This is a genomic window from Streptomyces sp. DSM 116795 (genome assembly GCF_055792905.1).
Genome location: NZ_CM147707.1, coordinates 5839883 through 5897553, shown reverse-complemented (window position 1 = coordinate 5897553; position 57671 = coordinate 5839883). Strand labels below are relative to the sequence as shown.

Below are 57671 nucleotides of genomic sequence, written 5' to 3'. Positions count from 1 at the left end.
GGGTTACCGGTGTCTGTCTTCCCTGGAGTCTTGGGAACGGACACTAAGTCGACAAGTGGTGGGTGTTCAACGAACACGCCGAACCTCCCGTTTTTCTTTTCACCCTATGTGATCAGGCCCAGGGGTGGTCATCCAGGGTGCTGGCCTGCGCTGACGCCCGTCAACTCCCTGACGACGCAGGGGCGCTGGGAACACTCACGTCGAAGTGCCGTGCGCCCTTGGCGGCTTTCATCAGCGCGGTCAGTGACTCGGCCTTCGCGCTCCCCTGTTCACCACTGCCCCACAGCACGGTACGGCCTCCGGTCAACTCCAGTGTGATGGAGTCGTAGGAACGCACCCGGACCGTACGGGTGTCACGCGCCACGGAATCGGGAAGCAAGGTGGTGGCGCGGACGGCTTCGCGGCGCAGGCGTTCCTTGCCGAAGTGTCTCAGACCCGCGGAGCGCTCAACTTCCATCACAAGAAGCGGAACGCCCTTCGGTTGCTCCGGAACTACGTCGAAACGCACGCCTTCAACGTCCACTTCGACGAATTTCCCGTCATGCTTCATGACCGCTTCCGGCTTCCGTTCGGTCACCTGGATACCGATTCCGTGGGGCCAGGCCCGCAGGACGCGCACCTCGTCGAGACGGGGAAGCGCGGACTTGAGACGGCGCTCGGCCGCGGCCCTGTCGACGGACAGCAGCGGCGTGCCAACCGGAATACGCGCCGCATCACGCACCTGTTTCTCCGTCAGCACCTTTTCACCGCTGACGGAGACACGTTCGACAAGCACCCAGTTCGACCCGTAAAGGGCCCATGCACCGAAACCGGTGAGGCCGAGCGCCAGCGCGCAGACGACGAGCAGGGCACGCAGCCGGACCATCCGCGCCCCCGCCCGTGGCCGCGCGCCACGCGAACCGGACGGTGACGGGCCGGAGTCGGCGTCCGCCGGCGGACGGGCCGCCGAACTCCTGCCGCGCCGCTCGGCGCTCTTCGTCGGCCCCGTGGAACCGGCCACGCTTCCCTGCCTTCTCTCACGCCCCTCGGCGTGCCGCGATCGCCTCGTACACCATGCCGACCAGAAGCTCGTCGGCGTCCGGCCGGCCGAACTCCGCCGCGGCGCGCGCCATGTCGTGCAGCCGGTGCGGATCGCTGAGCACCGGAAGTACGTTGCCCAGAATCCACTCCGGCGTCAGTTCGGCGTCGTCGACGAGCAGTCCGCCGCCGGCCTTGACGACCGGCTGTGCGTTCAGCCGCTGTTCGCCGTTGCCGATCGGCAGCGGAACGTAGGCGGCCGGCAGCCCGACCGCCGACAGCTCCGCGACGGTCATCGCGCCCGCACGGCAGAGCATCATGTCGGCCGCGGCGTACGCGAGATCCATCCGGTCGACATACGGTACCGGGACATAGGGCGGCATTCCGGGCATGTTGTCCGGGTGCGGCAGTTCGTTCTTCGGTCCGACCGCGTGCAGGGTCTGGATCCCCGCGCGCTGAAGGTGCGGTACGGCGTGCTGCACAACCTCGTTGAGACGGCGCGCGCCCTGCGAGCCGCCCGTGACGAGCAGGGTCGGCAGGCCGGCGTCCAGGCCGAACGATGCGCGCGCCTGTGGCCTGGCGGCGGCACGGTCGAGCGTCGCGATCGCGCGGCGCAGCGGGATGCCGATGTAGCGGGCGTTGCGCAGCTTGCTGTCGGGCGAGGAGACCGCCACATGGCGCGTGTAGCGCGAGCCGATCTTGTTCGCCAGGCCGGGACGTGCGTTGGCCTCGTGTACGACGATGGGGACGCCGAGACGCTTGGCCGCGAGATAGGCGGGGAGCGCCACGTAACCGCCGAATCCCGCGACGCAGTCGGCCTTGGTGCTCTCCAGTACCTGCTCGGCCGCCTTGATGGTGCCGCGCAGACGCCCGGGAACGGTGATCAGTTCGGGTGTGGGTTTGCGCGGCAGCGGTACGGCGGGGATGAGTTCGAGCTGATAGCCGCGGTCGGGCACCAGGCGTGTCTCAAGGCCGCGTTCGGTTCCGAGCGCGGTGATCCCCACGGTCGGGTCCCGCCTGCGCAGAGCATCCGCGAGGGCGAGCGCGGGCTCGATATGGCCGGCGGTGCCCCCACCGGCGAGTACGACGTGCACTCTGATTCACCGCTCTCCGGACGGCCGCCGATCTGCGCGCCGTCTCATCGTGTTCGTTCTCACCCCTGCCAGCCTTCTCTGCAGGCGCTGCCGCAGAGCAGGCTGCCGCATGGCCAGAGCCGCTCTGGCCGCGGGGTCGCTTCGCGCGAAGGCGATCAGCAACCCGATGGCGAACATCGTCGGCAGCAGGGCGGAGCCTCCGTAGGAGAACAGCGGGAGGGGGACGCCCGCGATCGGCAGCAGCCCGAGCACCGCACCGATGTTGACCACGGCCTGCGCCGTGATCCAGGTGGTCACACCTCCCGCGGCATACCTCACGAAGGGCTCCTCCGTGCGTCCGGCCACGCGGATACCCGCATAGCCTAGAGCCGCGAAGAGAGCGAGCACCGACAGCGTCCCCGCGAGACCGAGCTCCTCCCCGGTCACGGCGAAGATGAAGTCGGTGTGCGGTTCCGGGAGTTGACCCCATTTTTCCACACTGGCACCGAGCCCGGAACCGAACCATCCGCCCGATGCGAGCGCGTAGATCCCGTGAACCGCCTGCCAGCACTGGTCGTTGGCGCCGGGGTCGGTGGCTCCGATGCAGCCCAGCCGGGCCATCCTGTTCGGGCTGGTCATGATGAGGAACGCGCCGATGACGGCGGCCACCGCCATGACTCCGGCGAACAGCCGGGTGGGTGCCCCGGCGAGCCAGAGCAGCCCGAAGAGGACCGCTGTGAGAATGATCGCGGTCCCCATGTCGCCGCCGAGCATGATGAGCCCGAGCAGCAGCAGTCCGACGGGCACGAGCGGCACGAGCATGTGTTTCCACTGGTTCAGCAGCCGCCTGGACCGCTTGCGGGCTAGCAGGTCCGCTCCCCACAGCACGAGCGCCAGCTTGGCGAATTCGCTGGGCTGCAGCTGGAACGGTCCGCCGAGATAGATCCAGTTGCGGTTCCCGTTCACCTCGTGCCCCATCCCCGGTACCTGTACGAGGCACATCAGAACGACCGAGACGGCCAGCAGCGGGTATGCGAGCGACCGGTGCAGTCTGATCGGCATACGGGAGGCGACCAGCAGCAGCACGGCGCCCACGATCGCGGCGACCAGCTGCTTGCGGAAGAAGTACGTGGAGGACAGGCCCGATTGGAGCGCCTCGATCTGCGACGCGGAGAAGACCATCACGAGCCCGAGCACCGTGAGCAGAAGGCTGCCGCCGAGAATCAGGTAGTACGCGGTGAGCGGCCGGTCCCATGCCCGCCTGGCCTTCGCGAACAGCGCCGGCGTACCGCGGCTGCCGCCGGGCCCGGAGGGGCGCCGCGCGGGACGCCTCGGCCGCAGCGAGCGGCCGGGTACGGCGGCGGGGGAATTGCCCTTGCCCGGACGGGGCTTGGCGGTGCGGGAGCGCTGCGCCTCGCGGGCCAGCAGAAGCGTTCCGGCGGCGTGCGGGTACGGCTGTGGCGCGGCCGCGAACGCCGGCAGCAGCGGTACGGCACCCCGGAATCGTGCCGGCGCCGTCAGCGCCGTCCTCAGCGGCGTCAACGCCGGCCGCAGCGGCGTCAGGACCCGCCGGAGCACCCACCGCCGCGCCCGCCCGGTACGGGAACCGGTCGGGGAACCGGTCGCGTCGGCAGTGCCGGTGGCGGCGACGGCAGGGGCGTCTGTGGGGGCGCCTGTGCCGTTCGCCGCGCGCTGCCGCGTCCGGGACGCCCCTGGAAGAGAGACGGCGGAAGTGCCGCGGTCGGACGTCATCTGTCGCTTCCCCTCCGTCTGTTCCCGCGACGCGGTCCGCGGGACCGGCGGGCTACTCCACGTCGTGTGCGCCGGCCGCTGCCAGTGCACGCACCGCGTCGGTGAAAGCGTCACCGCGCGCGTTGTAGTTGACGAACATGTCCATCGAGGCGCAGGCCGGTGCCATCAGCACCGTATCCCCGTGACCGGCGAGCCGCGCCGCTTCATGGACTGCCGCAGCCATCGCCCCAGTGTCGGTGCGTGCCAGGTCCACCACCGGCACATCCGGGGCGTGTCGCGTGAGGGCTTCGTGGATGAGGTGACGGTCGGCGCCGATGAGGACCGCGCCGCGCAGACGCGGCGCCGACTCCCGTACGAGTTCGTCGAATGTGGCGCCTTTCGCGAGCCCGCCGGCGATCCACACGATCGAGTCGTACGCGGCCAGCGAGGCCTGTGCGGCATGGGTGTTGGTCGCCTTGGAGTCGTCGACGTACGCGACGCCGTCGATGTCCGCGACGTGCGCGATGCGGTGCGCGTCGGGACGGAAGGCGCGCAGCCCGTCGCGTACGGCCGCGGGCGGCACGCCGTATGCGCGTGCGAGAGCCGCGGCGGCAAGGGCGTTGGCGATGTTGTGGGGCGCGGCCGGAGTGACGTCGGAGACCTCTGCGAGCTCCTGCGCCTGTTCGCGGCGGTTCTCGACGAAGGCGCGGTCCACCAGGATGCCGTCCACGACGCCGAGTTCGGAGGGGCCGGGGGTGCCGAGAGTGAAGCCGACGGCGCGGCAGCCCTCTTCCACATCCGCACGTCGTACGAGCTCTTCGGTCGCGGGGTCGGCGCAGTTGTATACGCAGGCGACCTGATTGCCTTCGTAGACACGGCCCTTGTCGGCGGCGTACGCCTTCATCGAGCCGTGCCAGTCGAGGTGGTCGGGGGCGAGGTTGAGAACGGCGGCCGAGTGCGCGCGCAGGCTCGGCGCCCAGTGGAGCTGGTAGCTGGAGAGCTCCACCGCCAGCACGTCCGGGGGTTCGTCGGCGAGGACGACGTCGATCAGCGGGGTGCCGATGTTGCCGACGGCGGGTGCATGCAGCCCCGCTGCGCCGAGAATCGAGGCGAGCATCTGCACCGTGGTCGTCTTGCCGTTGGTGCCGGTGACGGCGAGCCAGGGCGCGGGCGGGCCGGGCCGGGTGCCGCGCAGCCGCCACGCCAACTCCACGTCGCCCCATACGGGTACGCCCGCGGCACCGGCCGCCGTGAAGAGGGGACTCTGGGGTTTCCAGCCGGGCGATGTGACGATCAGATCGGTATCCGCGGGAAGGCTTTCCGCGTCGGCGAGGCGCACGGTCACGTCCTGGGCGCCGAGTTCGACTGCGCGCGCCCGGTGCGCGTCGCTGTCACCGCCGTCGACGACCGTGACCTGAGCGCCCATCCGCTTCAGGGCGCGCGCCGCACTGATGCCGCTGACGCCGAGCCCTGCGACCGTCACATGCCTGTCGCGCAGGCTCACGGCGCCCGACCCGCCGCCGGTGTCCTCGGAGCCCAAGGGGTCGTGCAGGTCGTTCACTTGCTGGCCGCCCACCCTGCGTAGAAGATCCCGACGCCGAGGATCGCGCACATGCCCTGGATGATCCAGAAACGGACCACGACAAGGACCTCGGACCAGCCCTTCAGTTCGAAGTGGTGCTGCAGCGGCGCCATCTTGAACACCCGCTTGCCCGTGAGCCGGAAGGAGCCGACCTGGATGACGACGGACATGGTGATGAGGACGAAGAGCCCGCCGAGGATCGCCAGCAGCAGCTCCGTGCGGGAACAGATGGCGAGCCCGGCGAGTGCGCCGCCCAGCGCGAGCGAACCGGTGTCGCCCATGAAGATCTTGGCGGGCGAGGTGTTCCACCACAGGAAGCCGAAGCAGGCCCCCATCAACGCGGCCGCGACGACCGCCAGATCGAGCGGGTCCCGCACCTCGTAGCAACCAGGGCCCGCCGTGAACGGGTTGGCGCAGGACTCCTGGTACTCCCAGACGCAGATGAAGACGTACGCCCCGAAGACCATCACGGACGCGCCGGTGGCCAGACCGTCCAGACCGTCCGTCAGATTCACGCCGTTGGACATGGCGAGGATCATGAACAGGGCCCAGATGACGAAGATGACCGGACCGAGCGACCAGCCGAAGTCCTGGGTGAAGGAGAGCTTCGTGGAAGCCGGGGTCAGCAGGCGGAGGTTGGGGAAGTTCAGCGAGAGCACAGCGAACGTGGTGCCGACGATGAGCTGCCCGGCCATCTTCGCCTTGGCCCGCAGGCCGAGGCTGCGCTGCTTGACGATCTTGATGTAGTCGTCGAGGAAGCCGACGAGGCCCATGCCGGCGAAGAGGAACAGCACCAGCACGCCGGAGAAGCTCGGCTGACTGCCGGTCAGCACTTTGGTGAGTACGTACGCGGCGACCGTGGCCAGGATGAAGGCGATGCCGCCCATCGTCGGGGTGCCGCGTTTGCTGTGGTGGTTCTGGGGTCCGTCGTCGCGGATGAACTGCCCGTAGCCCCTGCTCGCGAGCAGCTTGATCAGCAGAGGAGTCCCGACCAGGGACAGGAAGAGTCCGATGACTCCCGAGAAGAGGATCTGGCTCATACCCATCGGGCGGCGACCTCACCCTCGTTGGTCCCGGGCTCCGCCAGCGCGTCGGCGACGCGCTCCAGACCCACCGAACGGGAAGCCTTCACCAGTACGACATCCCCCGGGCGCAGTTCGCTCCGCAAGAGCTCGACCGCCGCCTCAGCGTCGGACACGTGCACCGACTCCTCACCCCACGAACCCTCGTTCTTCGCGCCCATGTCCAGCCAGACGGCCTCCTGGCCACCCACCGCCACGAGCTTGCTGACGTTGAGCCGGACGGCGAGCCGTCCGACCGCGTCGTGCTCGGCAAGCGACTCGTCGCCGAGCTCGGCCATCTCACCGAGCACCGCCCAGGTCCGCCGGCCCCGACCCATCGCGGCCAGCGCGCGGAGCGCGGCCCGTGTCGACTCGGGGTTGGCGTTGTAGGCGTCATTGACGACCGTGACTCCATCGGCGCGCTCGGTGACCTCCATCCGCCAACGCGAGAGCGTGCCCGCGGCGGAGAGCGCGGTGGCGATGTCCCCGGCGGGCATGCCCAGTTCGTGGGCGACGGCCGCCGCGGCGAGCGCGTTCGACACGTGGTGCTCACCGTACAGGCGCATGGTCACGTCACCGCACCCGGTGGGTGTTCGAAGCGTGAAAGTGGGCCGCCCCTGGTCGGTGAGCCGGACATTCTCGGCACGTACGTGAGCATCCGCGGCCTCGCCGAAGAGCACGACGCGGGCGCGGGTGCGCTCGCTCATGGCCCGTACGAGAGGGTCGTCGGCGTTGAGCACGGCGACACCGCCGCCGCTTCCGCCTTCCGCGCCCGCGGGCGGCAGGGCCTCCACCAGCTCGCCCTTCGCGACGGCGATCTGCTCCCGGCCGCCGAACTCGCCGATGTGCGCCGTCCCGACGTTGAGCACGACTCCGATGCGCGGCGGGGTGAGCTGCGCGAGGTATCGGATGTGGCCTACGCCGCGGGCGCCCATCTCCAGTACGAGATGGCGGGTGCCGGACTCGGCGCGCAGCGCGGTGAGGGGCAGCCCGATCTCGTTGTTGAGCGAGCCCGGCGTCCACACCGTCGGACCGAGGTGCTCCAGCAGCTGCGCGATGAGGTCCTTGGTGCTGGTCTTCCCGGCTGATCCGGTGAGCGCGACGACCTGCGTGCCCAGCCGTTCGACGGCGTGCCTGGCCAGGGCGCCCAGTGCCCGTGTGACGTCGTCGACGACGACGGCCGGTACGCCGACCGGCCGGGTGGCCAGCACGGCCACGGCACCCGAATCGACCGCGCTGCGGGCGAAGTCGTGTCCGTCGGCGCGTTCACCTGCGAAGGCTGCGAAGAGACTGCCGTCGGCCACTTCCCGTGAATCGATGACGACGGGGCCTGTGACCTGGGCGTCGGGGTCCGGTATGTCGCTCTGCTGTCCGTCGACGACAGCGGCGATCTCGGCGAGGGATAGGGGGATCATCGGTCTTCGGCGTCTGTCCCTTGGGTTGTGGTGCTGCTGCTCGCGGCCGGGCCGGCCGGCACGGCCGCCGTCGGCGCCGCGACGGACGCTTCCTGCTTGTTCCGGATGGCTTCGCGCAGCACGAGGGTGTCGTCGAACGGTCTGACGACTCCGGCGATGTCCTGCCCCTGCTCGTGTCCCTTTCCGAGCACGATCACGGTGTCGCCGGGTTCGGCACGGTCGACCGCGAGACGGATCGCTTCGGCTCTGTCCTCTTCCAGCAGAACGGTGCCGCGGTCGTACGCGGGCACCTCGGCTGCGCCCGCGAGCATGGTGGCGAGGATCGCGAGAGGGTCCTCGGTGCGGGGGTTGTCGGAGGTCAGCACGGCGGTGTCGGACAGCCGCGCGAGCGCGGAGCCCATGGCGTTGCGCTTGTGCGGGTCGCGGTCGCCGCCGCAGCCGAGCACGGCGTGCACCCGGCCCTCGGTGACCTTCTGGATCGCGAAGAGCACGGACTCGACGGCGTCGGGCTTGTGCGCGTAGTCGACGATCGCGAGGTAGTCCTGCCCGGCGTCCACCCGCTCCAGCCGCCCCGGTACACCCGGCACGGACCCGATGCCGTCGGCCGCCGTCTGCGGGTCGATGCCCGCGGCGACGAGGGCGGTGAGCGCGGCGAGCGCGTTGGCGACGTTGAATGGTCCGGCGATCGGGGCTGCGGCCCGTACGGACTCGTCCTTGGGGCCCACGGCGGTGAACGTGGAGCCGAGCGGGCCCACTTCGACGTCCTGGGCCCGCCAGTCGGCGTCGGGGTGTCCCTCGGCGGAGAACGTGGTGACGGGCACCTCGGACTCGGTCACCAGCCGCTGTCCGTACTCGTCGTCGATGTTGACCACGCCCGCGCGTGAGCGCGCGCGCGTGAACAGCTGCCGCTTCGCCCGGAAGTAGTCCTCCATGTCCGGGTGGAAGTCCAGGTGTTCGGGACTGAGGTTGTTGAAGACGGCGATGTCGAAGACGCAGCCGTCCACACGGCCCAGCACCAGCGCGTGGCTGGAGACCTCCATGGCCACCGCTGTGACGCCGCGTTCCCGCATGACCGCGAACAGGGCCTGGAGGTCCGTGGCCTCCGGGGTGGTGCGCTCGGACTTCAGCCGGTCGTCCCCGATACGGGACTCGACGGTGCCGATCAGCCCCGTCAGCGCGCCTGCCTTCTCGGCCGCCTTGCGGAGCCCGCCGTCCACCAGATAGGCGGTGGTGGTCTTCCCGGAGGTGCCGGTGATGCCGATCTGCAGCAGGTCCCTGCCCGGCTCGCCGTAGATCGCCGCGGCCAGTGCACCCATACGGCCCCGGGGGTCGGGCACCGTGAGAACCGGCAGCCCGAGGTCCGCCGAACGTTCGGTGCCCGCCGGGTCGGTGAGCACCGCGACGGCGCCGAGGCTGGCGGCCTGCGAGGCGAAGTCGGCGCCGTGGAAGCGCGCGCCGGGCAGCGCCGCGTAGACGTCGCCGGGCCGTACGGCACGTGAGTCGTGGGTGATGCCGGTCGCCGTGGCTTCCTCCGCGCCCTGTGGGGCGGCGGTGTTCAGCAGGCGGGCCAGCTCCGCGAGTGGAACGGGCCGTACGTGCGCGGGCCGGGGCGCTCCAGAGGTGACCGCTCCCGAGGTGACGTCCTTGGTCGTCGTCCCGGGGGCCGTCTCCGGGGAGGCAGAGGCTTGAGGGCCTCCCGCCGAGGGCGAGAGGGAGTTCTGATCAGCTTGTGGCACGGCGGTGAGCGTACCGGGCGGGAGGGCCGTGCCGCGAAGCGAAGGGCTTCACGGAGGGGCGGCGTCCGGCGGGTCGTACCGGTACGGGGCGCGGACGGCGACGCGGCGGGCGGGACGCCGGCGGGCGGTCTTTCCGGCTCATCGGTCCTTCTTCTTGCGGTCCTTCTCGGCGCTTACGGGGAGGGGGTCGGCCTTTGCGCCGGTCGGGGGGATCTGCAGGGACTTCAGGGCGAACTTCATGACCTTCTTGTAGACGGGGCCGCAGACGTCGCTGCCGAAGTAGCTTCCCTTCTTCGGGTTCTGCACGGCGCAGTAGACCGTCACGCGGGGCTTGTCGGCGGGGGCGAAGCCGGCGAAGGAGGAGGTGTAGCCGTCGTAGCGGCCGGTGTCGGGATCTACCCGGTTGGCCGTACCTGTCTTGCCGGCGACGCGGTAGCCCGGGATCTTCGCCGTGGTGCCAGTGCCCTCCATGTCGCTGACCACCGACTCGAGCATCCTGGAGAGGGTCTTCGCGGTCTTCTCGCTCACCACGCGGCGCTCGCCCGGCTCGGGTGCGGCGGTGAAGTCGCCGTCGGCGCCGGTCGTTCCCCGTACGAGCGAAGGCACGTTGCGCACACCGCCGTTGGCGATCGTGGAGTAGATCGACGCGGCCTGGACGGCGTTGAGCGACAGCCCCTGGCCGAACGGGATCGTGTATTGCTGCGAGGCGCTCCACTTGCCCGGCTTCTCCAGGATCCCGGACGTCGCGCCCGGCAGCCCGAGGCCGGTGGGCCTGCCGATTCCGAACTTGCTCATGTAGCGGTACAGGACCCTGTTGGCTTCCTTCTGGTCCTCCCCCAGCTGCTCGGTCGCGAGGATCGTGCCGATGTTGCTGGACTTGGCGAGGACGCCGTTGAGCGTCAGGTGCCAGGTCTCGTGGTCCACGTCGTCGGCGAAGGCGCGGTCGGCCCGCTTGAGCCGGTTCGGCACGGTCACTTCCGTGAGGGGCGTTGCCTTGCCCTCTTCGAGGACGGCCGCCATCGACATCACCTTGCTGGTGGAGCCCGGCTCGTAGACGTCCTGGGCGGCGGCGTTGCCGAGGGCCTGCGGATCGGCGCGGGAGATGTCGTTCGGGTCGAAGTCGGGAGCGCTGGCCATGGAGAGGAGCTCACCGGTGCGGGTGTCCTGGACGACCACGTAGCCGCTGTCGGCGTCGGAGTCCTCGACCTGCTCACGGATGGCCTGCTGGGCGGCCCACTGGATGTCGCGGTCGAGCGTGAGCTGCACGTCCGCGCCGGCACGGGCCGGGTGTTCGCGTACGCCCGCGGTGGGGACCTGACGGCCGCCCGACTGGGCGTAGGTGATCTTGCCGTCCTTGCCCGCGAGCTTCTTGTCCAGCAGGGCCTCGATGCCGGCGCCGCCCTTCCCCTCGGAGTTGACGAAGCCGAGGACGGAGGAGGCCAGCTCCCTGTTCGGGTAGACCCGCTTGGGGTGCTTCTCGCGGTAGACGCCCGCGAGGACGTCGGCCGCCTCGCCCGCGCGGCCGCCCGCGGACTCCTCCGTACCGGCCGAGCCCGCCGGCCTGCCCGCCTCGGCCGCCTTCTCGGCGACCTCCTTCTTGAGCTTCTTGATCCGCGTCCAGGTGCGCGGCGACTGCTGGCGGGCGAGGAGCACGTAGCGGGTGTCCTTCTTGGACAGCTTCTCGGTGAGCTCCTGCTCGTCCTCGTGGAGTACGGGTGCCAGGAGGGCGGCGGCGCGCTCGGGGGCGTCCGGGACGCCGGTCTGCTTGGACGTGAAGAGATACGGGTCGGCCGTGACGTCGTAGGCGTCGACGGTGGTGGCCAGCGACGCACCGTCGCGCGAGGAGATGGTGCCGCGCTCGGCGGCGAGCGGCACGGTGATGTAGCGGTTGACCGCCGCCTTGTCGGCGAACGCGCTGGCGTCGACGGCCTGCACCTGGAGCAGCCGGGCGGTGAACGCCAGCATGATCACGGTGAGGCCGAAGGCGATCAGCCGCAGCCGGGGCCTGGCGCGCGCGAGGCGCAGTTTCGCGCCCTGGGCGGGCACGGGCGGCCTGGCGCCGCCGCCGGATGAACGAGCGGTCGTACGAGCGGACTTGGCCGGCTTACCGGGCCTGGCCGCGGACTTGGCGGTCCTGGCCGCCGACCTGGCGGCGTCGGCGGGCTTCGGGGACCTGGCGGGCTTCGGGGACCTGGCGGGCTTCGGGGAGCTGGCGGGCTTCGGACGGCCGCCCACGGGGGCCTTGCCGTTCCCGTTGCCGTTCCCGTAGTCCTTGGCCTTGCCCTGGTGCCTCCTGTCGCCCTCACGGCGCGGGTCACGGGGACGTTCGCTCACCGCTCCTCCTGCTGCGGGTCGCGGGTCGCCGGCTGCGGGTTCCCCTTGACGGTGCCGTCGGGGGCCAGGAAGGCAGGTGTGCCGCCCGGTACGAGCCCCAGATCATGGGCGCGCTTCTCCAGCGCGCCGGGAGCGGAATAGGAGTCGACCTCCTGCTGCAGCGACTGCTGCTCGTCCGTCAGTTCGTCGGTCTGCCTCTCCAGCTTGCTCAGCCGGAAGGAGCCCTGGTTGACGGCGGCGTTGAGCAGCAGCAGACCCAGCAGTCCCGCACCCAGTATCAGCACGACGAGCAGCACGAACGGAGTACGGGCAGCCGTCGAGGTGCCGGCCGGCACAAGACGGGCGAGCCGCGAAAGCCGCTGCTGTGCACTCATGAGGTGTGCGCCTCCCTGATGCGCTCCGCGCCCCGCAGCCGGGCCGGTGCGGCACGGCGGTTCTCGGCGATCTCGTCCTCGGTGGGGAGTTCCGCACCGCGCGTGAGCAGCTTGAGCCGTGGCTGGTACTGCTCGGGGACGACCGGCAGCCCGGGCGGCGCGGTGCTGTCGGCGCCCGCGGTCAGCACCCGCTTGACGAGCCGGTCCTCCAGCGAGTGGTACGACAGCACGGCGATGCGCCCGCCGACGGCGAGCGCGTCGACGGCAGCCGGCACCGCGCGCTCCAGCACGTCGAGTTCGCCGTTCACCTCGATCCGCAGGGCCTGGAAGGTGCGCTTGGCCGGGTTGCCGCCGGTGCGCTTGACCGCCTGTGGCAGGGCGCCCCGGATCAGCTCCACCAGCCGCGCGCTGTGGCTGAACGGCTCCCTCTCCCGCTCCCGTACGACCGCCTCGACGATGCGCTTGGCCTGCTTCTCCTCGCCGTACGAGCGCAGCACACGGACCAGTTCGCCCGGCGGGTAGGTGTTGAGCACGTCGGCGGCGCTCGGGCCGCGCGTCTGGTCCATGCGCATGTCGAGGGGGGCGTCCTGCGCGTACGCGAAGCCGCGCTCCGCCTCGTCCAGCTGCATGGAGGAGACGCCGAGGTCGAACAGGACGCCCTGCACGCGCGGGACGCCCAGGCGGTCCAGGACGCCGGGCAGTTCGTCGTACACGGCGTGTACGAGGGTGGCCCGGTCGGCGTACGGGGCGAGGCGCTCCCCCGCCAGCCGCAGCGCCTCCCGGTCCCGGTCGAGCGCGATCAGCCTGGCCGCGGGGAAGGTGGAGAGCAGGGCCTCGCTGTGACCGCCGAGGCCGAGGGTGCAGTCGACGACTGTGGCGCCGGGCTCCGCGAGCGAGGGGGCCAGCAGATCGAGGCAGCGCCGCAGCATCACCGGACGGTGCCGCTCACCGGGAGATTCCTGGAGGGAGTCGCGGAACGGGCCGCCACCAACGGGGTCCTGACCCACGGCCACGTCCGGGGCACCGGCGGGCTCTTCGCGGGCGGGCTGCTCTTCGGTCGTCATGCGCCTTTCCTGCCCACGTGCTGCTTGGTCCCCGCCCGCTCGAAGGGGAAGCGGCCGGCCGGAGCCGGGGAAGAGGGCACCGTACGGCCATGAGCGGGAGGAGGCCGAGCCGCACGTACGCGCCTGCGCACTCCAGGAGAACCGGACCCCCGGAAAGCGTCTCGCCTCCCACTTCGCGCCACTTTAGTCCACTCGTCCCTTCGGTCAACAAGCGCCGAGCCGCGTTGACCGGGGCGTACGGTCCCGTGTGGAGCGCCTCACAGAAGCACCGGAACGCCCGATTGGTCCGGCCCCGAGGGGCGCCGACCTCGGCCTCGCGGTCTAACGTCGTCACATGTCGACGCCACAGCGGAACCCTCAGCCGCTCTCCCAGAACCCCGCCGACGACCCGCGACGTCCCGGCACAGTCACCGACAGGCTCGTCGAAGCCAATGAGAACTACGCGGCCGGATTCACCGACCCCGGCATGGATGCCCGCCCCGTCCTCAACGTCGCCGTCATCGCCTGCATGGACGCCCGTCTCGACCTGCACGAGGCTCTCGGCCTCGAACTCGGCGACTGCCACACGATACGGAACGCCGGCGGCGTCGTTACCGACGACATCATTCGTTCCCTGACGATCAGCCAGCGGGCCCTGGGCACCCGTTCCGTGGTCCTCATCCACCACACCGGCTGCGGAATGCTCAACCTGACCGAGAACTTCCGGCACGAGCTGGAACTGGAGGTGGGGCAGCGCCCGTCCTGGGCAGTCGAGGCGTTCCCGGACCTGGACCAGGACGTCCGTCAGTCCATGGAACGTGTGCGTACTTCGCCCTTCCTCCTGCACACGGACGACGTGCGTGGTTTCGTCTTCGATGTGAGGACGGGGCTGCTCCGCGAGATCGACCCGGAGATCGCCCCGGAACCGTGACGCGAAGGCACGTGGACGTGAAGAATGCGTGTACAGGCAGCAGATGAGAACAGCAGCCGGAAACGGGGACGGGCCGAGGAGGGCCGGGTGACGACCTTTGACGAGCGAGCAGACCTCAGCGATCTGAGCAGTACGGCGGATCGGGTGCGCCGCTCGATGGAGTCGGTGATCGAGGGGAAGCCCGACGTCGTGCGGCTGTCGCTGACCGTGCTGCTCGCCGAAGGGCACCTCCTGATCGAGGATGTGCCCGGCGTGGGCAAGACCATGCTGGCCAAGGCCCTCGCCAGATCCGTGGACTGTTCGGTGCGGCGCATTCAGTTCACTCCGGACCTGCTGCCGTCCGACATCACCGGAGTGAGCATCTACGACCAGCAGCGGCAGGACTTCGAGTTCAAGCCGGGTGCGGTCTTCGCGCAGATCGTCATCGGCGACGAGATCAACCGTGCCTCCCCCAAGACCCAGTCGGCCCTGCTGGAGTCGATGGAGGAGCGCCAGGTCACCATCGACGGCCAGACCTACGACCTGCCGTCGCCGTTCATGGTCGTGGCGACGCAGAACCCGGTCGAGATGGAGGGCACCTACCCGCTGCCCGAGGCGCAGCGGGACCGGTTCATGGTGCGGGTGTCCATCGGCTACCCCAGCCCGGCTGCCGAGCTGGAGATGATCGACGTGCACGGCGGCGCGTCACCCCTGGAGGATCTCCAGCCGGTGGCGCACGCACACGAGATCGGCAAGCTGATCGACGCCGTGCGGGGTGTCCATGTCGCCGACCGGGTACGGCGTTACGCGGTGGAGCTGGTCGCCGCCACGCGCACGCATCCGGAGCTGCGGCTGGGCGCCTCGCCGCGGGCGACGCTGCATCTGCTGCGTGCCTCGAGGGCGGGGGCCGCGCTGGCCGGGCGTGACTTCGTACTTCCCGACGATGTGCAGTCGCTGGCCGTGCCCGTACTGGCGCACCGCCTCCTGCCCACGTCGCAGGCCCAGTTGAGCAGACGGACCGCCGAGCAGGTGGTCGGGGAGATCCTTCAGCGCGTGCCCGTACCGACGGCGGCTTCGGGTGCCGCGAGCGTTCCGCCTCACCCGGACGGTTACGGACAGCAGCCGCCGCGGGGTTACTGATGTCCGGGAGTCCCGTGCCGGGCACGGGGCCCGCGGAGCGGCACGCCGGCGACGGCGGGCACGGCCCGGGCGCCGGACACGGCAGGGGCGCCGGACACAGTAGGGGCACCGGGCCCGGCAAGGACACCGGGCCCGGGCCCGAAGAGGGCGCCAGGGACGGGAAGAAGGAGCCCGGCAAGCTGCGCACCGCGCTCGGCGGCCTGACGACCCGCGGCCGCTCGTTCCTGGCCGCGGGCATGGCCGCCGCGGTCTGCGCGTACGTACTCGGGCAGGCCGACCTGCTGCGGGTCGGGATGCTGCTCTCGGCGCTGCCGCTGGTGTGCGTGCTGGTGCTGTACCGGACGCGCTATCGGGTGTCGGGCTCCCGCAGGCTCGCACCGGCGCGGGTCGCTGTCCGTACGGAGGCGCGGGTGCATCTGGGGGTGGACAACGTCTCGCGGCTCCCGACGGGGCTGCTGATGCTGGAGGACCGGGTGCCGTACGTGCTCGGGCCGCGCCCGCGTTTCGTGCTGGACCGCGTCGAGCCGGGCGGCAAGCGCGAGGTGTCCTACCGGGTGCGTTCGGACATGCGCGGCTGCTATCAGCTGGGCCCGTTGCAGCTCCGGCTGACCGACCCGTTCGGGATGTGCGAACTGACCCGCTCCTTCAGCACGTACGACACGCTCACGGTGGTGCCGCAGACCGTGCAGCTGCCGCCGGCGCGGCTCACCGGCGACGCCACCGGCTACGGCGACGGGCGGCACCGTTCGCTCGCACTCGCCGGCGAGGACGACGTGATCCCGCGCGGCTACCGGCACGGCGACGATCTGCGCCGCGTCCACTGGCGCTCCACGGCCCGCTACGGCGAACTGATGGTGCGCCGCGAGGAGCAGCCGCAGAAGGCACGCTGCACGGTGCTGCTCGACACCCGCCGCGGTGCGTACGCCGGTTCGGGGCCGGACTCCCCCTTCGAGTGGGCTGTCTCCGGCGCCGCCTCGGTCTGCATGCATCTGCTGGAGCGCGGCTACGCCGTCCGGCTGCTGACGGACACGGGCACGATGGTGCCGGGCCCCGAAGGAGTCGGCTTCGCCGGGGACCCGTCGGACAGTGCCGGGTTGCTGCTGGACGCCCTCGCCCTGCTCGAGCAGTCCGACCAGGAGGACATGACGTACGCGTACGACATGCTGCGCGGAGCGGTCGGCGGGCAGGAGGGGCTGCTCGTCGCGTTCCTGGGTGACCTCGACGAGGAGCAGGCGGCCACCGTGGGGCGCATGCGGCAGCGTACGAACAAGGCGGTGGCCTTCTGCTCCACGGCCGGCCCCGCGGCAGACGACGCGGCGGAGCAGGACCCCGCGTACGACGGCGAAGCGGCCGGGACCGGGGCTGCCGCATACGGGGCCGGCGGTCCCGGCGACCCCGGCGTGCCGGGCGGCGCGCCCGCGACCGTCACCGTGCCGCCGCCTCCGGTCGCCGCCCCGGACGACGAGGCTCTGCGGGTGCTGCGCGAATCGGGCTGGACGGCGCTGCGGGGCGGCCCAGGTCTGGCCATGCCGGCGCTGTGGCAGGAGGCGGACCAGGCGACAACGAGGGGGACGGGCCCATGAGCGGACGTGGACGGCTCGCTCTGTGCGCCGCGCTTGCCACGCTTGCCGCGGCGTTCGCGCTGCTGCCTCTGGTGGAACCGGCCACCTGGATTCTGCAGACTGCTCTGCTGCTCGGGGTGCAGACCCTGGTCGGCGCGTGGACCCGCCGGGTGCCGCTGGCGCGTCCGCTGACGCCTGCGGTGCAGGCGCTGGTCACGCTCGTGCTGCTGACCTTCTTCTTCGTACGCGACGAAGCGCTCTTCGGGCTGCTGCCGGGCCCGGCTGCCTTCGCGGAGTTCGGTCACCTGCTCGCCGAGGGGGGCCACGACGTCGGCCGGTACGCGATACCGGCTCCGGTGACCGACGGCATAGGGCTCATGCTGGTGGGCGGCGTGGTCGTGATCGGCCTGCTGGTCGACGCCATGGCGGTGACGTTCCGCAGCGCGGCGCCCGCCGGACTCCCGCTGCTGGCCCTCTACTCGGTGGCCGCCGGGCTGGCACCGGACGGAGCCGGCTGGCCCTGGTTTCTGTGCGCCGCGGGCGGCTATCTGCTGCTTCTGCTCGCCGAGGGCCGCGAACGGCTCTCCCAGTGGGGCCGTGTTTTCACCGACCGCGGACGGCCGGGCTTCGGCGCTTACGAGCCAGGGGGCGTCGAGGGACCCGCGACCGCTCCCGTACGTACGGGGCGGAGGATCGGCGCGCTGACGCTCGGTCTGGCCCTGATCGTGCCCGCGCTGATGCCGTCGCTGGGGAGCGGCCTGCTGGACGCGGCACGCAACGGCGGCGGCGGAGCCGGGCAGAACGGCGGCACGGTCTCCGCCGTCAACCCGCTGGTCGCGCTGCAGGACAGCCTCAACCAGGCGGAGGACCGCACCGCCCTGACCTACACGACCAACACCCGCAGCACCGAGGAGATGTATCTGCGGATCGTCGCCCTGGACCAGTTCGACGGTGCTTCCTGGAAGCCGTCGGAGCGCCGCATAGACGCCGTCCCCGATCCGCTGCCCGCGCCGCCGGGGCTCTCACCGGAGGTGCGCACGGAGAAGGTCCGCAGCAACGTCGTCGCCGCCGACTGGTACGCGCAGAACTGGCTGCCGATGCCCTATCCGGCCAACCGCGTGCGCATGGGCGGACAGTGGCGCTTCGAGCCGGAGGGCCGCACGCTCGTCGGCGACCGCGGACAGACCACGCGCGGTGCGCGCTACGAGGTGGAGAGCCTTCTCGTGCAGCCGACGGCCCGTCAGCTGCGCCAGGCCCCGGACCCGGCACGTGCGGTCTCCGAGGAGTACACGAAGGTGCCGGAGTCGCTGCCGTCGGTGGTCCAGCGGACTGCCGAGCGGGTCACGCGCAACGCCTCGGACGACTATGAGCGGGCCGTCCGTCTGCAGGACTGGTTCGCGGCGGACGGCGGCTTCATCTACGACACGCGCGTACGGGCCGGCAGCGGGTCCGCCGCCATCGCCAACTTCCTTGAGCAGAAGGAGGGTTTCTGCGTCCACTTCGCCTTCTCGATGGCGGCCATGGCCCGCACGTTGGACATCCCGGCCCGGGTTGCGGTCGGCTTCACTCCCGGCACCGCGGCGGCGGACGGACGGATGAACGTGGGCCTCAAGGACGCGCACGCCTGGCCGGAGCTGTACTTCGAGGGCGTCGGCTGGACGAGGTTCGAGCCGACGCCGACGCGCGGCTCACCGCCCCCGTACGCACAGCCGGACACCCCCGACCCCAGTGACAACCCGGCGGAGCAGCTTCCCGAGCGCGGGCAGAGCGACGAACCGACGCCCGTCCCCTCGGAGTCCGAGAGCTGCGACGCCGAAGCGAAGCGGCTCGACCCGGAGTGCGGGCAGGCGGCACCGGCCCCGAACGGCGGGGGCGGCGACAGCGGCTTCCCGGTGGGCACAGTCGCCGGGGTGACGGCCGCGTCGCTGCTGGGGCTGGGACTGTTGATGCTGCCGATGCTGTGGCGCGTACGTACGAGAGCGAGACGCCTCGGAACGCGGGTCGTCGGCCTGCCGGCATCCGGGAGGAACCCGGGCGGCGCGGTGCTGGACGCCTGGCGCGAGCTGGTCGACAGCGGCTGGGACTACGGCGTGGTCCCGGAGGAGTCGGCGACGCCGCGCAAGGCCGCGGAGCGCATCGTCCGCATCGGTGATCTGGGGCCGGAGGCGGCGGAGGCTGCGTTCCGGGTCGCCCTGGAGGTGGAGCAGGTGCTGTACGCGCCGCGGCCGCGGCCGGGGAACGGCGTACGGGAAGACGTACGGCGGGTGCGGGAAGCGCTGAGGGATGCCGCGCCGCGCAGTCTGCGGATCCGCGCACTGCTGCTGCCGCCCTCGGCCATCCGGGTGATGTGGACGGTGACGCGGCGCGTGACGGCGGTCCGTGACCGGTGGATCGGCGCGCTCCGGGTCCGCTTCGCGAAGTAGCGGCGTCCGGCGGGGCCGACGCAGACGGTGCCATACGCGCGTCCGGCCCTCGCCGGACGCCGGGGCGCCGGACGCAGACGGCCCCCGGCCTTCGGCCCGGCTCGGGCATGACTGTGGGGCTGACCCCGGAATCCGGAGGTCAGCCCCACAGTGGTGTTCGTCGGCCGTGATCGTCGATCGTGTCGTCGGTAGGAGGACGCCGCGCATCGGCGCTGGTGCTGTGCTCAGTCGTGCCGTGCTCAGTGGTTTCGGCTCTGTGCTACTGGCCCTCGTCGCGGCGGCGCTGCCACCGCTCCTCGATCCGGTTCATCATCGACCGGCGGGAGCGTGGCTGGCGGCGCGTGGGCGCCGAGCTGCCTCCGCTGCTGCCCTGCTGCGCGCCTCCCTGCCCCTGCTGCTGCTGTTCGCCGTTCTTGGGGGCCTTCCGCCAGCCGGTGACCGCGAGGACGGCGCAGCCGAGCATGACGAGGAAACCCACGACGCTGATCCAGATCTGCTGCGCGACCATTCCGGCCATGAGCAGGGCGATGCCCACCAGAAAGCCTGCGACCGCCTGGTAGACCCGCCTGCGGGTGTACCTGCGCAGCTCACTTCCCTCGAGCGCTGTCGCGAACTTGGGATCTTCTGCGTACAGCGCTCGCTCCATCTGCTCGAGCATGCGCTGCTCGTGCTCAGAGAGCGGCACGGAGTCCTCCTACTCGTCGGTCGCGGGGGCGACCGGGTGCGACCATCCAAGGATAAGCAGGGAATCGCCCCCGTGAAACCCGCCCCTCTGCGCCATTGCCTCCCACCAGGACCGAGATGACGGACGCCGGCGAGGGAGCGTTCAATCCGTGCATTCCCGCACCGCCTTTCCACCATGCCGAACGGTGTGCCTCGATCATACGGCGGTCAACAGCTGATCGGGTGACGTACGAACCACTGTGATACCGATCGGTCACTTCTGCACGTCAGCTCGGCCGGGCGGACTTGCCCCGGCCGGGCTCACCGGTCGTGGTACCGCGGCTCGGCCAGGACATGCAGCTGACTCGCGACGGCCTGGAAAGCGGGCAGTTCGGAAGCGGCGCTCTCCAGCCGTGCGAGAGCCTCCGCCGCGTCCGGTTCCGTGTCCACCAGCGCGCCGGGGACCAGGTCGGCGAAGACGCGGACGCCGTGCACAGCCGTGACGGCCAGGCCGGTGGCGTCCACCAGAGCGGTCAGCTGCTCGGCGGTGAAGCGGCGGGGCATCGGGTCGCCGGTGCCCCAGCGGCCCTCCGGCGCCGTCAGCGCCTGCCGCGCCTCCGTGAAATGGCCCGCGAGGGCCCGTCCGAGCACCGCGCCGCCCAGGCCCGCGGCGAGAAGGCTGAGGGTGCCGCCCCCGGGGCGCAGCGCCGCGACGACATTGCCGAGGCCATCGGCCGGATCGTCCACATACTCCAGGACGCCGTGGCAGAGGACCACGTCGAATCCGCCGCGCTCCACGACATCGAAGAGGCCGTGTGCGTCGCCCTGGACACCGCGGACCCTGTCCTCCACTCCGGCCTCGGCGGCGCGGCGTTCGAGCCCGAACAGGGCGTTGGGGCTGGGGTCGACGACGGTGACCCGGTGTCCCAGTTCGGCGACGGGCACGGCGAAGTTACCCGTGCCGCCTCCGGTGTCGAGGACGTCGAGTGTCTCCTTGCCGCCGGCCTTGACTCGCTGGTCGAGGGCGCCTCGCAGTACCTCCCAGACGACGGCTGTACGGCTGGATGCGCTGGGGCGGGACATGACGTGCTCCTCGGCGGCTCAGGGGCGTGCAGCCACCACCCTATTGCCTCCGCCTGCACGCCGTTTCCGCGACGAACGGCCGTCCTCTCCCTGGCCGGCCGGGCACGCCGCGCGGCAGCCTTCTCACCCGGCGCGTGGCCGCCGGTGATCCGGCTGAGCGCGCGGCGGACGTATTCGGGCCTTGGACACCGCCGCCGGCGGCCCCGCTGTGGCAACGGCCGTTGTCCCGGCGGCGAGTCCGTCGTCGGCGGGGGCGACGCGCGGCTGCGGCAGGGCGGGCTGGGAGACGAGCATCCGCTCGACCATCCGCAGAAAGACCCCGGTGTCGCGGACGAGGTCGTCGGCCTCACGCCAGGTGGCAGCGCCCTGTATGCCGGCCTCGGCACGCGCGCGCTTCCGTGCGCCGGAGGCGAACAGCACGCTCCACTCGGACAGTTCGGGTGCGGCCTCCGGCAGCACCTCCCAGGCGCTCCGTATGGCACGCCTGCGCCGCTCGCTGCTCTCCGGGCGCCCGCGCACCGCGAGGACGGCGGCAGCCGTGCGCAGCGCTGCCAGATGTGCGGCGGCGAACCGCTCGTTGGCCGTTTCCATGGCCGCGGCCTCGTCCAGCCCGTGCTGGGCCTGGGCGAGCAGGTCGAGGGCGGCGGGCGGGGCAGCCGCACGGCGCAGCACGGGATGGACATCGCTTGCCGGCGGGGAGTTCGGGGGCGCTCCCCGAGAGGGTCGCTGCACGGGAACCAACCTCCTGTCGTCGTCCGACTTCCGAATGAACCGGCGCATGTACACATCGTGAGGCACACCACTGACAATCCGGCCTGACCTGCACATACACCCTGTACAGACGGTTGCCTTCCGGTTTCGGCGGACCGAGGCGGCGGTGTGCACCCGGGGCCGCCGCAGGAGACCACGGCACCGTGCGCTAGATTTTGAACTGACCAGTCAGTGCAAAACAGAGGGGTGAGCTCGTGGGCGACACCGCACACGACTCCGGTGGAGCCGGACGTACGGAATCCGGCGTATCCGCAGAGGACTTCGGGCTCGACGGCCCGCGCGGACGGGTCTTCGCCGGCATCCGTTTCGAGGCGCCGCCCGGCTCCGTAGTCGCCCTGGAGGGTCCTTCGGGCTCAGGGCGCACCTGTCTCCTGCTGTCGCTCACCGGACGCATGAAGGCGACCGCGGGGCACGCCCTCGTGGACGGGCGGCGGCTGCCCGGGCAGCTCGCCGCCGTGCGCCGGATCAGCGCCCTGGCCGCCGTGCCGGGAATCACAGATCTCGAACCGTCCCTGTCCGTCGCGGAGCAGTTGCGTGAACGCATGCTGCTGCAGCGGCGGTTCGGCGGTTCCCTGCGGGCCCTGCTGCGCCCCCGCAGGGAGCGTGCCGCGGCATCGCGCGACCGCGTCGACCGCGCTCTGACGGCCGCCGGTCTCGCCCTGGACGACCTGCCGAAGGGCGCCCGTACCCGCGTACGCGACCTGGAGCGTCTGGAGTCGTTGCGGCTGTCCGTCGCACTCGCGCTGATCGGCGAACCCCGCCTACTCGGCGTCGACGACGTGGACTTGAAGCTCTCCGGGGACGAGCGGGACCAGGCGTGGTCGCTGCTGCGTTCGGTCGCCTCGTCGGGCGTCACGGTGCTGGCCGTGTGCAGCGAAGCGCCGCCGGGGGCGGTGGCCGTCCGTACGGGGACGGGGAGCACACGGCAACAGCCCGCGCCGGCGGGTAAGGCGGGCACTTCCGCAGGAACCAGCAAGGAGAAGGAGGAGGCAGCGGATGCGCTCGCCGAGACTGGCCGCGCTTGAACTCAAGCGGTTCGGGAGGGGACGGCTGCCGCGTGCGGCGATGGCGGCCATGCTGCTGCTGCCGTTGCTCTACGGCGCCCTGTACCTCTGGTCGTTCTGGGATCCGTACGAGCGGCTCGACAAGGTCCCTGTCGCTCTCGTCAACGAGGACAAGGGAGCCCGGGCGGACGGGAAGCGGATCGCAGCCGGTGACTCGGTCGCCGAAGGGCTGCACAAGAGCGGCACCTTCGACTGGCACGAGACCGACGCCGCGGACGCCCGCGAGGGAGTCGAGGACGGCCGCTACTACCTGTCGCTGACCGTGCCTTCCGGCTTCAGCGAGCGGATCGCCTCCAGTTCGGGTGACGACCCGCGGACCGGTGCCCTGAAGGTGCGTACGAACGACGCGGGCAACTACGTCGTGGGGCAGATGTCCCGGACCGTCTTCTCCGAGGTGCGGGCCGCCGCCTCCAGCAAGGCCTCGCGCGGCTTCTACGACCGGATCTTCGTCTCCTTCTCCACCCTCCACGACCGGACCGCGAAGGCGGCGGACGGCGCGGACACCCTCGGCGACGGCATCGGCCGTGCCAAGAAGGGAACCGGAGAGCTCAAGAGCGGCCTGGGCGAGGCCGAGCACGGCAGCGGGAAGCTCAGGGACGGCACTTCCCGACTGCACGCCGGCGCAGGTGAGTTGGAGAAGGGCTCGAAGCGGGTCGCCGACGGTACGCAGAAGCTCTCCGACAAGGCCGACAAGGCGGCCGGCAAGCTGGGCCCGTTCCTCGACGAACACGGGGACGAGATCGGCACCGCTGCCCGCGACGTGGCACGTACGAGCAAGACGCTCAAGGAGAACCTCCGCGAACTGCCGGACGCGGCACGCAAGGCCGAGGCCGACTCCCGCAAGGCAGCCGACACCCTGGACGCCCTCTACCGCGCACGGTGCGAAGGACCGGTCGAACTGGACACCTCGTGCCCGCAGTTGAAGAAGGCCAGGGACGCCGCGGACAACGCGGCGGACGTCGCGGCGGATGTGAACGACGTCATCGAGAAGCAGGACGGTCTCACCCGGCTGGGTGAGAGTCTGGACGACCTGCGCCGCCAAGCGAACGCCCTCGCCGGCCGCGCCCCGCACCTCGGCGAAGACCTCGACAAGGCCGTCGCACAGATACACGCGCTCAACAAGGGCGCGCACAAGGTCCACGCGGGCGCGGGCCGCCTGGACAGCGGCCTGGCGAGCGCCGAGAGCGGCGCAGCCGGCCTCGACGCGGGCGTCGGCAAGCTGGCGAAGGGCGCGGGCACGCTCGACGGCGGGATGTACAAGCTCGCGGACGGCTCGTCGCAGCTGTCCGGCGGGCTGCACGACGGCGTGAAGAAGATCCCCGACTACGGCAAGCAGGAGCGTGACGACCGTACGGACGTGATGGCCGACCCCGTCGGCCTCTCCTCCACGAACGCACATCCCGCGGCCAACTACGGCACGGGCTTCGCGCCGTACTTCATCCCGCTCGCGCTCTGGGTCGGTGCGATGATCGCGTACATGCTGCTGCAGCCGCTCAACAGACGCGCACTCGCGGCGGGCGCCCCCGCCGCCCGCATCACGCTGGCCGGTTGGCTGCCCGTCGCCGCCATAGGGGCACTGCAGGCGGGGGCTCTGCTCAGCGTGCTGCACTGGGGGCTGGGGCTCCAACTCGCCCAGGGCGCAGGCACGGTGGGCTTCCTGCTGCTGGTGACGCTCTGCTTCACGGCGATCGTGCAGTTCCTGGGCGCCCGGTTCGGCCCGGCCGGCCGCGTACTCGTGCTGGCGGCGCTGATGCTCCAGCTGACGTCGGCGGGCGGCACGTATCCGATACAGACCAGCCCGGACTTCTTCAACGCCATCCATCCCTTCCTGCCGATGAGTTACGTCGTGGAGGGACTGCGGCACCTCATCACGGGCGGCGGTCTGTGGCCGGTGTGGCAGGCCTGCCTCGTGCTGCTGGCCTTCACCGCGGGCGCGCTCGCGCTGACGGCGCTCACCGCACACCGCAGACAGGTGTGGACCGTCGACCGCCTGCACCCGGAGATCGCCCTGTGAGCCGCCTCGCCACCCGCGAGAAGCTCTTCCAGGCGGCGGTGACCCTCATCGCCGAACAGGGCTTCTCCGCGACCACGGTGGATGAGATCGCCGAGCACGCCGGCGTCGCCAAGGGGACCGTCTACTACAACTTCTCCAGCAAGAGCGAGCTGTTCGAAGAACTGCTGCGGCACGGCGTGGAGTTGCTCACGGCGGATCTGCGCGACGCGGCCGCGTCCACGGCGGCGGCGGGCGGCCGCCACGTCGACGCCCTCGATGCGATGGTCCGCGCCGGGCTGCTCTTCATCGACCGCTATCCGGCCTTCACGCGGCTGTACGTCGCCGAACTGTGGCGCACCAACAGGGCGTGGAACTCGACTCTGCTGGTGGTCCGCAGGCAGGCCGTCGCCGTCGTGGAGGAGGAGCTGCGAGCGGGCGTGGAGGCCGGCGAGCTGAGCGGCGAGATCGACGTCACGCTGACGGCGGCCGCGCTGGTCGGCATGGTGCTGGTGGCGGCCCTGGACTGGAAGGCGTTCCAGCCGGAGCGTTCACTCGACGACGTGCACGGCGCGCTGTCGCTGCTGCTGCAGGGACGGGTCGGAGGGTGTGCGCAGCCCCGGTAGCCGATGACCACCCGGTCCTGAGGCTGCGCACGCCTTCCCCCGTATCCCCCGACCCCCGTAACGGACGCGGGGCCCCGTGCCCCCGCGTCCCCCTTGCAAGGGAGCCGCCCCGTTCCGCCGCCCCGTGTCGGCGGTGCCGGAGCGTTGCTCCCTTGCCACGTGCATCACTCTGCCGTCAGCGGGGGCCTTCTCCCATCCGCTGTACTACTCAACCGGCGGGCTAGGTAGCCGTACTCAGCCATGGGGGCCCGCCCCCGGGGCGTAACGCTCAGGCGGCCTCCGCACGCTCCACGTGCGCAGCATCGCGCACGCGCCCTGCCGGCCCGCCGCACCGCCCGCCCGCCCGCCGCGGAAGCCCGTCCCGCGTCCGGCTAAAGTCCCCCGTCATGGCACGCATTGCGGTGATCGGCGCCGGGCTGGGCGCCATGGCGGCGTCCGCGCGGCTCGCCACGGCCGGGCACCGAGTGACGGTGTACGAGCGCGCGGAGACCTACGGCGGCGGCGTCCGGCGCTATGAACGGGACGGCTTCCGTTTCGACACCGGTCCCGGAATTCTGCACCTGCCGGCCGTCTACCGCGACCTGTTCGTCAAGACCGGCAGGCAGGCGCTCGAGGACCGTGTGGACCTCGTACGCCTCGATCCGGCGATCCGGCACGTCTTCCCCGACGGCACGGCGGTCTCGCTGCCGTCCGGCTCCCGCGCGGGAGTCCTCGCGGCGCTCGACGCGGCGCTCGGTACGGGCGCGGGCGAGCGCTGGACGGACATGCTCGCCCGTGCCCGTACCGTCTGGGACGCCACAAGGCGGCCGCTACTGGAGGAGCCGCTGACCGAGGACGGCATCCCGGCGCTTCGGGAGACCCTCGCCCGCGACCCCTATCCCGCGCTGCCCGCCAGGCGTCCGGCGCTGCGGGCCAAGGGGCTGCTGCGCCGCCGCACCACCGCCCCGGCACTCGCCGAGACCGCCGCACGCGAACTGCGCGACCCGCGCCTGGTGTCCATGCTGAACAGCTGCGCACGGGCCTACGGCCTGGACCCGCAGTCGGCCCCGGCCGGCGCGGCCGTACTCGCGTACGTGGAGCACACCTTCGGCAGCTGGTACGTGCGCGGCGGGATGCGGGCCCTCGCCGACGCCCTGTACACGCGCTGCACGGAGCGCAAGGTGGACTTCCGCTTCGGCTGCGAGGTGGTGGACGTCCTGCAGGAGGACGACAGAGTGGTGGGCGTGAAGCCAGCCGGGGAGCCCGAAGTCCCCGCGGACACCGTCGTCGTGGGCTGTGCCCGCGTACCGGGAACGGCGGCCGGGGCGGACGCGGTGACAGCGACGCCCGCACGGTCCCGTGTCACCGTGCTGCTCGCGCTGCGCGGCGGGCGGCCCGAGGAGACCGTGCACCGCACCGTCGTGCACCGCGAGGACGCGCCCGGTCAGCCGCTGACCGTGCTGCGCCCGGACGATCCCGGCCTCCGTCCCGGCGCCGGGCACGAGACCGCAGTGCTGTCGGTCGCGGTCGGGCCGGACGAGATCCGCGGTGAGGACGACGCGTCGCGGCTGGCAGACCGGCTGACGGCCGCAGCCGACGCCGCCGGGCTGGGGCTGGGCGGACGGGTGCTGTGGCGCGAGGTGCGTACGCCCCGTGACGTCGAGGCAGAGACTGGGGCACCGGGCGGCCTGGTACCGGCACCGGTGCTCGCCGGGCCATACGACGGCGGGAACCGCGGGAGCCGCGGGAGCCGCGGAGGCCGCATCAGATCCGGGCAGCAGGCCGGCGCCGTGGATGTCCGCCCGCCCAACAGAACGGCGACGAAGGGGCTTTACCGCGCCGGCGGCTGGGCGCACCCGGGCGGCGGTGCCGCTCACGCGGGAATGTCCGGCGCACTGGTGGCCGGACTGATCGTGGAGGGCGACGACTGGCGCGGCTCGCACTGACCTGGCTGTGCGGCCGCCTGCCGGGGCTGCGTTGGGTCGGTGCGTCGGTGAGCCCGGTGCAAGGAGCCGTCAGTAGTAGTAGCCGTTCCCTGCGCCGTACCCGTTGCCGGCTCCGTAGCCGTTGCCCTGGCCCTGACCCTGGGGGCCGTAGCCGTACGGGTCGTTCTGGTACGGGTACTGCTCCTGCTGCATCGGGTCGTTCGGGTCGCGCTGCTGCGGTACCCAGGCGCCCGCACCGCCCGTCGGCGCCTGCGGGAAGTAGGACTGGCCGTCGGCGTACGTCTCGCCGTTGCCGTACATGGACCCGTAGGCGTCGGCGCCCGAACCGCCCGCTCCAAGGCCGCCGCCACCGCCGAAGGTGTCGGAGATCCCGTACGGGGACTGCTGGGGGCCGTAGCCCTGCTGGTCGCCCAGGCCACCGCCGCCGTAGCCGCCACCGCCGTAACCGCCGGCGTCGTAGCCGTTGTAGGAGGTGTCGTAACCGCCGTAGCCGCCGTACGAGTCGTAGGACGGGACGCCGGGCGCCCCCGCCCCGTTGGCGTCGAAGGCGGCGTACGGGTCGGAGAACCCGCCGTACTGCTGGCCGCTGTACTCCTGGTATATGCCGGGCTGCTGCACAGGACCCGGGTAGCCGTAGCCGCCGTAGCCGCCGGGCATGAACTCGCCGGTCTCGTCCGGCATCGGGCCGGGCTGGTAGACGGGAACCTGCTGCTGCCCGTTGTCCTGCGGCCCGTAACCGTTCGCCGCGGGGAAGGCGCCCGTCTGGTAGCCATCGGTCTCGGGGCTGAAGGGGCTGAACGCCTGTGTCGAGTCGAAGCCGTTGGGGCCGGCGCCGTTGGGAACCGAGCCGTTGGGGCCGGCGCCCGCGAAGGCAGCCGCGTCGTAGCCGTTCCCGTTCGTGCCGAAGCCGTTGGGAACCGAGCCGTTGGGAACGGAGCCGTTGGAGCCGGCGCCCGCGAAGGCAGCCGCGTCGTAGCCGTTCCCGTTCGTACCGAAGCCGTTCGGGGTGTCGTAGCGGTTCCCGTTCGTGCCGAGGCCGTTCGGGCTGCTGAAGCCGCCTTGGGCGCTCATCGGGTCCACGGTGGCGAAGCCGGCGGTGTCGTAGCCGTTCGGGCTGCTGAAGCCGCTCGGCGCACTCATCGAGTCCACGGTGGCGAAACCGGCCGTGTCGTAGCCGTTCGGCTCCAGGCCGTTCTGCTGGAACGCGTCCGAGCCGTAGCCACCGGACGCCGCCAGGGCCGGTACGGGCTCGGGCGCGTCCATGGCGTCGAACGCGGGCGCCGGACCGAGCTCGAGCTCGGGCTCCGGCTCTTCGCGGCGGCGGCTGACGCCGGGCACTCCGGTGAGTGCCCAGCCCGCCACGAAGCCCCGGCGGTAGGAGAGCGTCACAAAGGTCTGGCCCGTGGCGAAGGCGGCGATCCCGATCCCGATCACGACGACCGAGGGGATCAGCGCCCCCGCCACGACGCACAGAAAGCCGGTGAAGGCCAGCACGCGCCAGCGCAGCCGCGCCTTGTACTGCAGCAGCACCTCGCCCAACAGCCACAGCGCGACGACGCCGAACGCGATATAGAGGACTGTCCAGCCCATGTGCGCCCCCTTCTCACTGCCTCGGCCGGCTACTTCGGCTCAGGGTCGGTTGTGGAGACCAAGATTCTGATGGATTTCCAACGTTGCCGTGGAGTTGTTGAGCGTAATGAAGTGAAGTCCTGGGACGTCTTCGGCCATCAGCGTCGCACACATCTCCGTCGCGTACTCGATCCCGACCGAGCGTACCGCCGCCGGATCGTCTTCGACCGCCCGGAGCCGGTCTGCCAGTTCGCCCGGAATCGTCGCATTGCTGAGCTGTGCGAACGTCTCGATCTGCTTCACGTTGGTGACCGGGATGATCTCCGGGATGATCGGGGTCTCGCAACCGGCGGCCACCGCGCTGTCCCGCAGCCGCAGGTAGTCCTCGGCCCGGAAGAACATCTGCGTGATCGCGTAATCGGCCCCTGCGCGGCACTTGTTGACGAAGTGGCGCACGTCGGTGTCCCAGTCGTCGGAGCGGGGGTGCATCTCGGGGAAGGCCGCGACGCCCACGCAGAAGTCGCCCGACTCCTTGATCAGCTCGACGAGTTCGGAAGCGTAGGTGAGGCCCTCGGGGTGCCTGACCCACTCGCCCATCGGGTCCCCGGGAGGGTCGCCCCTGATCGCGAGCACGTTCCGGATGCCCGCGTCCGCGTACTGGCCGATGACGTTGCGCAGTTCCGCCCTGGAGTGATTGACGGCGGTGAGGTGTGCGACCGGGGTGAGCGTCGTCTCGTTGGCGATCCGTTCGGTGTTCCGTACGGTGCCCTCCCGCGAGGATCCTCCCGCTCCGTAGGTCACGGAGACGAAGGTCGGTGAGACGGCTTCGATCCGCCGCAGGGCGTTCCACAGCGAGCGCTCGCCCTTCTCGGTCTTCGGGGCGAAGAACTCGAAGGAGTACGAGGGCTTCCCCGTCGCGAGGAGCTCACGCACAGTCGTCGTGCTGTCTGTCCTGGTAGCTGAGATACCGATGGCCATGCTTGCAGGCTATCGGCCTTGGCTAGAGGGCGACGGGCCGTGAAGAGCGCTTACGTCCGTTCCGTCCGCCCTTGTCGGCGCAGATTCTTCACTCACGTACCTGCCGTGTACGCAGCGGAAACGCGGCGGAGACGCAGCGGAGACGCGGTGTTCGCAAGCGGTTTCGGCGCCAGCAGGAGCGCGGCTCCCGCCTCGCCGCACTGCTCTCAGTGCGGAGCACCGCTCTCGCCTGATCCGGCTGATCCGCCTGATCCGGCTGCCTCGTCTGCCTCACCGGTCTGGTCGGCCTTGCCGGCAGCGGCCTCGCCAGGCCCGTCCGCCGCGGCCCGCTCCCGGAGCCGCCCGGCCAGCGCCGCCGCGGCACCCTCCGGGTCGTCGGCGCCGGTCAGTACGCGTACGACGACGACTCGCCTTGCCCCGGCGTCGAGCACATCGTCCAGGTTGGCGGCGTCGATGCCGCCGATGGCGAACCAGGGACGCTCCGTGACCTGCGACGCCGTATACCTCACGAGTTCCAGGCCCGGGGCGTGGCGGCCCGGCTTGGTGGGGGTCGGCCAGCAGGGACCGGTGCAGAAGTAGTCCACACCGGGCTCGGCCGTCGCGGCGTCCACCTCCGCCTCGGCGTGCGTGGACCGGCCGATGAGGACGTCGTCGCCGAGCAGCGCACGGGCGGCGGGGACGGGTAGATCGCCCTGGCCGAGATGGAGCACGTCGGAGCCCGCGGCGTGCGCGACGTCCGCACGGTCGTTGACGGCGAGCAGCTTTCCGTGGCGCCGGCAGGCGTCCGCGAAGACCGAGAGGTGTTCCAGCTCCTCGGCTGCCTCCATGGTCTTGTCGCGCAGCTGGACGATGTCGACGCCGCCGCGGAGGACCGCGTCGAGGAACTCCGGCAGGTCGCCCTGCTCCTTGCGCGCGTCGGTGCACAGATACAGCCGGGCGCCGGCGAGCAGACGGCGGGCGTTGGTGGCGCTCATTGAGGGACGTCCCCCGGGACGAGGGCGTGCGGGCCCGGCGCAGCGCGCTGCGCCGGGCCCGCACGCAGGTGGATGTGTGCGGTGTGACCAGGTGTCCGGCCCGCCGGTCCCGCCGGTGGGTCCGGCCCGTGGCGTCCGTTCGGTGATGAGGCGGCGCGTGAGGGGGCGCGGCTCTTGTGAGGTACGGCAGGTGAGGCGGTGGCCGTGATCCGTGCTGTGCCCGAAATCACACGGCGAGTGCCTGGGCGCGCCGCTTCACCTCTGTCCCGCGGTTCTCACGCAGGGCCTGGGCCGGGGTGCCGGGCAGGCTCTCGTCCTCGGTGAAGAGCCACTCCAGCATTTCCTGGTCGCTGAAGCCGTCGTCCTTGAGGAGCGTGATCGTGCCGACCAGGCCCTTCACGATGCGGCCCGAGCCGATGAAGTCCGCCGGAACCTGCAAGGTGCGCTCCTCCCCTCTGCGGACCGCGATCAGCTGGCCCTCCTTGACCAGCTGGCGGGCGCGAGTCACCGGAACGTCCAGCTTCTCGGCGACGTCGGGGAGAGTGAGCCAGGAAGGGACGAGAGCATCGGTCTTTGCATCAATCTCTGTCACGCCACCAGCCTGCCATCCCGCTGTGACAGTCACTACTGTGCCGCCGCCACCAGTCCGCCTTCAGCAGGTCATGCGCCGGCCCCGGCCGACCGCCGGTCCGTTCCCGGGCCGCCACCGCCGCCCTGCCCGACCGCCACCGCCGCCCTGCCGGGCCGCAGCCGCGCCTGCCGTGTCCGCCGTCAGCGGACGGCCTTCTTCAGCGCCACCGCCGCGTCGGACACACGCTCCCGCTCGACCGCCGCACCCCGCTCGATGAGCCTTCTGCCCTGCGCCAGATCGCGGGGCCGGCCGACTGCGAGCAGCGCCGTCAGCACGCCCTCACGCAGCCAGCAGACGGACCAGGCCGCTTCGCCCGGGTCGCCGCGCCAGACCAGTTCGTCCCCGTCCGCGTGGTGTCCCGCGTACTGGATGAAGCGGCCGAACTGCTCCGACCAGAAGTAGGGCACCGGATCGTAGACCGCGCGCTCCGCCTCGCCGTCCGGCAGCGTCCCGGCGGTGATGTTGGCGGCCACGACGCGCGGGCCCTGCAGCGCGTTGTCCCAGTGGTGCACGAGCAGCCGTTCGCCGTACCGGGCAGAGGGAAAGGAGGCACAGTCGCCGACCGCGTACACATGCGGGGCCGAAGCGCGCAGCCGCTCGTCGGCGAGCACTCCCCCGTCCCCGCCCAGCTCGATGCCCGAGCCCGCCAGCCAGTCCGTCGCCGGACGCGAGCCGATGCCCACGACGACGGCGTCGGCCCGCAGCCGTGTGCCGTCGGCGAGCAGCACTCCGCCGCGCTCGACCGAGCGCACGGCGACGCCCGTACGCAGCCGTGCGCCGCTCTGCTCGTACCAGTCGCGCATGTGGACCGTGACCTCCGGCGGCAGCGCCCCGGGGAGCGGCTGTCCGGCGGCCTCCACGACCGTGACGGCGCACCCGGCTTCCCGTGCCGCGGTGGTGAACTCCGCGCCGATCCAGCCGGCTCCGACCACCACGACCTCGCCCCGCGCCGCCAGTACGGGACGCAGCCTGGCCGCGTCGTCCAGCGTGCGCAGCAGATGGACGCCGGGAACGCCCTCGCTGCCCGGCAGCGCGACCGGCTCCGCGCCCGTGGCGACGACGAGATGGTCGTAGCCCACGGTGCCCGCGGCGGTCTCCAGCACGCGTTCGGCGGTGCGCAGTCCGGTCACCTCCCGGCCCAGCTCCAAGTCGGCGCCGAGGGAGGCGAAGTCGACGTCGAAGGCGGCGTCCTCGCTCTTGCCGAGCAGCACGGCCTTGGACAACGGCGGCCGGTCGTACGGTTGATGGGGCTCACTGCCGATCAGCCGGATCCCTCCCGGCCACCCCTGCTCACGCAGTTGTACGGCTGTCTGGACGCCGGCCATCCCCGCACCGACGACAACGACCCGCTGCTCGCTCCGACTGTCGCCCACACGATCATCCTAGGACGGCGCGGGAACCCTCCGGAGCGGTCGCCGCTGCGGCTGCCGGTCACACCGCCGCGGCGGCGCAGTACGCTGGCGGACAGCGGCACGGCGACGTACGGCGACGTACGGCACGGCAACGGCCTTTCGGCTGCCGGCACCGGTGCCGCACAACACGACATGACATACGCGGGAGTCCGGCGCACCGGGCTGAGAGGGAGGCTGCGGCCTCCGACCGTACGAACCTGATCCGGGTCATTCCGGCGAAGGGAGGAGCAGCTTTCTGATGCGTCCCAGCAGCAGCACACCCCCGACGACCACGCCCGCACAGCGGGAATCCGCCGGGCGGGCACACCCCGACGTGGCCGTCGTCGGCGGCGGCATCATCGGCCTCGTCACCGCCTGGCAGGCGGCCCGGCGCGGGCTGGACACCACGGTCGTCGACCCCGAACCGGGCGGCGGCGCCGCACGGGTGGCGGCCGGGATGCTCGCCGCCGTCACCGAACTCCACTACGGCGAGGAGGCGCTGCTCGCGCTCAACCTCGCCTCCGCCGCCAGCTACCCGGACTTCGCCGCGCAGCTGGAGGAGGCGAGCGGCCAGGAGATCGGCTACCGCTCCTGCGGCACGCTCTCCGTCGCTCTCGACGCGGACGACCGTGCGCACCTGCGTGAACTGCACGCGCTGCAGCGGCGTTGCGGGCTCGAATCGCAGTGGCTCACCGGGCGCGAGTGCCGCCGTCTGGAACCGATGCTCTCTCCGTCCGTACGGGGCGGGCTGCGCGTCGACGGTGACCACCAGGCCGACCCGCGACGGCTCGCGACGGCGCTGCTGCTCGCCTGTGAGCGTGCCGGCGTGACCTTCCGGCGGGCCGCGGCGCTGCGTCTCACGGTCACCGGCGGGCGCGCCGCCGGGGTGACGCTCGACGACGGTACGACTGCCGAGGCCGGCCAGACCGTACTGGCGACGGGGTCGTGGGCGTCCCGTCTGGAGGGCGTGCCGCCCGAACTCCTGCCGCCCGTAAGGCCGGTCAAGGGACAGGTGGTGCGGCTGCGCATGCCGCAGACGTCCGCGCACGGGCCGTTCCTCTCCCGTACCGTCCGGGCGATCGTGCGCGGCGGGCACATCTATCTGGTGCCGCGCGCCAACGGCGAATTGGTGATCGGCGCGACGAGTGAGGAGATGGGCTGGGACACGACCGTCACGGCGGGCGGCGTCTACGAACTGCTGCGCGACGCGCACGAACTCACCCCGGGCCTCACCGAACTGCCGCTCACCGAGACCTCCGCGGGCCTGCGCCCGGCCTCCCCCGACAACGCACCGCTGCTGGGGCCGACCGCGCTGCCGGACCTCCATCTGGCCACCGGCCACTACCGCAACGGCGTGCTGCTCACGCCCGTCACCGGTGAGGCGATGGGCGAACTGCTGGCGACGGGCGAACTCCCGGAGCAGGTCCGTCCGTTCACTCCGCGGCGGTTCGGCGTTCCCGTCCCCGAAGCGGCGGGTGTTCTCTCCGGAAGCAAGCCACAGGAGCGTTCAGCATGACGACCGTCCCTTCTGATGCCCCGTACGGCGCGGACGGCGCGGGTGCCACAGGTCCCGCGGACGCTGCGCATGCGACAGGACCCGCGGGCCCGGCGGACGCCGCGACCGTCTCCGTCTCCGTCTCCGTGTCCGTGTCCGTGTCCGTGAACGGCGCCGCCCGCGCGGTTCCGTCCGGCTCCACCCTCGACCAGCTCGTGGCGGGTCTCACGTCCGCACCCTCGGGTGTCGCCGCGGCCGTCAACGAGGCCGTCGTGCCGCGCGGCGAATGGCCGCGTACGCGGCTGGCCGACGGCGACCGCATCGAGGTACTGACCGCAGTCCAAGGAGGCTGATCCCTGATGACCGGCACCGCGGTCCACACCACACCGCAGCCCGGACCGCGCACGTCCCCGTCCGGCACGCCCGCGGCCTCCCCGTCCCCGTCCCCCTCCTCCGTAGAGGACCCGCTGGTCATCGGCGACCGCACCTTCGGCTCCCGGCTGATCATGGGTACGGGCGGAGCGCCGAGCCTCGACGTCATGGAACGCTCGCTCGTCGCGTCCGGGACGGAACTCACGACGGTCGCGATGCGCCGCCTCGACCCGACAGTCCAGGGCTCGGTGCTGTCCGTGCTGGAGAAGCACGGCATCGCCGTACTGCCGAACACGGCGGGCTGCTACACGGCCGGCGAGGCCGTCCTCACCGCCCGCCTGGCCCGGGAGGCACTCGGCACCGACTGGGTGAAGCTCGAAGTCATCGCCGACGAGCGCACCCTGCTGCCCGATCCCGTCGAACTCCTCGACGCGGCCGAGACGCTGGTCGACGACGGCTTCACCGTGCTGCCGTACACCAACGACGACCCCGTTCTGGCGCGGAAGCTGGAGGACGTGGGCTGCGCCGCCGTCATGCCGCTGGGCTCCCCCATCGGCTCCGGGCTCGGCATCCGCAATCCGCACAACTTCCAGCTGATCGCCGAGCGCGCCGGGGTGCCCGTCGTGCTCGACGCGGGCGCCGGGACGGCGTCGGACGTCGCCTTCGCCATGGAGCTGGGCTGCGCGGCCGTGATGCTCGCCTCGGCCGTGACGAGGGCGCAGGAACCGGCACTGATGGCCGAGGCCATGCGGCACGCGGTCGCGGCGGGCCGCCTGGCCGCACGCGCGGGCCGCATCCCGCGCCGCCACTTCGCAGAGGCGTCCTCGCCGGTGGAGGGCGTGGCCGCGCTCGACCCGGAGCGCCCGGCCTTCGGCTGACCGGGGCGAAGGTCCCGTAGCGGGGAAAGGACGGAAGTCCCGGGCGGGGCAATTCGGGAGAGCGGGGAGAAGCGGAAGAAAGAAGAAAGGGAAGAGCTGGAGAGGAGAACGGAGCGGGAAAAGCGGAGTGGGGCGGAAACGACGACGACGGACCGGGAAATCCACACGTCCGGTGATCCGAACGGACTCCGTCCCCGACGAAGGTCCTGAAAAGTGCATCACGGGCAATAACGGACGATACGGATGATTCACCGCGTCATTCGGCCGTATCGCCCCACCGCATGGCGCACTACGGATTTTCGTCACCGGGATGACTCGTAGACTCTTCGTCGATGGATACGAGCCTTCAGGACTCCTCCTCCGGTCCCGCCGGGGAGACGCCCCCCGTCGGCCAGGTGCTCGACGGCCGGTACCGCGTCGAGTCACGCATCGCCGTCGGCGGCATGGCGACGGTCTACCGCGCTGTCGACACCCGCCTCGACCGCGAGCTGGCCCTGAAGGTCATGCACCCCTCGCTCGCCGGCGACAGCGCCTTCGTCGACCGCTTCATCCGCGAGGCCAAGTCCGTCGCCCGTCTCGCCCACCCGAACGTGGTCGGCGTCTACGACCAGGGCACCGACGGGACCTATGTCTACCTGGCCATGGAGTACGTCTCCGGGTGCACGCTGCGGGACGTCCTGCGCGACCGCGGCGCGCTGCGCCCCCGCGTAGCCCTCGACGTCCTGGAGCCGATGCTGGCCGCGCTCGGCGCCGCGCACCACGCCGGCATGGTGCACCGGGACATGAAGCCCGAGAACGTGCTGATCGGCAACGACGGCCGCGTCAAGGTCGCGGATTTCGGCCTCGTGAGGGCCGTGGACAGCCAGACGTCCGTCGGATCCGACTCCATCCTCGGCACCGTCTCCTACCTCGCCCCGGAGCAGATCGAGCAGGGCACGGCAGACACCCGTACGGACCTGTACGCGTGCGGCGTGATGTTCTACGAGATGCTCACCGGTGAGAAGCCCCACGCGGGCGGCACACCGGCGCAGGTGCTCTACCAGCATCTGCACGAGGCCATGCCCGCGCCGTCGGCAGCCGTGCCCGGCCTGGCGCCAGAGCTGGACGGGCTGGTCGCACGGGCCACGGCACGCGCAGCGGACGGCCGCCCCCAGGACGCGGGCGCGATGCTCTCCGAGACCCGCGACGCACGCACCCGCCTCACCGCCGCACAGCTGGACGCCGTCCCACCGCGCGCGAAGGAGCCGCAGCCGGGCCTCCCCGAGGTCCTCTCGGCGGGCACCGCCCTGGGCGAGGGCCGCATGCGGTCGGCGGTCGGGCCCCCGGCCGGGCCCGAGGAGCGTACGAGCGTGCTTCCGCGCCCCGCCGCGGCAATGCACGAGTACGGAAACGGCCACGGCCCCGGAGACGGCTACGGCGACGACGACCTGAACCGCACCGCCCGCTACGCCGCGCCGCCGCGCGACGGCGGCCCACCGCAGGACAGCGGACGGGGACGGGGGCGCGGCGGCGGCCGGGTCTTCCTGGTGGCGCTCACGGCGATGCTGTTGCTCCTGGTGGGCACCGGTGTCTGGTACATCAACTCCGGCCAGTTCACACAGACGCCGGCCGTGCTGGACAAGACCGAGTCCGACGCCAGGAAGGTCCTCGGCGACTCCGGGCTCGACGTGAAGGTCACCCAGGACTACAGCGAGCGGGTCGAGCGCGGCCACGTGATCGAGTCGAACCCGGACCCGGGCGACCGCATCCGCAAGACCGGCACCGTCACGCTCGTCGTCTCCCGCGGCCCTGAGATCGTCAAGGTGCCGAGCCTGGCCGGCACACCGCTCGCCGAGGCCCGGAGCAAGCTCAAGGACGCCGGCCTGGAGGCCGGCACGGTGCGGCAGAAGTTCAGCGAGGACACCCCGCGCGGCTCCGTGATCGCGAGCGAGCCGGACGCGGGCAGCGAGCGCCGCCCCGGCTCACCCGTCGCCCTGACCGTCTCCAGAGGCGCACCGGTCGACGTGCCGGACGTCGTCGGGGACGACGAGGACTCGGCGACGGAGGACCTGCAGGAGGAGGGCCTGAAGGTCCGCATCGCCCCCGAGCGCGTCTTCTCGGAGGAGGACGAGGGCAGCGTCGCCCGCCAGACGCCCGCCGAGGGCTCCCCCGCCGCAGAGGGCGACACCGTCACGCTCACCATCTCCAAGGGCCAGGACACGGTGGACGTCCCGAAGGTGGAAGGCCTCAAGCAGAAGCAGGCGCGCAAGAAGCTGGAGAACGCGGGCTTCGAGGTCACCGTGCGCAAGATCTTCTTCGGCAACAAGGTCTTCAGCCAGTCGCCGGGCGGCGGGGACGAGGCTCCCCGCGGCTCCCGCGTGACGATCTGGCTGCGCTGAGGCCGCCGGAAGCGCAACCGGAGCGGCGCCCGCGCGGCCGGGCACGACCCGGCAAACCGGCGGCGCCCGAATGCCGCGAGAACCGCTGACACCCCGCGCAGACGCCCTCACCGGACGTGAACAAGAGCGCCCCGCGTGTGACTCCGGACATAGGATCCATATCACTTACGACGGCACTTAGTGCATATCCGCACCCTTCGCCCGCCGCCCGTAAGACAGCCGGTCCTGCGCTCGCGGCACCCCCGCACATGCGACGAAGAACGAGCCGGGATAGTACGTCACACTTTTGGGCTGTGTTTTCGGAGCCTTTAACAATTGCTCTCGGTCGCACGCGCCGGGGATTCGGAACTCGGCGTACAACGCCTTTCCGGCCTCTGCGACGCAAGCAATGTTGAAAGGTTCGACACGATGCCCAGCATTCCCGGCTACGTCCGCAGTCCCAAGTTCGCCCGTATCTCTGCCGCGGGTATATCCGCAGTGGGTGCCGCGGCAATCGCACTGACCGTCCTCCCCGGCACGTCCGACGCAGGCGACCGGAGCCAGTCCGGCGCCAAGAAGGTGAGCGCCTCGACGGCAGCCGCAGAGAGTACGAAGGATTCCCAGGCCAACAAGGTGGAGCTCCCCTCCGCCAAGCAGGGCACCCTGGACGCCGACGTCCAGCGCACCAACGACGCCGTGGCCGCCCAGAAGGAGGCCGTGGCCAAGCAGAAGGCCGTCGCCGCCGACCGGGCGGAGGCCGCCAAGGCCAAGGCCGCTAAGGCCAAGGCCGCCAAGGAGGCCGCCGCGGAGCGCAAGGCCGAGGCCGCCAAGGCGTCCCGCGACGCCGAACGCGCCAAGGCCGCGAAGAAGACCTACCCCGAGAACCTCGACGGCTGGATCCGCGAGGCCCGCGACATCATGGCGAAGCACGACATCCCCGGGTCCTACGACGGCATCAAGCGGAACATCATCCGCGAGTCCGGCGGCGACCCGAACGCCGTGAACAACTGGGACATCAACGCCCAGAAGGGCACTCCGTCCAAGGGCCTGCTCCAGACCATCAAGCCGACCTTCGACACGTACCACGTCGACGGCACGTCAACCGACATGACCGACCCGGTCGCCAACATCGTGGCCGCCTGCAACTACGCGGCGGACAAGTACGGTTCGATGGACAACGTCAACTCGGCATACTGATGGTGTGACGACCGAGCGAAACCGCAATCCCATTGGCGGCCATGTCCCCGTAGCAGGGGGCCTGGCCGCCACTGGCGTTTCATACGCCGACGACATCGGAGCGGAGACGGTGCAGGTTTTCGTCGCCAATCCCCGTGGCTGGGCGACGACTTCCGGATCCCCGCAACAGGACGAGGAATTCCGTACGGCGTGCAGGGAACGGCAACTCCCCGTATTCGTGCACGCCCCCTATCTCATCAATTTCGGCACGCACACGGAGGCCACGGCTCACAACTCCGTTTCCTCGCTGCGCCATTCGCTGCGCAGAGGCCGTGAGATCGGTGCGTCCGGAGTCGTGGTCCACACGGGTTCGGCGACGGGCGGGCGCGACCCCGCGACCGCCCTCGCGCAGGTGGGCCGGCTGCTCCGGCCGCTGCTCGAGGAGCTGACGCACGACGACGACCCCTGGCTGCTGCTGGAGCCGACGGCAGGCCAGGGCTATTCGCTCTGCTCCCTGGTGCGGGACCTCGGGCCGTACTTCGAGATCCTCGGCAGGCACCCCCGGCTCGGCGTCTGCCTCGACACCTGTCACGTCTACGCGGCCGGGCACGACCTGGCGGCGCCGGGAGGCGTGAAGCGGACGCTCGACGAACTGGAGTCGGTAGCCGGGCCCGGACGGCTCAAGCTCATCCACGCCAACGACTCCAAGGACGTCGTCGGCGCCCGCAAGGACCGCCATGCGAACATCGGCTCCGGCCACATCGGGCACGGACCGTTCGCCGATCTGATGACGCACCCGGCGACCGAGGGCGTCCCGCTCGTCATCGAGACCCCCGGCCGCAAGGAGGGCCACGCGGCGGACGTGGCGCTGCTGAAGGAACTGAGAAAGGGCGGAGGCTGACGCCCTCGCGTTCGTCTTCGGCTGCGGCCTCACGCTGTACGCGGTGCTGCACGAACACCACTGACCGCGCTACATCTCCGGCCCTTCACCGGGCTCCTCCTGGTAGGAGTAGCGCTGTTCCCTCCAGGGGTCGCCGATGTTGTGGTAGCCGCGCTCCTCCCAGAAGCCGCGGCGGTCCGTCGTCATGTACTCCACGCCGCGCACCCACTTGGGGCCCTTCCACGCGTAAAGCTGCGGCACCACCAGCCGCAGCGGGAAGCCGTGTTCGGCTGTGAGCAGTTCGCCGGCGCGGTGGGTGGCGAAGAGAGTCGTCGCGGCGGCGAAGTCCGGCAGCCGCAGGTTCGAGCTGAACCCGTACTCGGCCCAGACCATGACGTGCGTGACGTCGTCCGCGGGAGGCGCCAGCTCCAGCACCGTACGGGCGAGCACGCCGCCCCACTCGGCGCCCAGCATGCTGAACTTGGTGACACAGTGCAGATCGCCCACGACGGTCTCATAGGGCAGCGCCGTGAACTCCTCGTGATTCCAGGAGTGCTTTACACCGTCGGCCGTCGCCCCGAAGACCCGGAAATCCCAGCGGTCCGGCTTGAACTTCGGCACCGGCCCGTAGTGCGTGACCGGCCATCCGCGCTGGAGCCGCTGCCCTGGCGGAAGCGATTGCTGCTCCTCCCCAGGACTCTGCGACTGACCCATCGCCCCATGGTGACAGACCCCGTTGATGCCGCTTACCGGCACCCCGGCCAAGAGTTGTCCGAAGGCTTTCCGATCGCCAATTCGGGCGATTTCGGTAAGCCTTCGCTTACTGGACCGGGTGCCGACACGGTGCGAGGATGCGCGGGCGCGCGCACCCACCTGGCACGTTTCTTCCTGGAAGGAGCCCGCAGACATGCAGGGCGATCCCGAGGTCATCGAATTCCTCAACGAGCAGCTGACGGCTGAGCTGACGGCCATCAACCAGTACTTCCTGCACGCCAAGATGCAGGAGCACTTCGGCTGGCCGAAGCTCGCCCGGTACACCCGTGCGGAGTCATTCGACGAGATGCGTCACGCCGAACGGCTCACCGACCGCATTCTGTTTCTCGAAGGGCTCCCCAACTACCAGCGTCTCTTCCACGTCAACGTCGGGCAGACGCTGACCGAGATGTTCACGGCCGACCGGCAGATCGAAGTCGAGGCCATCGACCGGCTGCGGCGCGGGGTGGAGGTCATGCGGGCCAAGGGTGACATCACCTCGGCGAACATCTTCGAGGACATCCTGGCCGACGAGGAACACCACATCGACTATCTCGACACCCAGCTCGAACTGGTCGAGAAGCTCGGTGAACCGCTCTACATCGCGCAGCTCGTGGAGCAGGAAGCCCCTTCGGAGAACTGACTCAGGCTGCTTCGGCGACCGAGGCGGCGGGCGCGTGCGCGGGCACGGACGCCGGCGCGGGTGCCTCGACGGCGCTCTCCAGCTCGCCGCGGGGGCATCCGCCGCGACCGAGAAGCCCCTGGATGCGGCGTACGCACGAGCCGCAGTCCGTCCCGGCCTTGCTGACCGAGGCGATCTGGCGCGGTGTACAGGCCCCGGCCTCCTGGTGCTCACGGACCTGCCGGTCCGTGACGCCGAAGCAGGAGCAGACGTACACGCGGTCCTCCTTGGCCGGGCTCGTTCGCCGGGCGGCGATCTCGGTTCGGTGGGCGATACTCAAGCTTGATGAGGTTAACCTAACCTTGGTTAAGCTAACCTTACCTGGCCGCCGCTGTCCATACGGAACGGGGCCCGCATCGATGTGATGCGGGCCCCATTTCCGTGTTCCGTACTCGCGCTACCGCGCTTCTGCGGTGCCGTGCTGCCGCGTAACCGCGTTGCGCCGCAGCCGGCCGCTACTGGTCGCGGTACATCTCCGCGACGAGGAAGGCCAGATCGAGCGACTGGCTGCGGTTGAGACGCGGGTCGCACGCCGTCTCGTAGCGCTGGTGCAGATCGCCGACGAAGATCTCGTCGCCGCCGCCCACGCACTCGGTGACGTCGTCACCGGTCAACTCGACGTGGATGCCGCCCGGGTGTGTGCCCGCGCCCTTGTGCACCTCGAAGAAGCCCTTGACCTCGTCGAGCACGTCGTCGAACCGGCGGGTCTTGTGACCGCTCGCGGCCTCGAAGGTGTTGCCGTGCATCGGGTCGCACACCCACACCACCTGGGCGCCCGAGGCGGTGACCTTCTCCACCAGCGTGGGCAGCCGGTCCCGTACGGTGCCTGCTCCCATGCGCGTGATGAAGGTCAGCCGGCCCGGCTCGCGGTCGGGGTCGAGCTTGTCGATCAGGGTGAGGGCCTCTTCGGGCGTCGTGGACGGGCCGAGCTTCACACCGATCGGGTTGCGCACCTGCGAGGCGAACTCGATGTGGGCGCCGTCCAGTTGGCGTGTGCGCTCACCGATCCAGACCATGTGCCCGGAGACGTCGTACAGCTTGCCGCTGCGCGAGTCCGTACGGGTCATGGCCGACTCGTAGTCCAGCAGCAGCGCCTCGTGCGAGGCGAAGAACTCGACGGTCTTGAGCTCCTCCGGGTCCGTGCCGCACGCGTGCATGAACTTCAGTGCCTGGTCGATCTCGCGGGCCAGGGCCTCGTACCGCTGCCCGGAGGGCGAGCGCTTCACGAAGTCCTGGTTCCAGGCGTGCACCTGGCGAAGGTCCGCGTAACCGCCGGTGGTGAAGGCGCGTACGAGGTTCAGCGTGGAGGCTGACGCCTGGTACATCCGCTTCAGCCGCCCCGGGTCGGGCATGCGCGCGGCCTCGGTGAACTCGAAGCCGTTGACCGAGTCGCCGCGGTACGACGGCAGGGTCACGCCGTCCCTGGTCTCGGTCGGCTTGGAGCGCGGCTTGCTGTACTGACCGGCGATCCGGCCCACCTTGACGACCGGGACGGACCCGGCGTACGTCAGCACGGCGCCCATCTGCAGCAGCGTCTTGAGCTTGTTCCGGATGTGCTCGGCGCTGACCTGGTCGAACGCCTCCGCGCAGTCCCCGCCCTGGAGGAGGAACGCCTCGCCCCGTGCGACGGCGCCCAGCCGGGAACGCAGCTGGTCGCACTCGCCGGCGAAGACGAGGGGCGGATAGGACTCGAGCTCGGCGACGGTCTCGCGCAGAGCTTCCTGGTCCGGCCAGTCGGGCTGCTGCGCCGCGGGAAGGTCTCGCCAGGTGCGGGCACCGGCGTCGGGGTTGGCGTTCACACTCACGCGCCCCAGGTTACGGGGTCGCACGGCACGTCCTTCGCTGTGCCCGGGTGCTGAGACGGAAACCACTCGCGCGCCGCCGGCTGGGGTAGTCTCACCGCCATGTCCGCGCAGACCCTCCCGCAGGTGCCCCCGCTGCCTTCGGCAGAGGTGCTCCCGAGCAACTGGTGGTGGACCGCTCACCCGGCGGCCCACTGACTGCGCGCGCACCACGAGCAAGCTACAGACGCGAAGGCCGCCCGAGGGGCGGCCTTCGGTGTGTGCACGGCTGTTCCTCCCGCGACCCGCGTGACCCGCGTGACCCACGCATCCCGGGAATTCCAGGAAGGAACGTCCGATGGCCGAGCACCACCAGCACAGCCACAGCCGGACCCGCACCCACTCACCGTCCGCGGCCGAGCTCGTACAGCGGCTGCTGCGCGACGACGCCCCGCCCTTCGCGCTGCTGCGCAGAAGGACCCCGGGCCGCCCGCACGACACCGTCGAGGTCCTGACCGGGCCGGTCCACGAGGCGGCCCGGCTCGCGGACATCCCGGACGGCGAACTCGGCGCCGTCACGCTCGTGCCGTTCCGGCAGATCCGTGAGCGCGGCTTCGGCGTACGCGACGACGGGACGCCGCTGGCCGTGCTCGTGCCGCGTGAGGTGCACGAGCTGCCGCTGGAGGACGTGGAGGCGGCACTGCCCGCGCACCGGGTGCGGGTGGAGGACGGCGCCTTCGACGTCTCCGACGAGGAGTACGCCCGTACCGTGCGACGCGTCGTCGAGGACGAGATCGGGACGGGTGAGGGCGCCAACTTCGTGGTGCGCCGCACCTTCGAGGGCGGCATTCCGGGCTTCTGCCGGGCCGACGCGCTCGCGCTCTTCCGGAGGCTGCTGAGCGGTGAGCGGGGCGCGTACTGGACGTTCGTCGTGCACACGGGCGACCGGGTGCTGGCTGGGGCGAGCCCCGAGGTCCATGTGCGGATGGCGGGCGGCACCGTCGTGATGAACCCCATCAGCGGCACCTACCGCCATCCCCCCGGCGGGCCCACCGCCGAGGGCCTGCTGGACTTCCTCGCCGACCGCAAGGAGAGCGAGGAGCTGTCGATGGTCGTCGACGAAGAGCTGAAGATGATGTGCACCGTCGGCGACAGGGGCGGGGTCGTGGTCGGCCCGCGGCTGAAGGAGATGGCGCATCTCGCCCACACCGAGTACGAGCTGCGCGGACGCAGCACGCTGGACGTGCGCGAAGTGCTGCGGGAGACCATGTTCGCCGCGACGGTCACCGGCTCGCCGGTGGAGAACGCCTGCCGCGTGATCGAGCGCCACGAGCGAGGCGGGCGGGGCTACTACGCGGGTGCCCTGGCGCTGACCGGCCGGGACGCGGGAGGTGCCCAGACCCTCGACTCGCCGATCCTCATCAGGACCGTCGACGTCGACGCTGTGAGCGGCCGGCTCCGCCTCCCCGTCGGTGCCACGCTGGTCAGGGCCTCGGACCCGGCGAGCGAGGTGGCCGAGACCCACGCGAAGGCGGCAGGCGTGCTCACGGCGCTGGGCGTGCGCGAGGCCCCCGCGGGCGGGACGCGGGCGGCTCAGCGGGCCCGGCTGGCGGACGATCCCCGCGTACGGGCGGCGCTCTCCGCCCGGCGTGCGGAGCTGGCACCCTTCTGGCTGCGGATGCAGCCGGGCGGCGAAGGCGAACGGGACCGCGAGACCGGCCATGTACCGGCGGCCGGAAAGATGCTGGTGGTGGACGGTGAGGACACCTTCACCTCGATGCTCGCGCACCTGCTGCGGGCCACCGGCGCCGAGGTGGAGGTGCGGCGCTTCGACGAGCCGGGGCTGCGGGAGGCGGCGCTCGCGCACGACGGCCCGGTCGTGCTGGGCCCGGGGCCCGGCGATCCGCGTGACGGGGCCGATCCGAAGATCCGCGTTCTCCGGTCCCTGACGGCGCGGCTGCTGCGGGAGCACCCGCACGGGCTGCTGGGAGTCTGCCTGGGGCACGAACTGATCGCCGTGGAGCTGGGGTTGGAGATCGTACGGAAGACACAGCCGTATCAGGGCGCGCAGGAGACCGTCTCCGTCTTCGGACGGCCGGAGACCGTCGGCTTCTACAACTCCTACGCCGTGCGTTGCGGGCACCGGCGGGCGCGGGAGTGGGAACGGGCGCCGGGGCAGGAGCGGATCGAGGTCAGCCGGGACGCCCGTACCGGTGAGGTGCACGCGTTGCGCGGTGCGGCGTTCGCGAGCGTGCAGTTCCACCCGGAATCGGTGCTGACGCTCAACGGGCAGGGGATCGTGGCGGATCTGCTCGCGGCGGTGGCGGCGACCGGTACGGCGGGTAGCGCCGGTACGGCCGGTACTCCGCGCTGACGAGCGGGAGCCCCGGGCCCGCAGGGGCTCGGGGCTCCAGGGCTCCGGGGCTCCGCAATGGCGGGCCCCCTCGCTCGGCCTTCACGGTTCAGCCGAAGAAGACCTCGGCCTCCTCGTACAGCTCTGGGTCGACCGTCTTCAGCGTGGCGGTGGCCTCCGCGATGGGGACTCGGACGATCTTCGTGCCCTGCAGCGAGACCATCTTCCCCCAGTCCTGGTCCCGTACGGCGTCGATCGCGTGCAGCCCGAAGCGGGTGGCCAGCCAGCGGTCGAAGGGCGTCGGGGTGCCGCCGCGCTGGATGTGCCCGAGCACCGTCGTACGGGCCTCCTTGCCGGTGCGCCTCTCGATCTCCTTCGACAGCCACTCGCCGACGCCCGAGAGCCGCACATGGCCGAAGGAGTCATGCGAGTCGTCCTTCAGCACCATCTCGCCGTCCTTCGGCATCGCGCCCTCCGCGATGACGACGATCGGGGCGTAGCTCGCCTTGAAGCGGGATTCGACGTGGCGGCAGACCTCGTCGACGTCGAAGCGCCGCTCGGGGATGAGGATGCAGTTGGCGCCGCCGGCCAGGCCGGAGTGCAGGGCGATCCATCCCGCGTGCCGCCCCATGACCTCCACGACGAGTACGCGCATGTGGGACTCGGCGGTCGTGTGGAGCCGGTCGATGGCGTCGGTGGCGACGCCGACGGCCGTGTCGAAGCCGAAGGTGTAGTCCGTGGCGGACAGGTCGTTGTCGATCGTCTTGGGGACACCCACGCACTTCACGCCGAACTCGTCGGTCAGGCGGGCGGCGACACCGAGGGTGTCCTCGCCGCCGATCGCGATGAGGGCGTCGACGTCGAGTTTGACCAGGTTCTCCTGGATGCGGCGTACGCCGTTCTCCTCCTTGAACGGGTTCGTGCGCGACGAGCCCAGGATCGTGCCGCCGCGGGGCAGCGTGCCGCGCACAGCGGGGATGTCGAGCTGAACGGTGTCGCCCTCCAGCGGCCCCCGCCAGCCGTCGCGGAACCCGACGAAGTCGTAGTGGTACCGCTGGACGCCCTTACGGACGACGGCCCTCATCACCGCATTGAGCCCGGGGCAGTCGCCGCCGCCCGTCAGCACTCCGACCCGCATGGGATCTCCCTTCTCACATCGCCGCACGCGCACTGCGCTGCACGGCCTGTACGCAACTGCCGCCACGCTAGCGGTGATCCACATCACGAGGGACCGGGCGCGGAGACGTTTTCCGATCAGTTACGGGGCGCGGGCCGGCCGGGAAGCGGAATCACTCCTCGTCGAGGCCGCGCTGGATCGCGTACCGCACCAGTTCGACCCGGTTGTGGAGCTGGAGCTTGCCCAGCGTGTTCTGCACGTGGTTCTGCACGGTGCGGTGCGAGATGACCAGGCGTTCGGCGATCTGCCGGTACCCCAGGCCCTTCGCGACGAGCCGCAGCACCTCGGTCTCCCGCTCGGTGAGCCGCGGCGCCGCAGGCTCGCCGGAGCCGGCGGCGGGTGCGGGATCCGAAGCGAGCCTGCGGTACTCGCCGAGTACGAGACCGGCCAGGCCGGGCGTGAAGACCGGGTCGCCAACAGCGGTTCGGCGCACGGCTTCCTGCAACTCCTCCATGCTCGCCGACTTCACGAGATAGCCCGTCGCCCCGGACTTCACCGCCTCCAGCACATCGGCGTGCTCGCCGCTCGCGGAGAGCACCAGCACGCGCAGCCCGGAACCGGGGCCGACCAGCCGGCGGCACACCTCGACCCCGGGGATGCCGGGCAGGTTCAGATCCAGTACGAGCACGTCGGGGGCGGCGGCGCGTGCGCGGCGTACGGCCTGGGGGCCGTCGCCCGCAGTGGCGACCACGTCGAAGCCCGCCTCGCCCAGGTCGCGGGCCACCGCGTCCCGCCACATCGGGTGATCGTCGACGACCATCACCTTCACCGGGGCCGCCTGCTGACCCTCCGCGCTGCCCGCGGTGTCCGCCTGGGCCTTCGCGACGTCCGTCGCGGCGCTGCCCATGCCGTCCCTGACGCCGTCCGCAGAGCTGCCCGTCCGGGCGTCCGTCGCGGAGTCCGCCGCGTCGCCGTTCGTGTCCGTCATCGCCCCCGCCGTCTCTCCTTCGTCACTTCACGCGGCTCCCCGACCGCTTCGGCACTCGCAGCTCCACCTCGGTGCCCTGACCGGGAACCGAGACCAGCTCGGCGCCGCCGCCCAGGTCCCGCAGCCGCCCCCGTATCGAGAGCGCGACTCCCATCCTGCCTTCGGCCTCCGCGTCCGCGAGCCTTCCTTCCCGGATCCCGGGGCCGTCGTCGCGCACGGTGACGAGCACCGTGTCCGGCTCGTCCTCCAGCAGGATCCACGCCTGCGCCTGTGCGCCGTCCGGTCCGCCCGCGTGCTGCCGCACATTGTCCAGGGCGGCACTGACGGCGGCCGCCACCTCCTGAGCGGCCGCGGCGGACAGCATTACGGGCGCCCCCGGCTCGACGAACGTGACGCGGGCACCCGAGTACGGCGAGAGCAGCGCGCGCAGGTCGCACTCGGACATGCCGTCGGACTCAGCCTCCGCACCTGCGCCTCCGCGGGCGCCGCCACCGGCACGGGCTGCCGTACCGCCTCCCGCGTCCGGTGCCGAGACGGTCTGAGCGGGGACCGTCTCACGCGATACGAGGCTGCGCAGCGCCACCTCCTGCTCCCCGGCCATCCTTCCCAGTTCCGCTGCCTCGCCGCCGATCGCGGTTCCCCGGCGCTGCACCATGGCGAGGACCTGGAGCACGCTGTCGTGGATGTCCCGGGCCAGCCGCTCCCGTTCACGGGTCGCCGCCTCGATCTGGAGGGCGTGGGCGAGGGTCCGCTCACTCGCCCTGGCCACTTCGATGACGTAGCCGATGCCGATGCTCGCCACGCACACCAGCAGCACGTTGTGCAGCGTGGGCCGGGTGACTGCGCCTTGTTCGAGGATGTTGGCGATCCCGACCACCACCGCGGCGAGGGCGCCCCAGCGCCAGCCGCCCTTGATCGCGAAGGCCAGCACGGGCCCGGCGACCCAGATGGACGGGAGGGTCGGGCCGATGCTGCCGTGTGCGTCGACGTAGACGGAGCCGAGGATGCCCGCGACGGCCAGGGTGATGTCGACGGCGAGGAAGCCGTTCGTACAGCGCCGCGCGGAGAGGACCCTGGGGATGGTGGCCAGCGTCCAGACCGTCAGCACGGTCAGATAGAGCGCGCCCGCAAGCGGATGGGCGAGACGCCCGTACGCCCAGGCGAAGACCGAGAGCGCATAGCCGAGGGCCAGCAGCCGGTAGCCGAGCAGCGCCCGCCAAAGCGGCCGTTCCACGGACGTTCTCAGGACCATCTGTACCGGCCCGCCCCCTGTTCGTTGTGCTGCGTCTGTCTAAGCCGCCCGGTCGCGCTCGCTCCGCTTGCGCCGGGCCGCCGCGAGCCTGGCGGCCGGTCCCGCCGGCCTCCTCCCGGAGGAGTGCGGCTGCCCGGCGGCGCCCTTCGCCGAACTCGCCGAACTCCCGGGGGCCGCCGGGTCCTCGCCGCCGTCCCGGCCGGCGGCCTGCTTCTCCGTCTCCCGCCCGGCTTCCTTCGCGGCCTTCTCCGCCTCCGCTTTCCGCTTGGCCTCGTCGGCGAGTTGACGCTTGGCGGCGGTGGCGTACATGTCGACGTACTCCTGGCCGGACAGCCTCATGATCTCGTACATGACCTCGTCCGTGAGGGCCCGTTGGATGAAGCGGTCGTTCTCCATGCCCTGGTAGCGGCTGAAGTCCATCGGCCTGCCGATCCTGATGCCCGGGCGCATCAGCTTGGGCACGACCTGCCCCGGTGGCTGGATCTTCTCGGTGTCGACCATCGCCACGGGCAGGACCGGTGCCCCCGAACGGAGCGCGACCCGCGCCAGTCCGCCCGGCTTGCCGCGGTAGAGGCGGCCGTCCGGCGAGCGCGTGCCCTCGGGGTAGATTCCGAACAGCTCGCCGTGTGCGAGCACTTCGAGCCCGCTTCGGATCGCCGCCTCCCCGGCGCCGCGCACGCCCGAGCGGTCCACCGGCAGCTGCCCGACGCCCTTGAAGAAGGCCGCCGTGAGCTTCCCTTTCACACCCGGCGACGTGAAGTACTCGGCCTTGGCGATGAATGTGACCTTGCGGTCGAGCACCGCGGGGAGGAAGAAGGAGTCCGAGAAGGACAGATGGTTGCTGGCGAGAATCGCAGGCCCTTCCACGGGCACGTGCTCAAGCCCCTCCACCCATGGCCGGAAGGCAAGCTTGAGCCCGTTGCCTACCGACAGTTTCATCGCTCCGTAGAACAAGCCGAGGACCTCCTGATTCCGGTACGGCGAGCCTATCTCGCCCGCACGGAAGCAGCGCTCCTGCGTCGGGCAGTGCTGAACTACCCGGCGTCCATCCCCCACGCGTAGGCTGGCACCGGCCCGCTCGTGAGCGGGCGCCGCGGAAGCTGGTGCCGTGACCGGCAATGTCTGCCCGACAGGGCAAAGCCTGCCGGGAGGGGCACTGGCACCACCTTCACAGCGCCGACCGACTCGACGACGACCGGCTGGAGGCCGACGTGTCCATCCTTCCCGGGGCCGAGCCCATGCGCCATGACGGATCGGAGACGGGCGTCCTGGTGTGCCACGGTTTCACCGGCTCCCCCCAGTCCGTACGTCCGTGGGCCGACCATCTGGCCGCGAAAGGGCTGACGGTCTCCCTTCCGCTGCTGCCGGGGCACGGCACACGCTGGGAGGACCTGGCCGTGACGGGCTGGCAGGACTGGTACGCGACCGTCGACCGCGAGCTGCGCATGCTGCAGGGGCGCTGCGAACAGGTCTTCGTCTGCGGTCTGTCCATGGGCGGAGCCCTCGCCCTCCGGCTGGCGGCACGGCACGGGGACGCGGTGAGCGGCGTCGCCGTGGTCAATCCCGCGGTGACCTTCCCGCGGATGCAGGGGTACGCGCTGCCGCTGGGGCGCTTCGTCCTGCGTTCGGCGAAGGGCATCACGAGCGACATCGCCAAGCCCGGTGCCAGGGAGGTGGGTTACGAGCGGGTGCCGACCCATGCCGCCTACTCGGCCCGGGACTTCTTCCGCCGTGTGCTCGGCGAACTGCCACAGGTGACACAGCCGCTGCTGGTCATGCACAGCAGGACGGACCACGTGGTCCCGCCGACGGACTCTGCCCTGGTGCTCAGCAAGGTCTCCTCGGACGACGTGACGGAGACCGTGCTCGAGGACAGCTACCACGTGGCCACACTGGACAACGACGCGGAGCGCATCTTCGCGGACTCCTACGGATTCATCACCCGGCTCGCAGCTCAGAAGACGGAGACGGCAAGCGATGGAGCGTAACCCCGGCGCGGAGGACCACGGCCACGGCGAGGACGACCCGGAGCACCCGGAGCACCCGGGACACGGCCGCGAGGAGCGCGGCCGCGAAGAACCCGGCCAGGACGGGCCCGGCCAGGACGGAATCGGCCACGAGAGGCCCGGCCGGGGCGAGGGCGACGACGGGGAGACGCCCGTGCCCTTCGACGAGAACGCCGCCTGGGAGCAGATCGTCGCCTCGTACGGGGATCACCCTGAGGCCGATGACATGGCACCGGCGCCGGAGCCCGGCGGTGACGCACGCACCGGCACGGCCGCGCGCCCCGCGCCCGGCCCTCGTCCCGACGGTGACAGCGAGGGCGACGAGGGCGGCACCTCGGTGCGCAGCTTCACGGTCTACTCGGCCGGCTCGGGCCCCCGCGACTGGAGCCTCCCGGCCACCGACGACGAGCCGGGCGGCAAGGGCGAGGAGGACGACGAGGGCCACTTCGTCCCGCCGGAGCCGCCGCCGCTGCCGCAGGCCGACACGACAGGGAAGTTCGCGTGGCTCGCCGTGCTGGGCGGACCGCTGCTGCTGATCTTCACGGTCCTTCTGCAGCAGGATCTGACGTGGTGGATCGGAACGCTCGGCATCGGCGGCTTCCTGGGCGGTTTCGCCACGCTGGTGGCCCGGATGCGGGACGGCCGGGACGAGGACGACTGGGACGACCCGGGGCGCGGCGCCGTGGTGTGAGCCGCCGTCCCGTCCCGTCCGATCAGGTCCCGAGCGGACTGCCGGGTGAGACGCGTGCCCCTGCCCGGTCATGCCCGTGACCGTGACCGTGCCCCGTCCGGTCAGGCCGCCGGTTCCGGCGGCACACGCAGCGCGGCCAGTACGGGCAGATGGTCCGTGGCGGTGCGCAGATCCGCCGGCGAGACGCCGGCCAGGCCGTCCGGGACGCCGCAGCCGAGCACCTCCACACCCTCGGACGCCAGCACCGCGTCGATGCGCTGGTGCGGCTGCAGCGGCGTCGAGGTGTACTCGCCGCCCCACGGCGCCACGGCCCAGCCGTCCTGCAGTTCGGCGGCGAGCGAGCGGAAAGTACGGCCCCGGGGGCGTTCGTTGAGGTCCCCCGCCGCCACCGTGTGCGGTGTGCCCAGGACCGCGAGACGGTCGAGGAGCTTGCGCCCCTGTGCCTGCCGCTCGTCCGTCTGCAGGCTCAGATGGCAGCTGAGCACACCGAGCTTCGCGGCGGGTCCGAACCGCAGCACCGCGGTGGCGAAGCCCCGCCTGTGCAGGCCGGGTGTGTGAGGCAGCAGCACGTCCTCGGTGCGCAGGACCGTGGCCCGCAGCGTCGCCAGGATCATCGGCCCGGTTGCGGGCGCCCCGCCCGTCACGTAGACCATCCCGCACTCGCGTGCGAGCCACGCGGCGTGCTTGCGCCAGCGGAAGAAGCGCGGGGCCTCCTGCACGCACACCACGTCGGGGGCGCACGCCCGGATGACCCGGGCGAGCGCCTTCCGGTCGTCCCGCATGGAACGGATGTTGTAGCTGAGCAGACGGACGACTGCCGAACCGTCAGGCTCGGTACGTCCCGCGGGCAGATCCGCCAGCGTCATCGGCGCGGCTCTCACATTCCTCGGTCGTTCCGCTTCACCCGTCGCCCGATCCTCGTCCCGGCGCTCAGCCCTGCCGGGCGAGATCGGCGACGCCCACCATGCCCGCCTTGCCGCCCAGTTGGGCCGCGAGCACCTCGGCGTGCGGACGCCAGCGGCTGCCGACCAGCCAGCGCCGGTAGGACTTACGAATCGGGTCGAGCACCAGATCGCCCTCGTCCGAGACGCCGCCGCCGACGATGAACGCTCCCGGGTCGAAGAGCGAGGCCAGGTCGGCCAGGCCGGCTCCGGCCCAGCGCGCCAGCTCCCGGAAGGAGTCCACGGCGACGGGGCAGCCGCGGCGGGCGGCCTCGCTGATGTGCTTGCCCTCGACGCCCTCCGGGGTGCCGTCGCCGAGCCCGAGCAGGATCGTGGCGTTCTCCGGTGTGGCCGTGGCGCGCTGCCGTGCGTACCGCACGAGCGCGCTGCCCGACGCGTACTGCTCCCAGCAGCCCTGGTTGCCGCAGCCGCAGAGCAGGCCGTCCGGCACCATCCGGATGTGCCCGAACTCGGCCGCGACGCCGAAGCGTCCGCGGTGCAGCTTGCCGCCGATGATCACTCCGCCGCCGAGGCCCGTGCCGATGGTGATGCAGACGACGTCCTCGTGGCCGGTGCCGACGCCGAACTTGTACTCGCCCCAGGCGGCGGCGTTGGCGTCGTTCTCGATCACGACCGGAAGGTCGATCCGCTGCTCGACCTTGTCCTTGAGCGCTTCGTGCCGCCACGTCAGATTCGGGGTGAAGAGCACGGTCGCCCGCTTGTCGTCCACATAGCCGGGCGCGCCGATGCCGACTGCGTCCACCTCGTACTCGGCGCTGGCGTCACGCACCGCGTCGCCGATGGCGTCGATCACGCCGTCCGCCGTGGGCGGCGTCGGAACGGTACTGGTTTCCAGGATCGTCCCGCGCTCATCGACCACGCCGGCCGCGATCTTGGTGCCGCCGATGTCGACGCCGATAGTGAGTCCCATTAGTCCCTCGGTTTTTCCGGTCCTGCCCCGCTGCGCAACACCGTACCGGAGGGGCCGCACCGCCCGATCCCGCGCGGGGGCAGGGGGCTTGGGGGTCAGGGCATCCGGTCGGGCATCCGTTCAGGCGTCCGGTCAGGGCCTGCCGGGACCGTCGCTCCCCGGGCCTGGCCCGTCAGGGCCGTCGGCGTCCGGCCGCCCGGCCTCTCCGGCCCCTCCCCCTTCTCCGGTCTCTCCCGGGTCCTTGTCCAGGTCGATCCGCTCGATTCCGGCGGACGTACCGGAGGGGCGGGACGGCCCGGACGCGATGCTCCCGCGCTGCCCGGCCGGGTCGCCCGTACCCGTACCGGAGGTGCCGGAGGTTCCGGAGGGGCCCTGGGAGCCTGCCGTCCAGCGTCCTTCCGCTTCCTGCACGGCCGCGCGGTAGGCGGCGAGCAGTTCCCCTCCGGCGGCGGCGAGATGGTCGAAGACCTGCGGGTTCCGCTCGACGACCGGCTCGATGGCCGCCCTGGCCTGCGCGATCAGCTGCTGTGCCATGCCCTGCGCGGCGGCGGTGGCCATCGTGCCGCCCAGGGGCCTGCCCAGCTCGGCCACCTTCTCGGACACGGCGTCCGCGAGGCGCCTCAGCTCCTCGGCGGCGCTGCCGTACTGCGGTCCGTGCTCCGCGCGCCGGCGGGCCCTCTCGGCGGCGAGGTCCTCCTCGCAGGCTGTGGCCCAGGCGTCGCCGTCCGGCGGTTCCGGCGCTTCTGACTCGGCGGCATCGCTCATGGCGGCGCTCCTACGGCGGAGAGGAGGGAAGACGACTCGTGTCCGACGTTACCCGAACGGCAGGGCAGCGGAGAGGGCGCCGGAGCCCTGGACCGGGCCGGGAGGTCACGCGGGTGCCGCCGGCGGCACCCGCGTCAGCGGCCCGTACCGTCCGGCCACAGGGCGGGGTCGGGAGCGCAGCGCACTCGCAGCTCGCCCCCGTCCAGCGAGGCCCCCACGACCCTGCACCGGCGCAGCGCGGAGGGCAGGGAGAACACCCGCCGGTACGGTCCGGCGCCGAGGATCAGCTCGTCCCCGCGCCGTACGAGATCCAGCTCCTCCTTGCGCACCGCCGGCAGTGCGAGCCGCCACACCAGCAGGCCGTCCTGCGCCAGCCGGTCCTCGACGGCACCGGCGGAGCCGATCGTGCCGGTGGCTCGGGTGGCTCCGGCGGCTCCGGTCGTGCCGTCGGCCCGCTCGTCAGTGCCGCCGGTCCGGTCGTCAGTGCCGGCCGTCTCCGGGGCGAGGCGCAGCAGATCACCGGCGCCGCGCGGTTCCCGTCCCAGATGCGGCAGCTCGTGGACGGGCACGTCTTCCGCCCCGCACTCCTCGCGCCACGCCTTGAGCACCGTCTGCTGCTGCCCGGACAGCGATGCCGTCCAGGGGTCCGAACTGCCCGACGGAATCACCCTGTTGGCGACGACCGCCGTCAACGGCAGTCCGTACAGCCCCAGTCCGGCGCGGCCGAGACGCAGCGCCTCCGCGGCGAGCGGGCCGGGTTCCGCGACGAGCCGCACGGTGGTGCCGGGCGACTCCATCAGGCCCTGCACATCGGCGAGTTCGACGTCCCAGCGGGCGGCGGTGGCGTACAGCGCGTCCGTGGGCATCGGTACGCCGGCAAGCTGTGCGAGCGCGGGCCGCAGGGCCCGCGCGGCCTGGCGCTCGGCGGGCAGCAGCCTGCGCAGATAGCGGCGCAGCTGCGCGGGCAGCGCCAGGGTGCGCAGCGCGACGGGCGTGGGCGGAAGGTCGACGACGAGGGTGTCCCATCCCCCCGCGGCGTGGGCGGCCCGCACGGCGCTCAGCAGCGTGAAGGCGCCCGCGCCGGGCAGTTCGGTCAACTCGTCCCCGTCCAGCGGTTCCGAGCCCAGCATGTCCAGCACCTTGCGGCCCCGCTCCTGCAGGGCGACCGCGGCATCCCGGAAGTGCTCACCGGAGTCGGTACGGGCGGCGTGCAGCAGCCCGCCGGTCCCCGGCACCACCGCGCCGGCCAGATCGGCGGTGCCCATGGCGCCGAGAGCCCGGACGGTCCCGACGGTCCCGTCCGGCATGCCGAGCACGGCTTGCAGCGTCGCTGAGTCCTCTCCGCTCAGCAGCAGGGTCCGCCTGCCGCTCCGGGCGGCGGCGACGGCGCTCGCGGCGGCCACGGTCGTACGTCCGGAACCTCCCGTGCCGGTGACCAGCAGCGTCAACGGCTCCGGTCCGCCGGAGCCGGCACCGGACTCCGCCGCACCCCGGCCCGCCGGCCCTTCCGCGTCCTTCGCCGCACCCCGGCCCTCTTCCGCGGCCCCCGGTACGCCCGTGCCCTCCGGTACTTCACCGTCCGCCGGTACGCCCCGGTTCTCCGGTGCGCCACGCGGCCCCGGTACGCGGCGGCCGTCCTCCCCGTGCCCGTGCACCCGCGCGTCAGCCTTTGGCGGCGTCCGCGTCCGTGCCGGCGCCACCGCCCGACTCGACCCGCTTCTTCAGACCGGACAGCGCGCGGTCGATGATGACCTTCTCGGCCTTGCGCTTGATCATCCCGAGCATCGGGATCTTGACGTCGACGGTCAACTGGTAGGTGACCTCGGTACGTTCGCCCCCGGCCACCGGCACCAGCCGGTATACGCCGTCCAGTTCGCGCAGCATCTGGGACTTCACCAGCGACCAGCGGACCTCGTTCTCGCCGATCCACTCGTAGGCCAGGGTGTGTTCGTCCTTGATGGCGCCCGCGTCCAGCAGCAGCCTCACCTGCTCGGCCCGTCCGTGCGCGTCCTCGGAGAGGACCTCGGCCTCCTTCACCTCGCCCGTCCACTCCGGGTAGCGGGCGAAGTCGGAGATCACTCCCATCACGGCCGCCGGGGCCGCATCGATGGTGATGTTCGAGCTCGTGTGTTCCGCCATCGCCGTGGCTCCTCCATATGCTGCGCGCGGCCCCCGATTCCCGCTGGCAGGCTACCGCGCGTGTCCGCCACGGGACGTACCGGCCTCGTCCGCGCAGGGGCGCCCGCAAGGCATGGCGACGCGTCTCACCACTCCAGCACCCAGGGCGTCCCGGTCGCGTTGAAGTGGCCCACGTTCACGCACTCGGTGGGACCGATGCGCATCCGCTGCACCAGCGGCTGGTGCACGTGCCCGAAGAGGTGGAAGCGCGGCCGCACGGAGCGGACCGCCCGCAGCAGGGCCTCACTGCCGCGCTCGAAGCGGCGCGCGACGGTGTCGTAGCACAACTCCGGTACCTCGGGCGGGATGTGCGAGCACAGCACGTCGACTTCGCCGAGCGCCTCGACCTTCGCCGCATACGTCTCGTCGTCGATCTCGTACGGAGTGCGCATGGGCGTCCGCAGCCCGCCGCCCACGAAGCCGAAGCGCAGCCCGCCGATGTCGGCCGTCTCGCCGTCCAGGACGGTGGTGCCCTCCCGCGCGTACTCGGGCCACAGCGGCGGCATGTCGACGTTGCCGTACGTCGCGTACGTAGGCGCTGGGAAGGCCGCGAACAATTCGGCGTACTGCTTGCGGACGGCCCGCTCCGTCGCCGCCGCCCTGTCGACCCCCGCCCAGAGCCTGCGGGAGAACTCGCGGGCCTCGGCGAAGCGGCGGGCTGTGCGCAACTCCACTATGTGGTCCGCGCTTTCGACTCCGAACAGTTCGGGAAAGATGCCGCGGGAGTGGTCGGCGTAGTCGAGGAAGAGGATGAGATCTCCCAGGCAGACGAGCGCGTCGGCGCCCTCGCCGGCCGTCGCGAGGTCGCGGCTGTTTCCGTGCACATCGCTGACCACGTGGACTCGCATGGCCACACCCTAGAGCGGAGGACCGCCTGCGTGGCACCCCCGCTCCGGCCCCTCCCCACCTGCGGTTACTTCCCCCTCACCGCGTGCGTGGACTACGCTTTCGGGCGACGCCCCCGCGGCACCCCCGAGTCGTGTGACGCATCAGACATCTCAGTGCAACC

At 71.5% G+C, this 57671-nt stretch carries 46 protein-coding genes, 3 pseudogenes and 1 riboswitch; of the genes and pseudogenes, 18 read left to right on the top strand and 31 right to left on the bottom strand.

Going from position 1 to position 57671, the window contains the following annotated elements; all coding sequences use genetic code 11:
• Positions 1 to 160: 160 nt before the first annotated feature.
• The 10 genes from ACSMXX_RS25405 to rsmH form a co-directional block, all read right to left on the bottom strand.
• The gene (locus ACSMXX_RS25405) at positions 161 to 865 is read right to left on the bottom strand and encodes a cell division protein FtsQ/DivIB (protein WP_473181007.1); all 705 of its coding nucleotides are present in this window, start codon (positions 863 to 865) and stop codon (positions 161 to 163) included.
• A gap of 151 nt (positions 866 to 1016) precedes the next feature.
• Positions 1017 to 2111, bottom strand: a complete 1095-nt coding sequence (gene murG, locus ACSMXX_RS25400; protein ID WP_473181006.1) for an undecaprenyldiphospho-muramoylpentapeptide beta-N-acetylglucosaminyltransferase — start codon at positions 2109 to 2111, stop codon at positions 1017 to 1019.
• A gap of 6 nt (positions 2112 to 2117) precedes the next feature.
• The gene (ftsW, locus tag ACSMXX_RS25395) at positions 2118 to 3575 is read right to left on the bottom strand and encodes a putative lipid II flippase FtsW (RefSeq protein WP_473184962.1); all 1458 of its coding nucleotides are present in this window, start codon (positions 3573 to 3575) and stop codon (positions 2118 to 2120) included.
• 319 nt (positions 3576 to 3894) lie between these two features.
• Complete coding sequence (murD, locus tag ACSMXX_RS25390) at positions 3895 to 5325, bottom strand: UDP-N-acetylmuramoyl-L-alanine--D-glutamate ligase (protein ID WP_473184961.1); 1431 nt, start codon at positions 5323 to 5325, stop codon at positions 3895 to 3897.
• 53 nt (positions 5326 to 5378) lie between these two features.
• On the bottom strand, positions 5379 to 6443 hold the full coding sequence (gene mraY, locus ACSMXX_RS25385) for a phospho-N-acetylmuramoyl-pentapeptide-transferase (protein WP_473184960.1): 1065 nt from the start codon (positions 6441 to 6443) through the stop codon (positions 5379 to 5381).
• The gene (locus ACSMXX_RS25380) at positions 6440 to 7879 is read right to left on the bottom strand and encodes a UDP-N-acetylmuramoyl-tripeptide--D-alanyl-D-alanine ligase (protein ID WP_473181005.1); all 1440 of its coding nucleotides are present in this window, start codon (positions 7877 to 7879) and stop codon (positions 6440 to 6442) included. Before ACSMXX_RS25380 ends, mraY begins: the two co-directional genes overlap by 4 nt.
• Entirely contained in the window at positions 7876 to 9450 is a 1575-nt protein-coding gene (locus ACSMXX_RS25375; RefSeq protein WP_473184959.1) for a UDP-N-acetylmuramoyl-L-alanyl-D-glutamate--2,6-diaminopimelate ligase, read from the bottom strand. The genes ACSMXX_RS25380 and ACSMXX_RS25375 overlap by 4 nt, the downstream gene beginning before the upstream one ends.
• A 303-nt stretch (positions 9451 to 9753) precedes the next feature.
• On the bottom strand, positions 9754 to 11949 hold the full coding sequence (locus ACSMXX_RS25370; protein ID WP_473181004.1) for a peptidoglycan D,D-transpeptidase FtsI family protein: 2196 nt from the start codon (positions 11947 to 11949) through the stop codon (positions 9754 to 9756).
• Entirely contained in the window at positions 11946 to 12323 is a 378-nt protein-coding gene (ftsL, locus tag ACSMXX_RS25365; protein WP_473181003.1) for a cell division protein FtsL, read from the bottom strand. Before ftsL ends, ACSMXX_RS25370 begins: the two co-directional genes overlap by 4 nt.
• The gene (gene rsmH / locus ACSMXX_RS25360; protein ID WP_473184958.1) at positions 12320 to 13252 is read right to left on the bottom strand and encodes a 16S rRNA (cytosine(1402)-N(4))-methyltransferase RsmH; all 933 of its coding nucleotides are present in this window, start codon (positions 13250 to 13252) and stop codon (positions 12320 to 12322) included. The genes ftsL and rsmH overlap by 4 nt, the downstream gene beginning before the upstream one ends.
• A gap of 469 nt (positions 13253 to 13721) precedes the next feature.
• Between rsmH and ACSMXX_RS25355 the strand changes: the two genes are divergently transcribed.
• From ACSMXX_RS25355 to ACSMXX_RS25340, 4 genes are all read left to right on the top strand, one after another.
• On the top strand, positions 13722 to 14297 hold the full coding sequence (locus ACSMXX_RS25355) for a beta-class carbonic anhydrase (protein ID WP_473181002.1): 576 nt from the start codon (positions 13722 to 13724) through the stop codon (positions 14295 to 14297).
• An 87-nt stretch (positions 14298 to 14384) separates the two neighbouring features.
• Complete coding sequence (locus ACSMXX_RS25350; RefSeq protein ID WP_473181001.1) at positions 14385 to 15416, top strand: AAA family ATPase; 1032 nt, start codon at positions 14385 to 14387, stop codon at positions 15414 to 15416.
• Entirely contained in the window at positions 15416 to 16999 is a 1584-nt protein-coding gene (locus ACSMXX_RS25345; RefSeq protein ID WP_473181000.1) for a DUF58 domain-containing protein, read from the top strand. The genes ACSMXX_RS25350 and ACSMXX_RS25345 overlap by 1 nt, the downstream gene beginning before the upstream one ends.
• Complete coding sequence (locus ACSMXX_RS25340; RefSeq protein ID WP_473180999.1) at positions 16996 to 19401, top strand: transglutaminase TgpA family protein; 2406 nt, start codon at positions 16996 to 16998, stop codon at positions 19399 to 19401. The genes ACSMXX_RS25345 and ACSMXX_RS25340 overlap by 4 nt, the downstream gene beginning before the upstream one ends.
• 259 nt (positions 19402 to 19660) lie before the next feature.
• On the opposite strand, the gene ACSMXX_RS25335 is transcribed toward ACSMXX_RS25340, so the two are convergent.
• The 3 genes from ACSMXX_RS25335 to ACSMXX_RS25325 all read right to left on the bottom strand — a co-directional run bounded on the left by ACSMXX_RS25335 (position 19661) and on the right by ACSMXX_RS25325 (position 21879).
• Positions 19661 to 20086 (bottom strand): DUF3040 domain-containing protein, encoded by a 426-nt coding sequence (locus tag ACSMXX_RS25335; protein WP_473180998.1) that lies wholly within the window; start codon positions 20084 to 20086, stop codon positions 19661 to 19663.
• Positions 20087 to 20385: 299 nt separating this feature from the next.
• Entirely contained in the window at positions 20386 to 21147 is a 762-nt protein-coding gene (locus tag ACSMXX_RS25330; protein ID WP_473180997.1) for a methyltransferase, read from the bottom strand.
• A gap of 123 nt (positions 21148 to 21270) precedes the next feature.
• Positions 21271 to 21879 carry an SAV_6107 family HEPN domain-containing protein gene (locus tag ACSMXX_RS25325; RefSeq protein ID WP_473180996.1) on the bottom strand — a complete coding sequence of 203 codons (609 nt, stop codon included), beginning with the start codon at positions 21877 to 21879 and terminating at the stop codon, positions 21271 to 21273.
• A 233-nt stretch (positions 21880 to 22112) separates the two neighbouring features.
• On the opposite strand from ACSMXX_RS25325, the gene ACSMXX_RS25320 reads away from it, so the two are divergent.
• From ACSMXX_RS25320 to ACSMXX_RS25305, 4 genes are all read left to right on the top strand, one after another.
• On the top strand, positions 22113 to 22943 hold the full coding sequence (locus ACSMXX_RS25320) for an ATP-binding cassette domain-containing protein (RefSeq protein ID WP_473180995.1): 831 nt from the start codon (positions 22113 to 22115) through the stop codon (positions 22941 to 22943).
• Positions 22915 to 24996 carry a YhgE/Pip family protein gene (locus ACSMXX_RS25315; protein WP_473180994.1) on the top strand — a complete coding sequence of 694 codons (2082 nt, stop codon included), beginning with the start codon at positions 22915 to 22917 and terminating at the stop codon, positions 24994 to 24996. The genes ACSMXX_RS25320 and ACSMXX_RS25315 overlap by 29 nt, the downstream gene beginning before the upstream one ends.
• Positions 24993 to 25598 carry a TetR/AcrR family transcriptional regulator gene (locus ACSMXX_RS25310; protein WP_473180993.1) on the top strand — a complete coding sequence of 202 codons (606 nt, stop codon included), beginning with the start codon at positions 24993 to 24995 and terminating at the stop codon, positions 25596 to 25598. The genes ACSMXX_RS25315 and ACSMXX_RS25310 overlap by 4 nt, the downstream gene beginning before the upstream one ends.
• 386 nt (positions 25599 to 25984) lie before the next feature.
• Positions 25985 to 27523 (top strand): phytoene desaturase family protein, encoded by a 1539-nt coding sequence (locus ACSMXX_RS25305; RefSeq protein WP_473180992.1) that lies wholly within the window; start codon positions 25985 to 25987, stop codon positions 27521 to 27523.
• A 1313-nt stretch (positions 27524 to 28836) separates the two neighbouring features.
• Here ACSMXX_RS25305 and ACSMXX_RS25300 read toward each other — a convergent pair.
• From ACSMXX_RS25300 to ACSMXX_RS25280, 5 genes and pseudogenes are all read right to left on the bottom strand, one after another.
• Positions 28837 to 29113 (bottom strand): annotated as a pseudogene (locus ACSMXX_RS25300) (hypothetical protein); the annotation flags it as partial.
• Positions 29114 to 29152: 39 nt separating this feature from the next.
• Positions 29153 to 30070, bottom strand: coding sequence for a methylenetetrahydrofolate reductase [NAD(P)H] (gene metF, locus ACSMXX_RS25295; RefSeq protein WP_473180991.1), 918 nt, complete (start codon positions 30068 to 30070; stop codon positions 29153 to 29155).
• A 320-nt stretch (positions 30071 to 30390) separates the two neighbouring features.
• Positions 30391 to 31044, bottom strand: a pseudogene (gene thiE / locus ACSMXX_RS25290) (thiamine phosphate synthase); the annotation flags it as partial.
• 226 nt (positions 31045 to 31270) lie between these two features.
• Positions 31271 to 31636, bottom strand: coding sequence for an Rv2175c family DNA-binding protein (locus ACSMXX_RS25285; RefSeq protein WP_070011985.1), 366 nt, complete (start codon positions 31634 to 31636; stop codon positions 31271 to 31273).
• Positions 31637 to 31815: 179 nt separating this feature from the next.
• Positions 31816 to 33000 (bottom strand): NAD(P)/FAD-dependent oxidoreductase, encoded by a 1185-nt coding sequence (locus tag ACSMXX_RS25280; protein WP_473184957.1) that lies wholly within the window; start codon positions 32998 to 33000, stop codon positions 31816 to 31818.
• Positions 33001 to 33218: 218 nt separating this feature from the next.
• Positions 33219 to 33328, top strand: a riboswitch (TPP riboswitch).
• Between ACSMXX_RS25280 and thiO the strand changes: the two genes are divergently transcribed.
• From thiO to ACSMXX_RS25250, 6 genes are all read left to right on the top strand, one after another.
• On the top strand, positions 33326 to 34582 hold the full coding sequence (thiO, locus tag ACSMXX_RS25275; protein WP_473180990.1) for a glycine oxidase ThiO: 1257 nt from the start codon (positions 33326 to 33328) through the stop codon (positions 34580 to 34582). Its footprint overlaps the riboswitch before it by 3 nt.
• A 125-nt stretch (positions 34583 to 34707) precedes the next feature.
• On the top strand, positions 34708 to 34914 hold the full coding sequence (thiS, locus tag ACSMXX_RS25270; protein WP_473184956.1) for a sulfur carrier protein ThiS: 207 nt from the start codon (positions 34708 to 34710) through the stop codon (positions 34912 to 34914).
• Positions 34915 to 34920: 6 nt separating this feature from the next.
• On the top strand, positions 34921 to 35811 hold the full coding sequence (locus ACSMXX_RS25265) for a thiazole synthase (RefSeq protein WP_473180989.1): 891 nt from the start codon (positions 34921 to 34923) through the stop codon (positions 35809 to 35811).
• 332 nt (positions 35812 to 36143) lie between these two features.
• Positions 36144 to 38189 (top strand): Stk1 family PASTA domain-containing Ser/Thr kinase, encoded by a 2046-nt coding sequence (gene pknB, locus ACSMXX_RS25260; RefSeq protein ID WP_473180988.1) that lies wholly within the window; start codon positions 36144 to 36146, stop codon positions 38187 to 38189.
• A gap of 408 nt (positions 38190 to 38597) precedes the next feature.
• The gene (locus ACSMXX_RS25255) at positions 38598 to 39365 is read left to right on the top strand and encodes a transglycosylase SLT domain-containing protein (protein ID WP_473180987.1); all 768 of its coding nucleotides are present in this window, start codon (positions 38598 to 38600) and stop codon (positions 39363 to 39365) included.
• Between the two features lie 4 nt (positions 39366 to 39369).
• On the top strand, positions 39370 to 40245 hold the full coding sequence (locus tag ACSMXX_RS25250; protein WP_473180986.1) for a deoxyribonuclease IV: 876 nt from the start codon (positions 39370 to 39372) through the stop codon (positions 40243 to 40245).
• Positions 40246 to 40314: 69 nt separating this feature from the next.
• Here ACSMXX_RS25250 and ACSMXX_RS25245 read toward each other — a convergent pair whose 3' ends face one another.
• Positions 40315 to 40938, bottom strand: a complete 624-nt coding sequence (locus tag ACSMXX_RS25245) for a sulfite oxidase-like oxidoreductase (protein WP_473180985.1) — start codon at positions 40936 to 40938, stop codon at positions 40315 to 40317.
• Positions 40939 to 41131: 193 nt separating this feature from the next.
• Here ACSMXX_RS25245 and bfr point away from each other — a divergent pair, with 193 nt between their 5' ends.
• A complete protein-coding gene (bfr, locus tag ACSMXX_RS25240) occupies positions 41132 to 41620 on the top strand; it encodes a bacterioferritin (protein WP_070011978.1) in 489 nt (162 codons plus the stop codon).
• A 1-nt stretch (position 41621) separates the two neighbouring features.
• Here the strand turns inward: bfr and ACSMXX_RS25235 are convergent, their stop codons facing one another.
• Both ACSMXX_RS25235 and ACSMXX_RS25230 read right to left on the bottom strand, forming a co-directional pair.
• Entirely contained in the window at positions 41622 to 41876 is a 255-nt protein-coding gene (locus ACSMXX_RS25235; protein WP_473184955.1) for a (2Fe-2S)-binding protein, read from the bottom strand.
• A gap of 238 nt (positions 41877 to 42114) precedes the next feature.
• Positions 42115 to 43464 (bottom strand): class II 3-deoxy-7-phosphoheptulonate synthase, encoded by a 1350-nt coding sequence (locus tag ACSMXX_RS25230; protein WP_473180984.1) that lies wholly within the window; start codon positions 43462 to 43464, stop codon positions 42115 to 42117.
• A 334-nt stretch (positions 43465 to 43798) separates the two neighbouring features.
• On the opposite strand from ACSMXX_RS25230, the gene ACSMXX_RS25225 reads away from it, so the two are divergent.
• Positions 43799 to 45814, top strand: a complete 2016-nt coding sequence (locus tag ACSMXX_RS25225) for an anthranilate synthase family protein (protein WP_473180983.1) — start codon at positions 43799 to 43801, stop codon at positions 45812 to 45814.
• Between the two features lie 88 nt (positions 45815 to 45902).
• Here the strand turns inward: ACSMXX_RS25225 and ACSMXX_RS25220 are convergent, their stop codons facing one another.
• From ACSMXX_RS25220 to ACSMXX_RS25205, 4 genes are all read right to left on the bottom strand, one after another.
• The gene (locus ACSMXX_RS25220; protein WP_473180982.1) at positions 45903 to 46931 is read right to left on the bottom strand and encodes a 6-phosphofructokinase; all 1029 of its coding nucleotides are present in this window, start codon (positions 46929 to 46931) and stop codon (positions 45903 to 45905) included.
• A gap of 151 nt (positions 46932 to 47082) precedes the next feature.
• A complete protein-coding gene (locus ACSMXX_RS25215; RefSeq protein ID WP_473184954.1) occupies positions 47083 to 47730 on the bottom strand; it encodes a response regulator in 648 nt (215 codons plus the stop codon).
• Positions 47731 to 47920: 190 nt separating this feature from the next.
• Positions 47921 to 49150 (bottom strand): MacS family sensor histidine kinase, encoded by a 1230-nt coding sequence (macS, locus tag ACSMXX_RS25210; RefSeq protein ID WP_473180981.1) that lies wholly within the window; start codon positions 49148 to 49150, stop codon positions 47921 to 47923.
• Between the two features lie 39 nt (positions 49151 to 49189).
• On the bottom strand, positions 49190 to 50089 hold the full coding sequence (locus ACSMXX_RS25205) for a lysophospholipid acyltransferase family protein (protein WP_473180980.1): 900 nt from the start codon (positions 50087 to 50089) through the stop codon (positions 49190 to 49192).
• Positions 50090 to 50361: 272 nt separating this feature from the next.
• On the opposite strand from ACSMXX_RS25205, the gene ACSMXX_RS25200 reads away from it, so the two are divergent.
• Positions 50362 to 51138: an alpha/beta hydrolase gene (locus tag ACSMXX_RS25200; RefSeq protein ID WP_473184953.1), complete on the top strand. Its 777-nt coding sequence runs from the start codon at positions 50362 to 50364 to the stop codon at positions 51136 to 51138.
• On the top strand, positions 51128 to 51847 hold the full coding sequence (locus ACSMXX_RS25195; protein WP_473180979.1) for a hypothetical protein: 720 nt from the start codon (positions 51128 to 51130) through the stop codon (positions 51845 to 51847). Before ACSMXX_RS25200 ends, ACSMXX_RS25195 begins: the two co-directional genes overlap by 11 nt.
• A 101-nt stretch (positions 51848 to 51948) precedes the next feature.
• Here the strand turns inward: ACSMXX_RS25195 and ACSMXX_RS25190 are convergent, their stop codons facing one another.
• From ACSMXX_RS25190 to ACSMXX_RS25165, 6 genes and pseudogenes are all read right to left on the bottom strand, one after another.
• On the bottom strand, positions 51949 to 52713 hold the full coding sequence (locus ACSMXX_RS25190) for an endonuclease/exonuclease/phosphatase family protein (RefSeq protein ID WP_473180978.1): 765 nt from the start codon (positions 52711 to 52713) through the stop codon (positions 51949 to 51951).
• A gap of 64 nt (positions 52714 to 52777) precedes the next feature.
• Entirely contained in the window at positions 52778 to 53719 is a 942-nt protein-coding gene (locus ACSMXX_RS25185) for an ROK family glucokinase (RefSeq protein ID WP_473180977.1), read from the bottom strand.
• Positions 53720 to 53962: 243 nt separating this feature from the next.
• Positions 53963 to 54484, bottom strand: a pseudogene (locus tag ACSMXX_RS25180) (DUF5304 family protein); the annotation flags it as partial.
• A 134-nt stretch (positions 54485 to 54618) separates the two neighbouring features.
• On the bottom strand, positions 54619 to 56139 hold the full coding sequence (locus tag ACSMXX_RS25175) for an ArsA family ATPase (RefSeq protein ID WP_473180976.1): 1521 nt from the start codon (positions 56137 to 56139) through the stop codon (positions 54619 to 54621).
• A 7-nt stretch (positions 56140 to 56146) separates the two neighbouring features.
• Positions 56147 to 56623 carry an SRPBCC family protein gene (locus tag ACSMXX_RS25170; protein WP_473180975.1) on the bottom strand — a complete coding sequence of 159 codons (477 nt, stop codon included), beginning with the start codon at positions 56621 to 56623 and terminating at the stop codon, positions 56147 to 56149.
• A 125-nt stretch (positions 56624 to 56748) separates the two neighbouring features.
• Positions 56749 to 57510, bottom strand: a complete 762-nt coding sequence (locus ACSMXX_RS25165) for a metallophosphoesterase family protein (RefSeq protein WP_473180974.1) — start codon at positions 57508 to 57510, stop codon at positions 56749 to 56751.
• Positions 57511 to 57671: the final 161 nt, after the last annotated feature.

Bases quoted from the DNA above. Each gene is read 5' to 3' on its own strand.
- bfr (WP_070011978.1), top strand. From the start codon at position 41,132: ATGCAGGGCGATCCCGAGGTCATCGAATTCCTCAACGAGCAGCTGACG.
- ftsL (WP_473181003.1), bottom strand. From the start codon at position 12,323: ATGAGTGCACAGCAGCGGCTTTCGCGGCTCGCCCGTCTTGTGCCGGCC.
- ACSMXX_RS25190 (WP_473180978.1), bottom strand. From the start codon at position 52,713: ATGACGCTGGCGGATCTGCCCGCGGGACGTACCGAGCCTGACGGTTCG.
- ACSMXX_RS25405 (WP_473181007.1), bottom strand. From the start codon at position 865: ATGGTCCGGCTGCGTGCCCTGCTCGTCGTCTGCGCGCTGGCGCTCGGC.
- ACSMXX_RS25340 (WP_473180999.1), top strand. From the start codon at position 16,996: ATGAGCGGACGTGGACGGCTCGCTCTGTGCGCCGCGCTTGCCACGCTT.
- ACSMXX_RS25265 (WP_473180989.1), top strand. From the start codon at position 34,921: ATGACCGGCACCGCGGTCCACACCACACCGCAGCCCGGACCGCGCACG.
- rsmH (WP_473184958.1), bottom strand. From the start codon at position 13,252: ATGCTGCGGCGCTGCCTCGATCTGCTGGCCCCCTCGCTCGCGGAGCCC.
- metF (WP_473180991.1), bottom strand. From the start codon at position 30,070: ATGGCCATCGGTATCTCAGCTACCAGGACAGACAGCACGACGACTGTG.
- ACSMXX_RS25245 (WP_473180985.1), bottom strand. From the start codon at position 40,938: ATGGGTCAGTCGCAGAGTCCTGGGGAGGAGCAGCAATCGCTTCCGCCA.
- ACSMXX_RS25170 (WP_473180975.1), bottom strand. From the start codon at position 56,623: ATGGCGGAACACACGAGCTCGAACATCACCATCGATGCGGCCCCGGCG.
- thiO (WP_473180990.1), top strand. From the start codon at position 33,326: ATGCGTCCCAGCAGCAGCACACCCCCGACGACCACGCCCGCACAGCGG.
- ACSMXX_RS25185 (WP_473180977.1), bottom strand. From the start codon at position 53,719: ATGGGACTCACTATCGGCGTCGACATCGGCGGCACCAAGATCGCGGCC.
- ACSMXX_RS25205 (WP_473180980.1), bottom strand. From the start codon at position 50,089: ATGAAACTGTCGGTAGGCAACGGGCTCAAGCTTGCCTTCCGGCCATGG.
- ACSMXX_RS25305 (WP_473180992.1), top strand. From the start codon at position 25,985: ATGGCACGCATTGCGGTGATCGGCGCCGGGCTGGGCGCCATGGCGGCG.
- ACSMXX_RS25215 (WP_473184954.1), bottom strand. From the start codon at position 47,730: ATGGTCGTCGACGATCACCCGATGTGGCGGGACGCGGTGGCCCGCGAC.
- ACSMXX_RS25195 (WP_473180979.1), top strand. From the start codon at position 51,128: ATGGAGCGTAACCCCGGCGCGGAGGACCACGGCCACGGCGAGGACGAC.
- ACSMXX_RS25345 (WP_473181000.1), top strand. From the start codon at position 15,416: ATGTCCGGGAGTCCCGTGCCGGGCACGGGGCCCGCGGAGCGGCACGCC.
- ACSMXX_RS25255 (WP_473180987.1), top strand. From the start codon at position 38,598: ATGCCCAGCATTCCCGGCTACGTCCGCAGTCCCAAGTTCGCCCGTATC.
- macS (WP_473180981.1), bottom strand. From the start codon at position 49,150: ATGGTCCTGAGAACGTCCGTGGAACGGCCGCTTTGGCGGGCGCTGCTC.
- ACSMXX_RS25225 (WP_473180983.1), top strand. From the start codon at position 43,799: ATGGCCGAGCACCACCAGCACAGCCACAGCCGGACCCGCACCCACTCA.
- ACSMXX_RS25330 (WP_473180997.1), bottom strand. From the start codon at position 21,147: ATGTCCCGCCCCAGCGCATCCAGCCGTACAGCCGTCGTCTGGGAGGTA.
- mraY (WP_473184960.1), bottom strand. From the start codon at position 6,443: ATGAGCCAGATCCTCTTCTCGGGAGTCATCGGACTCTTCCTGTCCCTG.
- pknB (WP_473180988.1), top strand. From the start codon at position 36,144: ATGGATACGAGCCTTCAGGACTCCTCCTCCGGTCCCGCCGGGGAGACG.
- ACSMXX_RS25380 (WP_473181005.1), bottom strand. From the start codon at position 7,879: ATGATCCCCCTATCCCTCGCCGAGATCGCCGCTGTCGTCGACGGACAG.
- ACSMXX_RS25280 (WP_473184957.1), bottom strand. From the start codon at position 33,000: ATGGCCGGCGTCCAGACAGCCGTACAACTGCGTGAGCAGGGGTGGCCG.
- ACSMXX_RS25315 (WP_473180994.1), top strand. From the start codon at position 22,915: ATGCGCTCGCCGAGACTGGCCGCGCTTGAACTCAAGCGGTTCGGGAGG.
- ACSMXX_RS25220 (WP_473180982.1), bottom strand. From the start codon at position 46,931: ATGCGGGTCGGAGTGCTGACGGGCGGCGGCGACTGCCCCGGGCTCAAT.
- ACSMXX_RS25355 (WP_473181002.1), top strand. From the start codon at position 13,722: ATGTCGACGCCACAGCGGAACCCTCAGCCGCTCTCCCAGAACCCCGCC.
- ACSMXX_RS25165 (WP_473180974.1), bottom strand. From the start codon at position 57,510: ATGCGAGTCCACGTGGTCAGCGATGTGCACGGAAACAGCCGCGACCTC.